The sequence below is a fragment of the Coleofasciculus sp. E1-EBD-02 genome, from assembly GCF_040218245.1.
In the GTDB taxonomy this organism is placed as follows: Bacteria; Cyanobacteriota; Cyanobacteriia; order Cyanobacteriales; family Coleofasciculaceae; genus Coleofasciculus.
On the sequence record NZ_JAVJQN010000036.1, the window covers coordinates 1 to 57671 of the forward strand.

At 45.5% G+C, this 57671-nt stretch carries 47 protein-coding genes (1 of these 47 running past the window's edge); 32 read left to right on the forward strand and 15 right to left on the reverse strand.

What is annotated here, in order from left to right:
• Positions 1–120, reverse strand: a 120-nt coding sequence (locus RIC07_RS06000) for an RRXRR domain-containing protein (protein WP_446393724.1), incomplete at its 3' end; no start/stop codon positions are given.
• A 531-nt stretch (positions 121–651) separates the two neighbouring features.
• On the opposite strand from RIC07_RS06000, the gene RIC07_RS06005 reads away from it, so the two are divergent.
• Entirely contained in the window at positions 652–1035 is a 384-nt protein-coding gene (locus RIC07_RS06005; RefSeq protein ID WP_446375186.1) for a hypothetical protein, read from the forward strand.
• Positions 1036–1194: 159 nt separating this feature from the next.
• On the opposite strand, the gene RIC07_RS06010 is transcribed toward RIC07_RS06005, so the two are convergent.
• From RIC07_RS06010 to RIC07_RS06025, 4 genes are all read right to left on the reverse strand, one after another.
• Positions 1195–2172, reverse strand: a complete 978-nt coding sequence (locus tag RIC07_RS06010) for a Gfo/Idh/MocA family protein (protein WP_446393726.1) — start codon at positions 2170–2172, stop codon at positions 1195–1197.
• A gap of 63 nt (positions 2173–2235) precedes the next feature.
• Complete coding sequence (locus RIC07_RS06015; protein WP_446393727.1) at positions 2236–2967, reverse strand: PEP-CTERM sorting domain-containing protein; 732 nt, start codon at positions 2965–2967, stop codon at positions 2236–2238.
• A gap of 438 nt (positions 2968–3405) precedes the next feature.
• Complete coding sequence (gene rppA / locus RIC07_RS06020) at positions 3406–4086, reverse strand: two-component system response regulator RppA (protein ID WP_446393728.1); 681 nt, start codon at positions 4084–4086, stop codon at positions 3406–3408.
• A 41-nt stretch (positions 4087–4127) separates the two neighbouring features.
• On the reverse strand, positions 4128–4274 hold the full coding sequence (locus RIC07_RS06025; RefSeq protein WP_446393729.1) for a hypothetical protein: 147 nt from the start codon (positions 4272–4274) through the stop codon (positions 4128–4130).
• Between the two features lie 41 nt (positions 4275–4315).
• Here RIC07_RS06025 and RIC07_RS06030 point away from each other — a divergent pair, with 41 nt between their 5' ends.
• The 7 genes from RIC07_RS06030 (at position 4316) to ggt (ending at position 14322) form a co-directional block, all read left to right on the forward strand.
• Positions 4316–6373 carry an ATP-binding protein gene (locus RIC07_RS06030; RefSeq protein WP_446393730.1) on the forward strand — a complete coding sequence of 686 codons (2058 nt, stop codon included), beginning with the start codon at positions 4316–4318 and terminating at the stop codon, positions 6371–6373.
• A gap of 120 nt (positions 6374–6493) precedes the next feature.
• Positions 6494–9433: an eCIS core domain-containing protein gene (locus tag RIC07_RS06035; protein ID WP_446393731.1), complete on the forward strand. Its 2940-nt coding sequence runs from the start codon at positions 6494–6496 to the stop codon at positions 9431–9433.
• A complete protein-coding gene (locus RIC07_RS06040) occupies positions 9408–9971 on the forward strand; it encodes a hypothetical protein (protein ID WP_446393732.1) in 564 nt (187 codons plus the stop codon). The genes RIC07_RS06035 and RIC07_RS06040 overlap by 26 nt, the downstream gene beginning before the upstream one ends.
• A gap of 2 nt (positions 9972–9973) precedes the next feature.
• Positions 9974–10852, forward strand: coding sequence for a hypothetical protein (locus RIC07_RS06045; RefSeq protein ID WP_446393733.1), 879 nt, complete (start codon positions 9974–9976; stop codon positions 10850–10852).
• Between the two features lie 11 nt (positions 10853–10863).
• A complete protein-coding gene (locus tag RIC07_RS06050; RefSeq protein ID WP_446393734.1) occupies positions 10864–11373 on the forward strand; it encodes a barstar family protein in 510 nt (169 codons plus the stop codon).
• A 114-nt stretch (positions 11374–11487) separates the two neighbouring features.
• Positions 11488–12318 carry a hypothetical protein gene (locus RIC07_RS06055; protein WP_446393735.1) on the forward strand — a complete coding sequence of 277 codons (831 nt, stop codon included), beginning with the start codon at positions 11488–11490 and terminating at the stop codon, positions 12316–12318.
• A 315-nt stretch (positions 12319–12633) separates the two neighbouring features.
• On the forward strand, positions 12634–14322 hold the full coding sequence (gene ggt, locus RIC07_RS06060; protein ID WP_446393789.1) for a gamma-glutamyltransferase: 1689 nt from the start codon (positions 12634–12636) through the stop codon (positions 14320–14322).
• Between the two features lie 185 nt (positions 14323–14507).
• Here the strand turns inward: ggt and RIC07_RS06065 are convergent, their stop codons facing one another.
• A complete protein-coding gene (locus tag RIC07_RS06065; RefSeq protein ID WP_446393736.1) occupies positions 14508–15854 on the reverse strand; it encodes a cytochrome P450 in 1347 nt (448 codons plus the stop codon).
• 651 nt (positions 15855–16505) lie between these two features.
• Here RIC07_RS06065 and RIC07_RS06070 point away from each other — a divergent pair.
• From RIC07_RS06070 to RIC07_RS06135, 14 genes are all read left to right on the forward strand, one after another.
• Positions 16506–18470, forward strand: coding sequence for a lipoxygenase family protein (locus RIC07_RS06070; RefSeq protein WP_446393737.1), 1965 nt, complete (start codon positions 16506–16508; stop codon positions 18468–18470).
• Between the two features lie 295 nt (positions 18471–18765).
• Positions 18766–19530 (forward strand): hypothetical protein, encoded by a 765-nt coding sequence (locus tag RIC07_RS06075; protein ID WP_446393738.1) that lies wholly within the window; start codon positions 18766–18768, stop codon positions 19528–19530.
• Positions 19520–20602, forward strand: a complete 1083-nt coding sequence (locus tag RIC07_RS06080; RefSeq protein ID WP_446393739.1) for a pentapeptide repeat-containing protein — start codon at positions 19520–19522, stop codon at positions 20600–20602. The genes RIC07_RS06075 and RIC07_RS06080 overlap by 11 nt, the downstream gene beginning before the upstream one ends.
• Positions 20603–21294: 692 nt before the next feature.
• The gene (locus RIC07_RS06085) at positions 21295–22656 is read left to right on the forward strand and encodes a lipopolysaccharide biosynthesis protein (protein WP_446393740.1); all 1362 of its coding nucleotides are present in this window, start codon (positions 21295–21297) and stop codon (positions 22654–22656) included.
• On the forward strand, positions 22653–23480 hold the full coding sequence (locus RIC07_RS06090; RefSeq protein WP_446393741.1) for a class I SAM-dependent methyltransferase: 828 nt from the start codon (positions 22653–22655) through the stop codon (positions 23478–23480). Before RIC07_RS06085 ends, RIC07_RS06090 begins: the two co-directional genes overlap by 4 nt.
• Positions 23481–23525: 45 nt before the next feature.
• Positions 23526–24662 carry a glycosyltransferase family 4 protein gene (locus tag RIC07_RS06095; RefSeq protein ID WP_446393742.1) on the forward strand — a complete coding sequence of 379 codons (1137 nt, stop codon included), beginning with the start codon at positions 23526–23528 and terminating at the stop codon, positions 24660–24662.
• A 138-nt stretch (positions 24663–24800) separates the two neighbouring features.
• The gene (locus RIC07_RS06100; RefSeq protein WP_446393743.1) at positions 24801–25175 is read left to right on the forward strand and encodes a hypothetical protein; all 375 of its coding nucleotides are present in this window, start codon (positions 24801–24803) and stop codon (positions 25173–25175) included.
• Between the two features lie 44 nt (positions 25176–25219).
• A complete protein-coding gene (locus RIC07_RS06105; protein WP_446393744.1) occupies positions 25220–26329 on the forward strand; it encodes a glycosyltransferase family 4 protein in 1110 nt (369 codons plus the stop codon).
• 204 nt (positions 26330–26533) lie between these two features.
• Complete coding sequence (locus tag RIC07_RS06110; protein ID WP_446393745.1) at positions 26534–28999, forward strand: transposase; 2466 nt, start codon at positions 26534–26536, stop codon at positions 28997–28999.
• A gap of 39 nt (positions 29000–29038) precedes the next feature.
• Positions 29039–29872, forward strand: a complete 834-nt coding sequence (locus tag RIC07_RS06115) for a glycosyltransferase family 2 protein (RefSeq protein WP_446393746.1) — start codon at positions 29039–29041, stop codon at positions 29870–29872.
• 15 nt (positions 29873–29887) lie between these two features.
• Positions 29888–30634: a methyltransferase domain-containing protein gene (locus tag RIC07_RS06120; RefSeq protein WP_446393747.1), complete on the forward strand. Its 747-nt coding sequence runs from the start codon at positions 29888–29890 to the stop codon at positions 30632–30634.
• On the forward strand, positions 30627–31772 hold the full coding sequence (locus RIC07_RS06125; RefSeq protein ID WP_446393748.1) for a glycosyltransferase: 1146 nt from the start codon (positions 30627–30629) through the stop codon (positions 31770–31772). The genes RIC07_RS06120 and RIC07_RS06125 overlap by 8 nt, the downstream gene beginning before the upstream one ends.
• A gap of 284 nt (positions 31773–32056) precedes the next feature.
• Positions 32057–32743 (forward strand): hypothetical protein, encoded by a 687-nt coding sequence (locus tag RIC07_RS06130; protein WP_446393749.1) that lies wholly within the window; start codon positions 32057–32059, stop codon positions 32741–32743.
• Between the two features lie 302 nt (positions 32744–33045).
• Entirely contained in the window at positions 33046–34224 is a 1179-nt protein-coding gene (locus tag RIC07_RS06135) for a glycosyltransferase family 4 protein (RefSeq protein ID WP_446393750.1), read from the forward strand.
• A gap of 23 nt (positions 34225–34247) precedes the next feature.
• On the opposite strand, the gene RIC07_RS06140 is transcribed toward RIC07_RS06135, so the two are convergent.
• From RIC07_RS06140 to glyA, 6 genes are all read right to left on the reverse strand, one after another.
• Positions 34248–36746 (reverse strand): HD family phosphohydrolase, encoded by a 2499-nt coding sequence (locus RIC07_RS06140; protein ID WP_446393751.1) that lies wholly within the window; start codon positions 36744–36746, stop codon positions 34248–34250.
• Between the two features lie 164 nt (positions 36747–36910).
• Positions 36911–37888, reverse strand: a complete 978-nt coding sequence (locus RIC07_RS06145) for an ADP-ribosylglycohydrolase family protein (protein ID WP_446393752.1) — start codon at positions 37886–37888, stop codon at positions 36911–36913.
• Complete coding sequence (gene aroQ, locus RIC07_RS06150) at positions 37888–38361, reverse strand: type II 3-dehydroquinate dehydratase (RefSeq protein ID WP_446388874.1); 474 nt, start codon at positions 38359–38361, stop codon at positions 37888–37890. The genes RIC07_RS06145 and aroQ overlap by 1 nt, the downstream gene beginning before the upstream one ends.
• 9 nt (positions 38362–38370) lie before the next feature.
• Complete coding sequence (locus RIC07_RS06155; RefSeq protein WP_446351229.1) at positions 38371–38511, reverse strand: hypothetical protein; 141 nt, start codon at positions 38509–38511, stop codon at positions 38371–38373.
• Between the two features lie 366 nt (positions 38512–38877).
• Positions 38878–40134 carry a competence/damage-inducible protein A gene (locus RIC07_RS06160; protein WP_446393753.1) on the reverse strand — a complete coding sequence of 419 codons (1257 nt, stop codon included), beginning with the start codon at positions 40132–40134 and terminating at the stop codon, positions 38878–38880.
• Positions 40135–40334: 200 nt separating this feature from the next.
• Positions 40335–41618, reverse strand: coding sequence for a serine hydroxymethyltransferase (glyA, locus tag RIC07_RS06165; RefSeq protein WP_446393754.1), 1284 nt, complete (start codon positions 41616–41618; stop codon positions 40335–40337).
• A gap of 476 nt (positions 41619–42094) precedes the next feature.
• Between glyA and RIC07_RS06170 the strand changes: the two genes are divergently transcribed.
• Complete coding sequence (locus RIC07_RS06170; RefSeq protein WP_006102198.1) at positions 42095–42292, forward strand: hypothetical protein; 198 nt, start codon at positions 42095–42097, stop codon at positions 42290–42292.
• 166 nt (positions 42293–42458) lie between these two features.
• Positions 42459–42935, forward strand: a complete 477-nt coding sequence (locus RIC07_RS06175; RefSeq protein WP_446374830.1) for a Tic20 family protein — start codon at positions 42459–42461, stop codon at positions 42933–42935.
• Between the two features lie 105 nt (positions 42936–43040).
• On the opposite strand, the gene RIC07_RS06180 is transcribed toward RIC07_RS06175, so the two are convergent.
• A complete protein-coding gene (locus RIC07_RS06180; protein ID WP_446393755.1) occupies positions 43041–43832 on the reverse strand; it encodes a fumarylacetoacetate hydrolase family protein in 792 nt (263 codons plus the stop codon).
• Between the two features lie 296 nt (positions 43833–44128).
• Here RIC07_RS06180 and rpsF point away from each other — a divergent pair, with 296 nt between their 5' ends.
• From rpsF to RIC07_RS06210, 6 genes are all read left to right on the forward strand, one after another.
• Positions 44129–44458 carry a 30S ribosomal protein S6 gene (gene rpsF, locus RIC07_RS06185; protein WP_446374826.1) on the forward strand — a complete coding sequence of 110 codons (330 nt, stop codon included), beginning with the start codon at positions 44129–44131 and terminating at the stop codon, positions 44456–44458.
• A gap of 324 nt (positions 44459–44782) precedes the next feature.
• Entirely contained in the window at positions 44783–45388 is a 606-nt protein-coding gene (locus tag RIC07_RS06190; RefSeq protein ID WP_446377868.1) for a hypothetical protein, read from the forward strand.
• Between the two features lie 420 nt (positions 45389–45808).
• Positions 45809–47902 carry a tetratricopeptide repeat protein gene (locus RIC07_RS06195; protein WP_446393756.1) on the forward strand — a complete coding sequence of 698 codons (2094 nt, stop codon included), beginning with the start codon at positions 45809–45811 and terminating at the stop codon, positions 47900–47902.
• Positions 47903–48147: 245 nt separating this feature from the next.
• The gene (locus tag RIC07_RS06200) at positions 48148–48522 is read left to right on the forward strand and encodes a TMEM165/GDT1 family protein (protein ID WP_044208195.1); all 375 of its coding nucleotides are present in this window, start codon (positions 48148–48150) and stop codon (positions 48520–48522) included.
• A 99-nt stretch (positions 48523–48621) separates the two neighbouring features.
• Positions 48622–48903, forward strand: a complete 282-nt coding sequence (locus RIC07_RS06205) for a TMEM165/GDT1 family protein (RefSeq protein ID WP_446393757.1) — start codon at positions 48622–48624, stop codon at positions 48901–48903.
• A 138-nt stretch (positions 48904–49041) separates the two neighbouring features.
• The gene (locus RIC07_RS06210) at positions 49042–50298 is read left to right on the forward strand and encodes an FtsX-like permease family protein (RefSeq protein ID WP_446393758.1); all 1257 of its coding nucleotides are present in this window, start codon (positions 49042–49044) and stop codon (positions 50296–50298) included.
• Positions 50299–50867: 569 nt separating this feature from the next.
• Here the strand turns inward: RIC07_RS06210 and treY are convergent.
• Positions 50868–53672 carry a malto-oligosyltrehalose synthase gene (gene treY, locus RIC07_RS06215; RefSeq protein WP_446393790.1) on the reverse strand — a complete coding sequence of 935 codons (2805 nt, stop codon included), beginning with the start codon at positions 53670–53672 and terminating at the stop codon, positions 50868–50870.
• A 407-nt stretch (positions 53673–54079) separates the two neighbouring features.
• Positions 54080–55891, reverse strand: coding sequence for a malto-oligosyltrehalose trehalohydrolase (treZ, locus tag RIC07_RS06220; protein ID WP_446393759.1), 1812 nt, complete (start codon positions 55889–55891; stop codon positions 54080–54082).
• A 629-nt stretch (positions 55892–56520) separates the two neighbouring features.
• Between treZ and psbQ the strand changes: the two genes are divergently transcribed.
• Together psbQ and RIC07_RS06230 are read left to right on the forward strand one after the other, a co-directional pair.
• Entirely contained in the window at positions 56521–56994 is a 474-nt protein-coding gene (gene psbQ, locus RIC07_RS06225; RefSeq protein WP_446393760.1) for a photosystem II protein PsbQ, read from the forward strand.
• On the forward strand, positions 56995–57671 hold the 5' portion of the coding sequence (locus RIC07_RS06230; RefSeq protein ID WP_446393761.1) for an NAD(P)/FAD-dependent oxidoreductase. Its footprint extends 442 nt past the window's final position; the window shows 677 of its 1119 coding nt (coding positions 1–677); it begins with the start codon at positions 56995–56997; its stop codon lies off the right edge, out of view.

Sequence of the window (57671 nt, forward strand, 5' to 3'; positions counted from 1 at the left end):
GACTTCTAGGTCTGACCATTTTCCCACTGCTCTACCAACATTCACCCACCGTCTAGCCCTGGATGGTTTGGTGGGCATTAAAGGTTTTCCTTCTTTACTGACTACTGGAACACGATTCATAGATATAATCCACTCGTGTAAATGTTTACGTCTCTTAAGGCATTGATAGGGGTGTGTCCTGGAAGTACCCAGTGCCTAGAGATTCCTAGACCTACATAGAGTCCGAACTAGAGAAACGTTCGGAAGTGATTATCCCCTACCAACTCATGCCCTATTCATGACTTCCTGGCAAGTTCCCTCTGCCAATCCCTAACCTCAACGAAGTAGGTTGGGGTTCATGAAGTTATACATCACCCTATTGTCAAAGTCCGGTTAGTGCGTCGGCAGATGTAACCCTAGTTAGCATTTCGTAATTTGTCTTATGTCTTATGTTTGTTTCCTCAGCTTCAGTAGACACCTATGGAACGTAACAGGCGGCGCGATCGCATTTAGCTTGAACATCTGGAAAGGTGATTGAATCACAGCTTCTGAAGAAAAATCTATCTTTTTGGAGATACCCCTTTGTCAATTATCGTTTCCTCTGATAGAGGTAAACCAGACTTCAATCAAAAATAATAAAAATGTAACAAACTCTCATGGGAGAGAACGCCAATGCGATATAAAAATCTTACAGCTATAGGAATCCTAGCCGCCATGTTCGGCTTAGCGAACCCTGTCTCGGCTCAATCACCAGTCACGACCAAAGCCGACGACGTTACTCTCTCTGGTGAATCCCTAATGGGCATTGAACAGAGAAATCTCGGCGATGATTTTGACCAGTTCTTTTTAGACGATCCAGCGCTGGCATGGAGAGGAACGGGTGGTAGCCAGATTAATTTTAACAACCAAGCTGGTGCTGACTTTCAGTTAATAGACGATGTGGAAATCTCAGTTAACGAACCCTTATCTCCACCGATCAGTCCAATCAATTTCCGCAGACACGAGAATTTAAGCAGCGGTCTTGATCGCGTGGAAGTACAAGTTGAACTTGATTAATGGTTATATGTTTGTCCGAAAGTAGGGGCGGGTTTAGGGCTTTCATTTTGCCATTGATGATCAAGTTTATTCAAAACCCGCCCTGACAGAGTGGCAGAGTTTGGGCTGAGACAGTGGAGAGTGATTATCTAGCGCTATTATCACTAACCCCATAAGCACCTATTTCAACACAATCATTTGATTTGTTTCCGCTGATTGGCAAACGGCGTCTCCAACCTGAAGCGCATATAAACTGGCTTCACTCGACACATACAGAGGCTTTCCATCCACGAGATGATCTAATACCATTTCTGTATCTTGAACAAATAAACCGCGACGCCCTGCTACAGTGATGGGATGTTCTTCCTCTCCCCGGATGAATTTACCTTGATCTCCCTCAAATACCAGTGTACCGCGATCGCCGTGGACTTCAAACGTCCGCAATCTCTGCCAAAATACTTCCCCCTTGCCATAGGTTACGTGGGCAATTAGTCCCTTGACAAACTGTAATTGAGCCGTACAGAGACAGGCACGATAATAGTCTGAATTTTGCCAAAACTGAGTATTACAGCTAACGGTTGCGACGTTACCAAATAAATTAGTAAATCGATGGATGTGGGGTAATGCGGCTTTAAAGGGAAAGCCAAATAAGTCCCGATGGTATGTCCAACGCTGCGGCGCTGGGTGCTTCGGCACAATTGTGACATATCGGGCATAAAAAGGAGTGCCAATCTCTGGTAATGATTGCTGTAAGGCTTGATGTAAGCCGCCTAATAGCTCAATATGTTCCACATGTAGGAGTTTGCCTTGAGCTTGGGCAAGGGCAATTAGGGATTCGGCTTCTGTCGGATCAAGGGAAATCGGATATTCGACAACAACATGCTTCCCTGCGGTTAAAGCCGCCTTAACAATCGCACCATGATCACGATTAATCGTACAAACAAAGACTAAATCCACATCCGGATGTGCCACCACCTGTTGCCAAGACTCGACGGCACTGGTTTGGTGGCGTTGTACAAAGTCTTGCACGGTTTCCGGGGTATGCCCACTGACAACCACTAGCTGCGATCGCGCATCCGCCTGTAAGGTTTGCGCCCGTTGATTAGCGGCATATCCAGTCCCGACGATACCAGCCCGAATGGGCATTTTATCAATCATTTGTGAATGAGTCCTCGCTTCAACATCCCCCTATTTAGCGATTATAAACCAATAGCTTTCTGGTTATTTTACCTTATTTTGCTTTCTCGAAGACTCTTTTTTTAACAAAGCACCAAATCCGAGAGCGACACCTGAACCGAGGATAGTCAAGGGTTCGGGAACCGGTTCGCTAGTGCCTACCTTGATTTGATACGCCAGGTTAGAGCGAGTCGGTTGATCTCCAGTCCAATCGAAGCTGACTGTACCCGTCAGCGTAAACGGTGCTGAGATATCTTCAACCAACACATAGTCTACATTGTCACTATCGCCATCACTTGGAGCAGAAAAGGTATTCAAACTATCAAGATTAAGCCGTACATTGCTGTTGGCTGTTTCTTTGGTACGAATATATATCGTATCAATTGGTTCGGTAAACGCTGTGCTACTTAGTAGTGTTCCACCAACGTTATAGTTGACTGTTGAGCCAGTATACTCCAGTGTGAAATCATAGACTGTACCATTCCCCCAGACAAACTGAGCGGATTGCATAGGAGTCCCAGCTTTATCATTAATCCCCAACTCACGTTCAGCCAGGTTCAAACTGTTATTACCAATTCGCCCCTCAGCTACGAATACTTCGGTAAATTCCCCACTATTGATTAACCCATCGAACTGGTCATCAGTAAAGTCAGGTAGACTCGTGACTGTAGCCGCACTGGCAACACCCGAAACGAGAGACAGACCCGCAGTGGCTAAACCAACACCTAAAGCAACTCCAGCTGCTCTGAACGAAAAGTTTGAGTAGATGCTATTCATAGTTACACCCCGTATATGTACTTACCTAACAGTATAATTCTCTCAAGAGAGAATTTCTGTGAAGTGTTGATGAAGTAAGATCCAAATCCTAGCGCAAAATCTATAGTTATGTTACGTCAACAAAAATTGTCAATATTTTTTAAGTAGGGCTGCATTTCCATACCAGCCAACGGGGAACAAATTGAGCATTGTCTATAGTTATTCTCAATTAGCTAGATGGATGCTAGCTGAATATCCCAGAATCAACCCAATAGGGGCTGTTGGGAAAAAAAAGCATTAGGAATTATGAGAGTTGATATCTAAGTAGTTTCTTGCGGTTGAACTTAACTCTAATGGCACTGAAAATTCGTATTTTTGGCTCGCCGAAACTCTTGATATAGCCTAGGGTGGGTTGAGCGAAGTCGAAACCCACCAGCCCAAATTTCAGTACCATTCAACTTAACTCCCTTCACCAAACCGATATCCCTTCCCGTATACCGTGTGAATCAAGGGGGCTTCACCAGGAGCCTCTATTTTGCGGCGTAACAAGCGCACTAAAGCCGCTAAGACATTACTACTAGGTTGTTCTTCATCCTGCCACAACTGCTGATAAATTTCCCCATGAGTCAACAGTTGACCCGAATGACGCATAAAATAGTCCAGAAGCTGGGTTTCTTTTTCCGAGAGTTCAATTAATCGTCCATTGCGGTAGGCAAGCTGATTGTCCACATCCAGTTCTAAAGAAGCAACGCGCAACCGAACAGGCGCATTGGTTTCCGTCGCCGAACGCCGCAGCAAGGCGCGAACCCTAGCCAGTAATTCTCGCAGTTCAAAGGGTTTGACAAGATAATCATCCGCCCCTGCATCCAATCCCATCACCCGATCATCCAGGGTATCTTTAGCGGTAAGGAAGAGAACAGGTGTCGTTTTCCCTTGCGATCGCAACTGTTGACAAAGCTCTAACCCCGACTGATGCGGTAACATCCAATCTAAAATAAGCAAATCATAGTCGCTTTGCATCGCTAACTGGCGTCCAGACTGTCCCTCATAAGCCACATCAACCTCGTATCCCTCCCGTTTGAGGACTCGGCTTAAAGGATCGGTGAGTTCAACTTCATCATCAACCAACAGAATACGCATTATTTGTCATTTGTCATTTGTCATTTGTCATTTGTCATTTGTCATTTGTCATTCGTTGATTGGGAAATCTCTCCCTCATCTTCCCCAGCTTCCCCCGCTTCCCCCGCTTCCCCAGCTTCCCCCGCTTCCCCCGCTTCCCCAGCTTCCCCTGCACCTCTGCTCCCCCAACCGAAAACTTTTGCCGCCACACGCTATATCATGGTGAATATTGCTGCGCTTAACGATGCCCATGTCTGTATCCCGGCTCAATGTAACCGAAGGCTGGCTAGAAGCCAATCAGCAGTATTTGATGGGAGAGATTGCGCGAGTGCGTCAAGCCTTGGAACGCAAGAGTGATCAAATCACTACAGGTATCTCTCTTACCTTAACCAATGGCTTCTATCCCAATGGAAATGGTTCCTACCATCAACCCGACACATCGCTTTCACCGCCTCCCTTGTTAGATCAGCTTTGCCAAATGTTTGGGTTATCCTCATTTGAGCGAGATTTGCTGCTGTTATGTGCGGGGATGGAATTTGACGCCTCTTGGGGGTTACTCTGTGGCATCGCTCAAAGTAATGAACAAATGAATTATCCCACATTTGCTCTAGCGTTGAATATATTACCCCATGGACATTGGGGGGCGCTGACGCCAGATGCACCGTTGCGCCACTGGCGGTTAATTGACGTGGGTGAAGGGTTTACGTTAACCAGTAGTTCGCTACGGATTGATGAGCGGATTTTGCATTACCTGCGCGGGGTTCAATATATTGATGAGCGTTTGGCGAGTATGGAGGAACCGATGCCCCTACCGGGTATTTTGGTATCCTCTCATCAGCAAAGTGTTCAACAAATTGCTACAACCTGGTTACAGGTGGGTGAGGGGACATTTCCGGTAGTGCAGCTGTGTGGAGAAGATGTCACCAGTAAACGTGCGATCGCACGAGCCGTATGCGATCATCTAGGGATTAATCTCCATGCCCTTTCTGCTGAATCTTTACCCACGAATACCAGTCAACTGAATATCGTTAAGATACTCTATGAACGGGAATGGGCATTAAGTAGCACCGTACTCTTACTCAACTGTGATCATCTCGAAACCAATGATCCAGCCAGAGAAAGTGCGATCGCCCGTTTCATCGAAAGCCTGAACACACCCCTGATTGTCACGAGTCGCGATCGACGCCGCCAACGCCAGCGTCCCATTATTACCATTGATGTCCATCATCCCACCAGTGATGAGCAGCGTTTAATTTGGCAAAACGCTTTAGCCGATAAAGCCGCCAAACTTGAGCCTGCAATTAACTTATTAGTCTCCACATTTAACCTTAGCGCCCCCAACATTCATACCGCTTGCTTAACCATCAAAGGAATGGACATTGAGACGCCAGAAGAAGATGAACAACCTATAGACGAAGAAAACTACAACCCATCTGCCCTGCCACCCATGACCACTAAATTGTGGGACGTCTGCTGTATTCAAGCCCGTCCCCGCATGGAAGAATTAGCCCAACGGATTGACACAGCCGCCACTTGGGACGATTTAATTTTGCCAGACAGAGAACGCACTGTCTTGTCAGAAATTGTCACCCATGTGCGTCACCGGATGAAGGTCTATGAAAGTTGGGGATTTGCCGGAAAAAGTCGCCGTGGTTTGGGAATTAGCGCCCTATTTGCTGGTGCCAGTGGAACCGGGAAAACTATGGCAGCCGAGGTGATCGGAAAAGAGTTACGATTAGATGTTTATCGGATCGACCTCAGTTCAGTTATTAGTAAATATATTGGTGAAACTGAGAAGAACTTACGCCGGGTTTTTGATGCCGCAGAAGGAGGAGGATCAATCCTGTTATTCGATGAAGCTGACGCCTTATTTGGTAAGCGTTCTGAAGTCAAAGACTCCCATGATCGCCATGCCAACATTGAGGTCAGTTATCTGTTGCAGCGCATGGAATCCTATCGAGGATTGGCAATTTTAACCAGCAATATTAAAAGTGCCTTAGACCAAGCCTTTCTGCGACGGATTCGCTTTATTGCTCAATTTCCTTTCCCCAACGCGGAGCAACGCCAAGAAATTTGGAAACGGATTTTTCCTAAACAGACACCAACAGAGAAGCTGGATTATCGGAAATTGGCAAAACTGAATGTAGCAGGGGGTAATATCCGTAGTATCGCCATGAATGCGGCATTTCTAGCGGCAGATGCTGGGGAACCCGTACAAATGAAACATATTTTGCAAGCCACTAAGAGCGAATATGTGAAACTAGAGCGACCATTAACCGATGTGGAAATCAGGGGATGGGTTAAGTAAGAGGTTTAGGGATTGTAAAAATTAGTGCCATGGCACGTCTGCCAATTGTCTGTAGGGGCGGGTTTAGCCATTTCAGTTTAGTATCTACCGATAACCTTTCAACAAAACCCGCCCTTCTTTGTGGCTGGTGTGATATTTTCCCGCAAATCTAGTAATCGATGTGATTACACCGACTGGATTTCTAGTCCCCTAGTCACCTCTTCACCCATCCCCAATCACTATTCCCTAAAGTTCCGTAACAATTTGAGCGATCGCGAATTGCATAAAGGACTTGTGCAGGATAATATTAAGTATTCACAAGTTGAGTTGGGAAGACTGGTCATGGGTAGCCGACGGCGTCTTAACAAAAAAACATCCTGGGAATCGACTTCTTTACCAGTACGGAATCCTTTACAACCGCGCCCATTCGGTAAAGGTATCCAGGCGAGACGAGCAGAGTTACCAACAACCAATGTGTTGCAAACTCGTCCCTTCGGTACTCCCAAGCAGGCATCTACGCCTAAACAAGAGATGCCAGATCTCCAAGCTCAACTCAAACAGGCAGAAAGCTTTGGCTATAATGCCGCTAATATTCCCACCGTACCTTCGAGTAACGCTACACCGATTCAGGCAAAGCTGACGATTGGAGAACCGAATGATAAGTATGAGCAGGAAGCGGATCAAGTAGCGTCTCAAGTCGTTAATCAGATTAATTCGCCTCAGAGTCAGCCGTCGGTTCAGGGTAAGACAGTACAACGGGAAGCTTTACCACCAGAAGAGGAGGAAGAAACTCCCGTTAACGCCAAACTCGAATCAGGGACACTACAACGAGAAGCCTTACCAGAAGAAGAGGAAGAGGAAACTCCCGTTAGTGCCAAACTCGAATCTGACACTATCCAGCGTCAAGGTATTCCTCCAGAAGAGGAAGAGAAAAAAAAAATTAGCCCAAAGTTAATGAGGAAATCCCAATCGGGAACAGGGAGTACAAATGCCTCCGTTAACTTAGAAGAATCCATTCAACAAAAGCGGGGTCAGGGACAATCCCTCTCAGAGGATATCCGCGAACCGATGGAGCAAGCATTTGGGGCTGATTTCAGCGGGGTAAAAGTACACACTGATAGCCAATCTGACCAGCTTAATCACTCAATTCAAGCGCGTGCTTTCACAACAGGACAAGATGTTTTCTTCAAACAGGGCGAATACAACCCTGGAAGTAAGGATGGACAGGAATTACTTGCCCATGAGTTAACTCATGTTGTTCAGCAGACAGGTACTGTTCAGCGCGATGATGATCCGGCAAAAAAAGACCAAAAAAAGTCTAAGAGTACCATTGAGGAACTCAGAGACGCATTGGGCGGTTGGGGTGCAGATTCAGCCCAGATTTTGCAGTTGCTAGGTAAAGCGTCTGCCTCTGAGAAGAAGCAGATATTAACTGACTCTAAACTGATGGGTCAACTCCAAAGTAAACTGAGTCGCCGTGAGATGATTCAAGCCCTCAATGCTCTGGAGGCTCCCCTTAAACAAAAGCTGAATGCAGCAATGAAGGGTTGGGGTTGTGATGCTCAGGTGATTAAGGATCTGACAGCCAGTGCCAAAGACACAGAGAAGAAAGCCGTTTTAGCTGACACAGCGCTGGTTGCTCGACTCTCAAGCGAGTTGAGTCGAGCCGATATGTTGACGGTTTTAGGCAACCTCAATGCGCCTGTGAAAGACAAACTAAATGCGGCGATGGATGGTTGGGGAGTCGATGCTGAGGCGATTAAGGCTCTGACCAAAGGGGCATCAGATGCAGAAAAGCAGGCAGTTTTGAATGACGCGGCACTGGGATCGAGGCTTTCGAGTGAGTTGAGTCGAGCCGATATGTTGACAGTTTTAGGCAACCTCAATGCGCCTGTGAAAGACAAACTAAATGCGGTGATGGATGGTTGGGGAGTCGATGCTGAGGCGATTAAGGCTCTGACCAAAGGGGCATCAGATGCACAAAAGCAGGCAGTTTTGAATGACGCGGCACTGGGATCGAGGCTTTCGAGTGAGTTGAGTCGAGCCGATATGTTGACAGTTTTAGGCAACCTCAATGCGCCTGTGAAAGACAAACTAAATGCGGCGATGGATGGTTGGGGGACAGATGAGCAGGCTATCCGTGAACTTATGGTGAACGCGACAGGGGCTGAGCGGAATAAAGCGTTAAGTGATACGGTGCTAGTGTCCAGACTTGCATCTGAACTTTCTCTGTCTGAGATGATGAGCATTCTTGCGGATGCAGGCGTTCCCTTTAAAACCCGATTTGAACTGGCGCTCAACCCTTGGTCAGCAGGACTTAGCCAACTTCAACCTCTGGTGGAAAATGCCACTGACGCTGAACGCCAAACCGTTTGGTCAGATGCTGCACTTATGAGCCAAGCTAATACAGCTCTGGGCGAACAAGATTACCTCACCTTAGTGACTACCTTGGGCATGTTCCAGCCGGGAACCACCGCAGAAGATGGGAAGAGTCATACCTCGGCGGGTGATGCAGATACTTATATCCAAACCCACATTGCCACTTATGTGGCTGAAGCGGTCAAGAATGGTCGGCAAATTGCTGGACTCGTAGCCGTAGTGGATAATGCCGATTGGGATCGAGCCGGGATTGCCCATTATGGAGCCTCAACTTGGAATGGAGGCAAGAAAACTCAAATTAATGGCTTTGTGGATAGTCAAGGTCGAGTCTGGATTCACAAGGATCGAGGAAATGCGGGTACGATGATTCACGAGGCAGTTCACAAATATTCTGATAATGGGTTAATTGGGATTAGTCAACCTCTGAATGAAGGGGTGACAGAATATTTCACCCGTAAAGTTTGTGCGGCGGTTACGCCTCCAATTACCGGACGTCTCAACTACCAAAATAACTACGACTGCGTAGTCGTCTTGGTGAGTCTGGTCACAGAATCTACCATAGCCAGTGCCTATTTTGACGGCAAGACAGATGAGTTAAAGAACGCTTTCATCAAAGCCAAGAGCGAAACAGACTGGGATGACTTCATTCATGAAACTAAGCAAAATCGGTGGGCAAATGCAACTAGATCATGTACCCCATAAACGCCTATTCGTTTCAGTTCTGGTAGGCATGGTCATCGTGAGTGTAGGTACAGCTTGCAATGAAACGGCAAGTAGTACTCCTAAAGCTGACTCGGAAATAGAAAATCAATCATTTGATTCTCCGAGAAAACAGTCTAATGCCCAATCCCAAGACATGAAAAGGAGAAATTCCATGACAACAGAAATGCTGGGGCAAGAACTGCAAAGAGCGCGTGTGCTGCTGAGTCAGGCAAATGAACCACTCCAGGAAGTAGACCCAGAACTCCCACCTGAAAATATCGGTGCTTTGGGCGGTATTGGTTTCGAGGTGAAAAACCCTGATGTTAAACTGAGTATCTATGTCTTCGAGTATCAAAACCAGCACGCTGATGCTGTAGAAAAACTGATGGCTCAAGTTCCTCAGGAGGGAACCCGAATTCTTCACGGTTCAAATGGTTCTCTACTGTTTTTTGGGCATACACGAACTGATGGTCCAGATGGTATAGACGCAAAGTTTCGCTTGGGTGGTCTAGCTTCCGCTTTTGCTGGTCAGGAATAGTAATGGATATTGAACGGCTAAGACAACTCTGTTCACTTCAGAGTCTTGAGGTTACCCAAGATATCGACGAAGTGTTACACAGACTCAGGAATCCTCTAGCTGAATATGCAGAGTTGGAGTTGCGGTCTGATCAGAAGCACGTTGATCTGATCACCTTAAGCGAAGACCCCAACGCGGTGGATGAGTTTTTGGCAATATTAAAAGACCGAGGAACCCCTGAGCCAGATTGTGCCACAATGATTGCCCTGGCTAATTTTGGAGCGGGTTATGTTGTGGGAATGAAGCTGCCAATCGCTGGGTCAGTTTCCGGAGGAGAGATGTACATTCGGGGCGCAATTCCGCTGTCGGAAGTTGAGTACTTTTTGGCACAACGGGGTGTGGGTAAAGAAGCGATCGCGCAGATTTCAGGATTAGCTCAAATCTTTGAAAAGGATTACACTCATATTCTGGCAGCCGATGCCACTTCTCCTCCCAGTTTTAGCGTATTTTTCACCACCTATCTCGTTCCTGGTGAAGAAGAACGTGACCGCGATCGCTTGCAGCAGGCGCTTGCGAAAACGGGTGTCACGGAAGATGGTATTGAAAAGTTTCTGCCTTTACATCGTTTGCTGGGTGCCTCACGACCCGAAACTCTCTACTTTTCTTGGAGGATCAAGGATGGCAAGCCGACAATTGGAGCTAAAATTGACTACGCGGGTGTTCGACTTGGGCTTGTTTCAGAGATGCTCACCAGGATCGGTGTAGCTAATCAAGCTAGACTCCCGATCAAATGGGGTACACAGCTTAATGTACGACAAGCTAATTATGCGGGTCTTGTCATTGGCTCTCACCAACTATCAGGTGTTCGTGCCTACTTTACCATTCCTAGTACAACACACTGAGGTAATGCTCAGTGGATTATGAACCGCTTTTCAAACCGAAGCCACCAATATTCTATGTTCAAGTGGCAAATGAATCGGCTTTTGCTGACTTGTATCTTCAGTTAACATCAGACTATTCACAGGCGGCGATTCGGATGGTTAGGGGCAAGAAAAGTAAAACGATGCCTGACTTTTTCAAAGAGATAGGTGTAGCCCTTCAGTTTCCCTACTACTTTGGTGAAAACTGGGATGCTCTTGACGAATGCATTACGGATCTCAGTTGGCTCGATGGGGAAGCTTATCTGTTGATGGTAAATCAGGCTAATTTGCTTTTACAAGACGCAACTCCAAAGGAGTTCCAGATCTTGATGGAAGTGTTATCGGATGCTCATCAGACATGGCTGACGCAACCTCAAATCGTCAACGAAAACGAACACCTAACGGCGTTTAATATTTTGTTGGGTTGTACGGATGAGCATCGTTCTGCCTTGACACAACGATTGACTGATTCTAGGGTAGAGTTTCAGGTGTTTCATAAGTAGGTGAACACAATAAAAGTCTGAGAAGAAGTAACTTTAGCTTGGCGATAAAACTTGACATAAACACAAAATAATGATAGATATCAATTATATCTCCAGTTAAATTTGGAGGGGGTTATGGGTATCCGACGACGAATTCGCAAAAAAAGGTCTGGGGAAGATGAGTTTATCCCAGCACCGAACTCGTTACAGACGCGCTCCTTCGGGAAGGGTATCCAAGCCAGACAAGCTAAGTTACCTGCAACGAATCTCTTGGAAACACGCCCCTTTGGTTCTCCCAAAAAGGCATCCGCTTCATCCAAGGAAACCGCAGATATCCAGACGCAACTGAAACAGGCGGAACGTTTTGGGTATAACGCAGCAAATATTCCTGTGTTTCCACCCAAGAAATCGAAAAAGAAACCGAAAAAATCAAAAGGGAAAGCGTCTCATCCGGCTCAAATTGTCATCCATAACCATCCCGGTGGAACGCCTCTGAATCAAGGAGACATCCTATCCGCGATCGCAAAAGACACCAAAGAGGTACAAGCCGTGGGTCATTATGGTAAATTTAGCCTACGGCGTCAGAAAGATACCTGGCACATTACTCAAGAGCAAGTGGCGAGGGCTTATGCTCAAGGGGTTGAGCAGTGGTTGCGAGAATGTCCCAAGGAATTAACCGAACATTATCCGGCGAAAAAGGATATCCCCCAAGCGGGAGCAACGTTTAAACAAGATCAGTTTATGGCAAACTATTTTGCCTGTAAAATTTTGGCAGAGCAAAGTCGAGGTGCGGTGGTTTACGAACACCCTGATGAAAAGGAACTGATCCAAAAACGGGCAAATCTATACCGCGAGAGAATTGTTGTTCCACTTAAGCGAACTTCCCCGATCAACCCTAATTCGGTGGGTACGAGTCAGGGGAAAAAGCTGCAAGTCCCGAAACTGATGAGCGATCGCCTAGAATAGTCATTTGGTTGCGATCGCGCTTTCCTTGTGTTATATATCTTTATGCTCAATGGCGGGTTGGGTTGAATCGTTATCGGTGAGCAAGGGCGAGTTTTATTGTTCATTTATCGGTAGGGAGGGCGGGTTTTGTTGTTTATTTATCGGTGAATATTTGAATTGAATGGCTAAACCCGCCCCTACAATTTGCAATTCCTGTCTAAATCACTCTATTCTCTTCCAATTGTGAAACGTTTTCAGCAAAGCATAAAAATACTCACTATCCGAGGTTATCGCTTTTCTCGCTATCCGAAACAAATCCTGATTCTCCTGGCTACAGTGAGTCTGATTTGTACCCAAGTTGTCGCTCAAGATGTCCCCATTTATAGCCCCAGGGATATCTTTCATCCGGTTATCGCGGAAAATGGTATGGTTTCCTCTCAAGAAAGCTATGCCACAGAAGCAGGGTTGGCTGTGTTAAAAGAGGGGGGAAATGCCATTGATGCTGCCGTAACCATGGGATTTACCATGGCGGTTACTTTACCCAGTGCGGGAAATATTGGTGGCGGTGGATTTATGCTCGTCCATTTAGCCGATGAAAATAAAACCATTGCCATTGATTATCGGGAAAAAGCTCCAAAATCCGCCACTCGTACTATGTTTCTGGATGAAACAGGTGATGTTGATCCCGAAAAATCTCGCCATAGTTATTTAGCTGTTGGTGTTCCCGGAACCGTTGCTGGGTTAACTATGGCATTGGAAAAATACGGAACAATTTCTTTAGCACGGGCGTTACAACCTGGGATTGAATTAGCCGAAAATGGGTTCCCTGTTTCCGAATATGTGCATCGTTCCTTAGTTGCTGTGAAAGAACGAATGCAAGCCTATCCTGCTAGTATGGCAATCTTTTATAAACCAGGGGGAGAACCTTATCAGATTGGTGAAACTCTGGTGCAAAGAGATTTAGCGCAGAGTTTGAGATTGATTGCTAGGGAAGGATCAAAGGCATTTTACCAGGGCGCGATCGCAGAGGCGATTGTGGCAGAGATGGAAGCCAATGATGGCTTGATTTCTAAGGCGGATTTAGCCGAGTATCAACCCGTGATCCGAGAACCAATTCGCGGTACTTATCGCGGCTATGAAATTTATTCCATGCCACCGCCGAGTTCGGGGGGAATTCATCTGGTACAATTGCTGAATATTTTGGAAGCATTTCCTCTGGGAGAATTGGGACAAAATACCGCCCAAACGATTCATTTACTCACCGAAAGCATGAAACTAGCGTATGCGGATCGGTCTAAATATTTAGGGGATACTGATTTTGTGTCTGTCCCGATTTCTGGGTTAATCTCTAAATCCTATGCCGAACAGCTACGCCGCAAAATAAATTTAGATCAAGCAACGCCAAGTCAAGAAATTGCTCCGGGTAATCCCAATCCGTTTATTGAAAGTAACAATACCACTCATTATTCAGTTATGGATAATCAGGGTAATGCTGTGGCGAATACGTATACCCTAAACTTTAGTTATGGCAGTAAAATAACGGTTCCGGGGACAGGGATTCTGCTCAACAATGAAATGGATGATTTTTCCGCCAAGCCAGGAGTTCCCAATGCGTTTGGTTTAATTGGTGGAGAATTTAACGCCATTGAACCGGAAAAACGAATGCTCAGTTCCATGACACCAACGATTGTCTTAAAAGATGGGAAGCCGTTTCTGGTGACGGGAAGTCCGGGGGGAAGTCGGATTATTACGACGGTGTTACAGGTTATTTTAAATGTAATTGATCATGACATGAATATTGCTGAAGCAACGAATGCCGTTCGGGTACATCATCAATGGCTTCCGGATCAGTTGATGATTGAACCCGGATTAAATGGAGATACGATGCGTCTGTTAGAGGACAAAGGACATCAGATTACCGTCACCAATACGATGGGAAGTACCCAAAGTATTATGTTAGTTAATCAAACCTTAAACGGTGCATCTGACCCCCGACGTCCTGGTGCTTTAACCTTGGGCTATTAATAGCTAAGGATTCCCATCCATAAAAAATACCCCTTTCAGAATGTCAGGGAAATCAGTTTCCCTGTCTTGTTTCATCCAAGTGCCAATATCGTTAAGTTATCGAGTTTCAATGGTTAGCATGATTTGTTTTTATCTTGTCGTGTTGATCGAGGTAAAATGGTATTCGCCAAGGCAATACCTACCAATTAGTTGGCTCGTCGTGCAAAGCCATTCAATACTAGATTGGGCTTAAAGGGAGCAAACTTTTTCATATCCCATTCTACACCAGAAACAGAATGCCATTGATAGTGCTTAAACGCATACAAACAGAACAGTTTTATAATAGCAATCGATAAGGATCTGCCCGGACAGTTGCGTTCCTGATTCGAGCCATTCCAGGATAAAAGATCGCTATAATCTCGTGTAGTTTTAAATGTATCTGGCTCTTCATATTTATCAGGATCGCGATTCGCCGTAAATAGGGAAGCGACGAGACGAGTTCCCTTTTGGAATGGACATCGCTGACCGCCAATTTCTACTTCCATCGGTTCGGTAGACATTTGATTGAGAAAGCGAACGGGTGGATAAAGACGTGCTGTTTCAAAAATTACCTTTTCAGTTAATTCGAGTTGGGCTAAGGTTTGGGCATTTGGGGGAGTTTGACCATCCCAAACAGTATCGATTTCAGCACCAACATTGGCTCTCAAGGCTTCATCTTGACATAAAACACCGAACACAGAGGCAAGGAGATCACTGGTTCCAGCAGTTCCGGCAACGTGGATCATATCAAACAGATTGTTGGCAACCTGTTGTTCATTTAACTGATGCGTTGCCCCGAACCTTAGATAATCTTGATACTGGGGAGATTTTTTGTAAGTGTCTACTAATCGTTGGCGATGCTGAATGTGCGATCGCGTCTTATTTCTCAACAGTGTGTTATGAATAAGATTGGGAACAGTCGCTAATCCCAACCCGCCAATATAGCCAGCTGAACCAGCAATTTCTTCCTCAGATAATTTGAGGTTAAGAATCAGTTCGTGTAATAGAGCAACAATCATTTTGGGCAGGTCAGTTTTAACATCGATTTTTCCCTGCTTTGTCGCCGTTGCTAGTCCTGTATCGACTAGCTGTGCCAGTGTCTCTGTCGTTTCTTCGGCTTCTGGTAAAGCGTGAAAAAATAACGCTCGAATTCCGGCATGTTCATCACCATTGGTTCCTAAACATAAGGGATGACCGAGAAAATAACTGCGAGCATTGATTTTTAAGGGTCCCAAATAATTATCCCGTTGCTGAGGTGTGGTTTCAACCAGTCTTTTGGCGTCAGCGTAGGAGGTATGGATGATTCCCTGATCCAAACCCAGAAATTTATCGGAGATCCGTTCCTTCCGCACATACAAATAATCTCGCCATTGCTTAGTCAGTACCGGAAGGTCTAAAAAATAAGCCCTTAAACGAATGACTTTGCTAATGGGATTGTTCTGACCAATTTTTGCCAAGAGGCGCGAGAACTTGAGTTGACGCTCATGGACTTCGAGTATTTTTTGGTGTTCCATCCTAATTCTTCGGGGTTTTGCTTGCTGGAAAGGGTTAATTTATAACTTTATCATCATACGTATTGAACTTTATGGCATTCAGCTCAACTTTGGCAAAAACGCTCAACATTTCTTAATCAAATGACATCGATACTAACCAACTTGAATGATGAATAAAAATAGTATACAGTATAAATCTGTCCCCAAATGGAGCCATTTGAGCCTGTTTAAATGAGTCGTGAACACAAATAGGGCTGAAAGTATTGCCCAGTAAGGATCGCTATTTCACAACTGATTTAGACTCATGATTCTTGAATTTTTTCTGGTTCCCGCCTTGACAAACCTATTGCCATTTGCTACTAAAGCCGACTGTTGGTTATAGCACTACGCACTAAGGTTAGGACAGAAAAGAAAAATTCAAATCGCTCAATCCCTTGTAAGGCAAGCTTTTGTCTTCACTATTGCCTATTGCCTATTGCCTATTGCCTATTGCCTATTCCCTGTTCCCTGGCGCGTAGCGCTATATTTGCCAATTGCTGATGGGTCAAGGAATCGTTGCCCTGATTCGGCTTCAGCCTTTAGGCTATCTCATGAATGATTAGGGATTCCGGCATCATCCTGGACAAGACACCAATAAACCCGTAACCTTTCTTTTGACAAAAGGATATCCACATGACCAAGACGCAAACGATTGTTCAAGAACTATTACAAGTTTTAAAACTCAGGCTAATTAACAAGTCTAGCGTTCAGCAAAAACTCAAGAAAAAAGCGGCAAAACAACGATCGCAGTTAAGCAAAGTTGTCGGTCAGCTCGTCTTCAGTGACACCCAAAACCCCTTACATAATATAGAAGTGGAGTTGTGGGATCGAGACATTGGTACACCGGAAGAGTATCTAGGTAAAAGTGTCACGGATCGCAATGGGTATTTTGAGATTTACTATGATCCAGACCAAGCGGGGTTTAAGGACAAGCCTGATTTAGAATTGAGAGTCATTGAAATTCGCAGCAGCTTCGATACCAACAATGAATTGGTGCTTGCCAAACGTCTCGCCTACACGATTAAAGGACCCGATAATGTCACGCAAAAAGAGTATGACTTTGGCACTTGCACCGTTCCCTACTGGCTTTACAACCCCACCAATTCCTTCCCCCGCATTCTGTTTACCGAGTTAGAGGGAACACCGGACGAAGATGCGATTGGTCGCAAACTACAAGGTTATGAAGCCGCGAATCGTTTAACCCCGATTAAAGCCAAGCATGTTATCGAAAATACGCTCAATCCGAATCAACTCTCTCTCCAGGAAATTCAAGGAGATTATCCGCCCAATTCCACGATTGAGCTAGAGCGAAAAAATCCGGGATATACCCGAAGTGATGAATTTTTTGGGCTACGGGTTCTCAATGGGATGAATCCCTGCTTACCGAAAAAAAATAAGCACAAGCCGAATGAGTACAAGGTTACGTTTAACTGGGATGCTTACGAAAAAGATCAGATTCATGACCTGCACAACGTTGATGCCACGTTTGAGGTAAAAGATGGCAAATTCTTACCCACATCGATTACCATTCAAAGCCGATATCCTGATTCCTACGCTCCTTTTTCTCCCCTGAAAGAACCGATCACCTATACGCCCAATGACGGCGACAAATGGTTGCAGGCAAAGCGAATTTTCCGCACCAACACGTTCTTCGCGGCTGAACTGATTGAACATTATATTAAAGCTCATTTACAGATGGAGCAATATACAGTTGCAGCGTTCCGGAACTTGAGAAAAAATCCCCTCCGTCTGATGTTAATTCCTCACCTCAAGAGCTTGATTAATATTAATCGGCGGGCGGATACGGTATTAGTAGATCCAAATGAGGGCTATGTTGTCACGGCTGGTCCCTTGACGCCAGAGAGTGTGGTGCAGATTTGTCATGAGAGCATGTCGCAGTTGGATTGGAAAGGGTGGCAACCGCGTCAGCCTTTATGTGAAACTCATACCTATGCCAAGATAGCCAATCTCTATTGGCAGCTTTTGACGGAATATATTGAGGTCTTTTTCCAGAATTATCAGGATGAGATTGAACGCGAATGGATTGAAATTCATCGGTTATCGGATGACTTGGTTAACCATAGTGTGGCGTATGAACCCGGAAAAGACGGTGGTGGCGATGATGGGTATGAATGGTATGATACGAATGAACTGACTCAACCGAATAATTCCCGCCGCACCATCAATGGCAGTCTGAAAGTGGTAAGTCCGATTACGCTATCGGATAAACCCGATGCCAATGATATGGAATACTTAAAACAGTTCTGTCGGTTTGCGATTTTCCACGTAACCTTGTGGCATTCCTGGGTGAATGATTCCCAAACAGATGCTGGAGGGGAAGTTTTGTATAGTTCTCTCGGACTGCGGAATGGTAGTTTTGGGAATGAGGATGATCCGACAATTGCTCCAGATTCAGGAGAAGCAACGCAACTTCTCTATTTGGTGAATGTGTTAACGGCGATTAAGTATGGATATATCATCAAGAATGAAGATGGAGATATTCCCGCCGAATTTCGCACAATTCTGTCAAATCACAAGCAAGATTTTGCCCAACTGGATTTTGATGTGAATAACATTAGAGCGCTGATCAATATTTGATTTGATGGATAGTGTATCCCATCCGTAGGGGCGCAAGGCATTGCGCCCTTTATTTAATGGCATCCTTGACCCCAGCCAATTTCAAAATTATGCCCAGCATTAATATCGGTGGGTTACGGTGGATAGTTCATTGAATGGTTGTCGCCTCAATTCAAGTCCCACCTAACCCACCCTACTCTTTGAGGTATGGCGTATTTTCAGCCAGGATTTAGTTACCTAATGTTACGCAGGCAAACAACTGAGTCCCAGGTCATGTACGGTTATAGATGAACCCCTACTCAGTTGGTGTTCGGCAATGCCTTCCCCAATTTCTCCTCTATCCCAGCCCGAACCGGAAAACAACTGTGCTGATTGTCTGTACATGACATTGGCAGGGATTCCGGTGCAACCCGTGGAACATCCTGACTATCTGGAATTTCTGCAACCGTTTCCAACGCCACAAATTGACCTGTACTTAACCCTTAAGTTTAGCCAGCAGTGGGAGTCTTTACCTCAAGGACGAATTCAGTTTGGACTCAAAGGGGGAGCATTGCGGCTGAGGGTAGAGGGGGGTGAGATTCCTTATGAGTCCCGGATTATGGGTTCTATGGAATTGGGTGTACCAACGGTGGAGACGGATTCTCCAGCCAATCGTCCTATCCGCGATCGCACCTCACCCGAATTCGATCTGCCCACCCTTGATCTACAGGGAAATGGAGCAACCGGACAACCGTCACTAAACGGGGAACCTAACCATTATTCCATTTGTCACATTACTACAAAAGTAACCGAAGAAAACCCCGCCTGGATTTTTGAAGAAGAACGGGGACAGCCTGTCTTAAATGGCTGGCTCAATCAGGTCAAACTCGGCACATTGAGTGTCTCTGCCCTTCCTTGTCGCGTGGACGCCACATTTGAAGTATCGCGGCGAGATATTTGTTTGACCCATGTTGACCGATTGTGGAGTCCGGATATTAGTCGCAATAAACGGGCGGTGCTGGACAGGCTGATTATTCAGCAGTTGCTGGAACGTAAGTTTAAGCCCTATCTCAGTCGAGTTGAGTTGCACTATGATGGATGAACGTTTTTTTACCCAACTCCAAGTCCTAATTCAGAAGGTTGTCGCGGCAGAAACGGACAATTTAGCTCAACTGGCGGCAATGGTGGGTCTGAATTTGGCACGAGATTTCGCCGAGTCTAATCTCAGAGATACTAATCTCAAAGGTGCTAACTTGGTGAAAGCCAATCTTAGAGGTGCTGATTTGCATGGCGCTAACCTGATGAAGGCAAGGCTGTGCGGGGCTGATTTGCGCGGGGCTGATTTGATTCAGGCTAATCTGTGTGGGGCGGATTTGAGACAGGCGAATCTGCGCGGTGCGGTGCTGTGGAATGCGGATCTGACTCAGGCAAACTTAGAGGGGGCGAACCTCACCGATGCCAATTTAGAGGGGACAACCTTAAACTACGCCAATCTGAAAATGGTTGATTTGAGAGGCGCTCATCTCTACCAGGCTTATCTCTATGCCGCTAACGTGAGTGAAGCGAAACTTAGAGGGGCAAATCTGGGAAAAACTGACCTGAGAGAGGCAAACCTGAAGCAGGCTTCAATTATTCGTGCCTATTTGGGACAGGCTAATCTGCAAGGTGCGGATCTCGACGGCGCGAATCTGAGTGAATCGGATATGAGTCAAGCGAAACTAAACCGTGCCAAATTGCGGAATACTCAGCTACGGAATGCTGATTTCAGCCTTAGCGATTTGAGTCAGGCGACGCTGATTCGTGCCAATGCGAGCCATGCTCACCTGATTCGCGCCAACCTGCGAGGGGCTGATTTGATTCGCACGAACCTGACAGGTGCTGATTTACAGGGAGCGGATTTGAGTTTGGCGGATTTGAGTCTGGCTAACCTGTATTTAGCCAACTTAGGCAATACTAACTTAATTCGCGCTAATCTCAGCATTGCTGAACTCGGCGGCGCGAATCTGAGTCGAGCCAATTTGAATCAGGCGGATTTGAGAGGGGCAAATGTGGAAAATGCTGAGTTTGCTAGCAATCCGGGATTGTCTGAGGAGATGAAGCGGGTGTTGAAACGGCGCGGTGCTATCTTGGCAGAGGTGAAGCGCGATCGCGTGGGAGTGTTGGCGTCTCGGTAATTGGATGCGATCGCTCTTTTTCCCAGGTTGTGCGATCGCGAAATTACTGGGAAGTCTCCATTGTCCCTACTGTTCTAGAGGGTCTATAGGAGCGCACATTTTCCCATGGTAAAAAAGTACCTCAAACAACAAAAAAAGTCAATGACTACGGGATTTAAATTATCGAGGCAATACAGTCCGGATATAATCCTATCCGGTTGAACCTTCATCGGTGGATCTGTTGTCACATAACTAAACCTTTTCGATTTATCCGTTGAGTTTTAAATTTATCAAGATAATCGGATTTAGGGCTGAAGCTGGACGGTTTTGGAAAAGCTTGACTTTACGTTGGTTTTGGTTGTAGTATAAAAAAAATGAATCCTGTATTGTGTTGTTATTATAGGCGTTTTAAGGATAAAACGCCTCAACGCCTTAAGATTACGTCTATTTTTCTAGCTAAAGTCGAAAATCATTAAATACTACAAACGTACTTAATGACCCAATTTACTGAACTCGCTCTGGGGCTAATTTGACAAAAAAACGGCTTCATGCATATAAGATTCCTGGATGGGTGTTCTAGGGATATGAAACGGGTGTGGAAACGTTGAGGAGCAATCTTGGCACAGGTGATTGGCGATCGCGTGGCGGTGTTGGCTAAGATAATCTCTTTCATTCTTACCCTTTTCTCCGGTCATCTTTTATAATTCTGGGGAATGAGTAAACAAGGATTATGGACGCTAGGTAAAACCTTATGGGCGAAAGTCATAGGGCAAAAATTTGTTCGTGATGTTGGCGTACTGACGATTGCCAACTTATTAGGAGCGCCTCTAAGTTTTCTTCAGGGTATCTTAGTCGCGCGTTGGCTCGGACCAGAACTCTACGGCATTGCTGCATTGGTAATGAGCTATCCCGCTTTGGTCTACACGTTTTTTGATGCCCGTTCGGCTGAGGCATCAGTTAAATACCTTAGTGAGTTTCATGCCGCAGGTGATCGCGAATCGGCACTGGCAATGTGCCAACTGGGATATATCATCGATTTAGCGATCGCGACGTTAGCGTTTTTGCTGGTGTTAGTTACGGCGAGTTGGGCAGCACAAGCGGTGGCTCATCAACCTGAATCAGCAGGACTGATTGTCGTTTATGCTGCTGCCTTTATCCCCCAAGCCTTAGTGGGAACATCCCAAGCCGTGATCACGACGCTGGGAAAATTTCCTTTGCGGGCAGGAATTGACAGTCTGATCAAAATTCTACGAGTCCTATTGGTGTTAGGTCTGGTTTTGGCAAATTGGCAGGTAGCCGGGGTTATTTGGGGGAGTGCGATCGCCACAGGAGTAACCGGACTGTTGTACGGGATCATGGGCTGGCGGCTAATCTACCACCATTGGGGGGCGTTCCCACTGCAAGGAAAATGGCAAAACCTCAAAGGCAGGCGTCGAGAAATTTTTCACTTTCTCTTCTACAATGAACTGAATGCCTTATTAGGCATGATTCCCAAACAACTCGATGTATTACTTTTGGGGTATTTTCGCAATCCCACAGAAGTTGGATACTACAAATTAGCCAAGAGTCTATCTAGCCTGGTGAACTATCTGGTAAAACCGTTGCAATCCGTAACCTATCCTGAATTAGCCAGACTTTGGAGTTTAGGGGACAGACAGGCTCTGATCCAAAGAGTCCAGCGTTTGGCTCTCCGAGTTGGCATCCCGCTAGCCGTTATTGTAATAGCTAGTACCTGCTTAATTCCATTGGTTTTACCATCCATACTAGGGGCGGCGTACTTACCAGCCGTTAGCGCCACCCAACTGTTCTTCATTGGCTCGGCGATATGGTTAGCATTTTTTTGGCTCAGACCCCTGTTTTTGGCGATGGGAAAAATGCGGTTTTGGGTGAGTAATTCAGCGGTGGTTGTAACGCTGACAGTATTGGGTTTTGCGGTAGCCATCCCCACCTGGGGATATATCGGCTTAGCATGGGTGTGGCTGATTGTCGGGGGTTTGGGCGGTCACCTGTTGGCAACTGCCTATTTCCTTCACACTTGGAAAATGACGAATAGATATTCTGAGGAACCCAAATGAGTACCCAAGTCAAGCAATTTTACGAAACGTATCATGATCAGATTACGGATAAGCGATTCAATTCTCCCTATTGGCTGCGTCGCTATGCTCACCGCCAGATCCACGCTCAGTTTTTACCCTATCTGCAAGCTGGACAACGAGTGCTAGACGCGGGATGTGGAGAAGGAGTGCTGAGTTGTCTAGCGGCGCAGCAGAATGTGGACGTTGTGGGAATTGATATCTCCCATCCGAATATTGAGGCGGCTTGTCGTCTGGCAAAAATGTGGAATGTGACTGTAGAATTTCTACAAGCTGACGCTGAGCATCTACCGTTTCCAGATAATAGCTTTGATGTGGTACTGAGTTCCCATGTACTGGAACATCTACCCAATTTGCATCAGGGATTGCGTGAGCTGTACCGTGTAACTCGAAATTTAGCATTAATTGCCATGCCAACGTGCTTTAATCCAGCCTGTTGGGTCTTACTGGGAGGTGATAATTATTGGAAACTAGGACGACGCACACCCCTTGCTTTACCTGTCGGTCTACTCAAAACTGTAGCTGCATGGATCAGTGGTCAAGAAGGTCCCAATCAAGGCTATGCTGGAAACAAGGAACTGCCACATATTTGGCGATTTCCCTGGGTAATGCGTCAACAGATTAAACGTGCAGGTTTCCAAATTGAAACCTTTGAAGCCGGACCTTTAATGGCTCCCTATTTAGCCCAGTATATCCCCCACCTACAAGGACTACAAGTGAGTCTGGATCGGTATCGCGATCGCCCCTTATTGTGTAACTTTGGTTATGGCAGTATGGCAGTATGCAGGAAGCCAGGAAGCCATTAGCACCATGATACTATTCTTTTACTCATCCAAGGCTGAAAAAGCGTAATGAAAGTGGCTTTTATCACGACTAATTTATCTCAGGATAACGGTTGGGGACGTTATTCCTATGAGATTATTAAGCGAATGCCTCAGCATGGAGTTGAGCCTGTCGTCTTAATTATGTCATCGGCTCATTGTCCGGATTTAGAAAAAATTCAAATTCATCCCTTTCTATTATCTTTTGCGGATGGGATTTTGAAACCAATAAATTTAGCTATAGACTTTTTTACAGCTAGAAAGCTAGTCAAAGACTGTTCTATTATTCATTGCCTAGCTGAACCTTTTATTCCGTTAGCTTATCTATTGGCTAAAAATGGAAAATCGTTAATTATCAATGCGGTGGGAACCTATTCAGTTGCTTTGCTGAAAAAGAGATGGGACAATTTTTATCAGCAGGCATATCTTTCGGCTACTTTTATTTTGGCTATTAGTCGATATACGGCGATGCGATTGACTAATACAGTACCGCAGATTGCAGACAAGATCAGGGTAATACCACTCGGCGTTAGCGTCAATAATCAAAATGATCAACCACCTTCTAGTCAATTTCGCGAAAATGCTTTTCTAATGGTTGGACATGTCAAACCGAGAAAAGGAACACTACAGGCTGTTAAAGCAATGGCAAAAGTTGTCCAGAAGTTTCCAGATGCAAAACTTTTTATTGTTGGTCCTATTTCAGATGCTCAATATGTTCAACAGGTAAAAGTGAATGTGTCGAAAAATAAACTTGAAGATAATATTATTTGGCTGGGAAAAATATCACAAAAAGAATTGAACTCCTATTACAATCGTGTACGGGGTTTAGTTATGCCATCTATAAATATAGGCGATAGTTTTGAAGGCTTTGGTCTCGTTCACTTAGAAGCGAATGCCTTTGGAGTTCCAGCTATCGGTTCATTAGATTGTGGGAATGAAGATGCTATTCGAGATGGTTACAGTGGCTTTTTAGTCGAACAAGAAAATATTCAGTCGTTGTATGAGGCAATGATTAAATTACTAAGTTCTGAATTTAATTGGGATTTTATGTCACAAAAGTCCCTGGATTTTGCTCGAAGTAAAACCTGGAAAAAAGTAATTAAATCATATAGTTTGACCTACAAATTAACTCAAACTATTATTAAGGATAGTAAAAAGTTTTGTTGATCGAGCATTCTATGTTGTTAATAACAATAAACTTTTGTTTTTGTTTGTCCACAGAATATCTTTATTAGTGCTTTAATTTATTGAACAGGATAAGATTTTTTCAATTAAATTAGATTAAAATATCAACAATTTTGCTTTATGAAAAACAATGTAGATGTATTTCTAAAAAAAGCTTCTAAGGTTTTTTCTCGTAAAGGCATTTATCCTTTTCTCAAACAAGAGTTTTCTGAAATTAAACCTGGTGCTAACGTCTTTCTTATTGGTGCAGGTGGCTCGATCAATGAGCTTTTACGCCAATATGCAAAGCAGGCAAATTTTAGAGTCACATCTTTTGATATAGATCAAACCAAATCACCGGATATTTTAGGAGATATATGTACTTATAAATTTAGTCAATATGAATTTTTTGATTATGTAGTAGTTAGTGAAGTACTTGAACATATCCATTCCCCTCATTTAGCAATCAGCCAAATCTATATGACAACAGGTTATCTAGTAACAGCAATGAAATAACTTAAATCACCGAAATGTTAAATTGAATTAATATTAACATAAATATGAAAATCATTTATATATCAAATTCAATAATACCTTCCCGCACTGCTAACAGTATTCAGGTAATGAAAATGTGTCAGGCTTTTGCAGACAACGGTAATGAAGTGTTACTGCTTTATCCAAGTCACATCATCAGCGAATCCGACATAACTAATATTTATAAATACTATGGTGTAAGGGAGTGTTTTCAGTCTCTAAAATTACCCTGTGTAAGAAGTAAATTTGGATTATATTTATATGAAATTTTAGCTGCCGTAAAAGCAAAAAAAATGCTACCTCAATTAGTTTATACTCGTTCATTACGTAGTTGTTTTTTTTGCGGTTTAATCGGCTTGAATTCTATTTATGAAGCGCATAAACTTATCTATAGAAAAATAAATTCATGTTTTTTGTTGAAAACAGTAAAATCAAAATACTTTAAAAATTTAATTGTAATTTCTGATGCCCTAAAACATGACTTTCAAGGTCAATACAATATACCAAATTACAAAATTACTACTGTTCATGATGCGGCTGATGAACCCCGACAATACGACAAGCTAAAACTTGATCAGCCGAATAGATTCAAGGTAGGGTATGTCGGTCACTTATATCCCGGTAAGGGAATGGAGTTAATTGCTGAACTATCAATAAGGTGTTCCTGGGCAGATTTTCATATTGTTGGTGGTACTAACTCTGACTTAGATTACTGGAGAGTTAAGTTAGACCATTTAAAGAATATATATTTTCATGGGTTTATTCCACCAGCAGAAACTGAAAAGTATCGTCAATCTTGTGATGTTTTGATTGCACCTTACCAGCGTCGTGTATCAGTGTTTGGAGGTGGCGGTGATGTGGCGCGATGGATGTCACCTCTGAAAATCTTTGAGTATATGGCTTCAGGTAAGGCAATCATCGCTTCAGATTTACCTGTTTTACGAGAAGTGTTAATCCATGAAGTAACAGCTATTTTGTATGAACCAGAAGATATCGAAGCTTGGGTAACTGGCTTGATAAATTTACGTGATAATGATAAAATGAGGAATTATCTCGGAAAACGAGCTAGGGAAGAATTTAAAAAAAAATATACATGGAAAGCTAGAGCAGAAAAAGTACTTCAAAGCCTAACTTGATTTACATTTATGATTAATGATTTTATATTTTTATTGTTTATTTTATTTTTAATTTCATCGGCATTATTTTTAAGATCAACAGTAGACTTTGTTGGGATTATCAGCTTGATTATTTTAGCAACGACTACTTTATTGATATCTTATAAATATCCAAAAATTAAAGTCCCGTTGCTCGTTGGATTTTTGACTCGTGGATCACTTGCATTGGCCATCGTATACTTATCGTTTCAGGGAAACAATTTTTTGGAAGACGATGGGTTTCAGCGGTTAGCGGAATTTTGGTCAAGTTCGGGTTTTCCAGGTGTTTTAGAGTATTTCCGAACCGGAGCATTTATGTATGCTTGGTTTATGGCTACTTTATATGCAATTACTGACAGCACCAGTTCTTTAATGATTCAGGCAATTAATGTATGGCTGGGAACTTTATTAATTCTTAATGTTTATCTGATTACTAAAATTGTTTGGAGTGAACGTCCTGCCATCTGGGCAGCATGGGTTTGTGCCTTATTTCCTACTTTATCACTTTATTCGGCATGGAGAGTTCGAGAAGCGCTTTTAACTTACTTATTTACACTAAGTATCTACCACTTTTTAGTCTGGCTGAAGCGGAGTAAGGCTCAATCATTTATTATCGGTTTCTCTGTCATGATTCTGGCTTCAGTGCTACATACAGCATTTTTTGCTGGAATCGTTCTTTATGCTGGCTTTCCCATCTTTTATTCTGCCAAAGCTTTTCTCAAAAAGAGGGGAGGTCGTCTTATTGGCAATACCCTGATTGCTTTAATTGCGATAGGAGGTCTGGGATTAGTGATATGGTCAGGAGTAGCATTTGGGAAAATACAGGATTTAATTCAGTCGGGGGATTTAGCTATAATAGCTCACAAACAAGAATCTAGAGCCTTAGCTGGTCGAACAGGTTATCTGCCCGATTTAGTTATTCGCTCACCCACAGATTTTTTCTGGCAAGTCCCCCTGCGACTCGTTTATTTAATTCTTACTCCTTTTCCCTGGATGGTGAGTAATACTAAAGATATTATTGGACTAATTGATGTTGGGATTTATGCAGGCTTCATTTTATTAATTATTAAAAATAGCAATCGATTAAAAGGAAGTAATGTTGCTTGGACTGTACTCATTTTCTGTTTAGGCATAGCTTGTATATTTGCTCTGGGAACGTCTAATTATGGGACAGCAATGCGTCATCGTTCTAAGGTGGCGCCTTTATTGATTGTATTAAGTGCTGGTTTTATCTCCCCAAAAGATGCAACTCAGCAGCCGTTTACCTACAATAATTTAAGTTCTTGGTCAATGACCCCAGGATTCTATGTTCAGGATCAACTCCCCTCTGTTTCTACGCCAGACAACTACAGTGGAGTTCAGGCTAATCGTCCTTCTCAACAGACAGCTTATCGGCTAGTTTTAACCCAGATTCATCAGTTGCTTACCCCTGCGGTATTTAACCAACACGCTTACTATTACTCACTAGGAGGAAAAGGACGAATTTTAACTCTGCCTCTGATGACGGCAGCCGGATTATTTTTATTATGGCGAAATGTTTATTCCGTACAGAAACTGGTTAAGTTTTTAGCCCAAAACGATTTACTCTGGTGTCGAGAATTTAGCCTATCTCAAAGAGAACGTATAAACCGAATTTTATTGATGCCTGCTGAACTATTGCAGCGTGTATTTAAAGATATATCGCCTCAGTTAATACAGCGATGCTATAAACGAAAAAAACGTCCTTTACCGCCGACAATTTCTCTGGGTCGTCAGCACTTTGAACAAATTTGGTCAGTAGATCGCTCTACCTTAGAATTATTGGGATCTAAACTCAATACTACTCAGCCTCCGTCTAATATGCAATTATCAAAAACTATCTGCACGGTGGTCGATCTGCCCACTCGAATACCCATTAAAGTATGGTTTTCTCCCACAATTAAAGTTGACGACGCCCATCTTACTCAGAAATTACTCAATCTAGTTCCAGCGAAAACCTTACTGATTCTTGATCGAGGTTTTAATCATGTCCAGGTTTTGAGTGATTTAATGGCGAAACAGATCAATTTTATTACTAGGCTTAGATCTCATAAATTATTTCAGATCGAACAAGTTTTGACTTCAACCTATCGCGTGAAAGATCAAATCATTTCTATTAAAAGTAGTCAAACGCTGACGTCTCACCTCAAACTGCGCCTAGTACAAATCCGCCATAACCAGCATTGGTATACTTTTCTCACGTCTGTATTAGACCCGACTATCTTACCCCCCTATGTTGTCGCTGATCTTCATCGACGAAGATGGCGACTGGAGAATGTGTTGCAAATCGTTCAACAGCTATTAGGATTGAATTACTTGTGGACAGGTACAATGAATGGGATACAAGTACAAATCTGGGCGAGTTGGTTGTTTTACTCAGTACTAGCGGACTTAGGAGATGCCATTGCTAATGAATTAGGGATTCCGTTTGAGCGTATTTCTCTGAAAAAAGTTTTTTGGGGGCTTAACCGCTTTAACCAAGCTTATGCCGAAGGTAAGACCATTAACCCCGTTGTGTATTTTGTGACTGATAACCATCAACATTTCAGTGTGGTTAAGCCGATGAGCCAGCCGACTCCCATTATGGATTTATCTCCTTACCCTACGAGTTTTACGAGACGACAATCTTCTTGAACGATCACATTTTTTTACCCTTTATCTTAAAATGCACCGATGAATTCATCAAACCTCAGTGTAGTCACAACCGTCTATAATGGTGAACTCTACTTCAATCGCGCTGTGCCTAGTATTTTACAGCAAACTTATACCAATTTTGAATTTATTATTGCCGATGATGGCTCAACTGACTGTACCGCCCAACAGCTTAGAGAACTCACTCAAAACGATCAACGTGTGCGTGTCCTGAGTCCTGGACGATTAGGACGCAGCCAAGCCCTTAACTATGCAATTGAACAGAGTCAAGCAGACTATATTGCTATTCAAGACTTTGATGATATCAGCTATCCTGAACGGTTACGTTTACAGGTCGAGTTTTTAGAGGCGCATCCTGATGTCGGGTTAGTCGCTTGTCACTACGTTTTAGTGGATGATAATCGCCAAGAACAGTATATCCGAATGCCCGCTACAGAACATCAGCAACTGGTTAGGACAATGGCTAAGTGTGTTCCCTTTGCTCATACCCTGGTTACCTATAGAAAAAAAGCCTGGATGCAAGCTGGAGGATATCCAGATGTAGATAGTATGGTTGATCTTCACTTATGGATTGCCTTTGTCCGTCTGGGTTGGCGACTCGCAACTATTCCTCAAGTCCTCGGTGAACATTGGGTACACCCAAACAGTTTTTGGCATCAACAGTTTAACTATATAAAACAGCAACAAAAATTAGCCCGAATCCAATGGCAGGCTATTCAAGACCTTAGTTTACCATTATGGATGGGAGTGTATCCTCTTGGTCGATACTTATATTCCTATATGCCCAAAACGCTCAAGCGATATGTTCGACGTACTTTGGCTCAATCTAAAGAAGAAGATATGGCAAAGCGATAGAGTGCTATTGACCCGATGAATCCACGAATTACTGCTGCAAAAATGCCAGAAATTATCCCTCATCTGAACTACGAACTCAAAACTTATCAGTCTCAGCGAATTCATCAGGCGATGCTTCAGGCAATATGTTCCTTAGTTCGTCTAGTTTTAGAACAAACAAATCAGCCGTCAATAAGTATCCTAGATGTAGGATGTGGACGGGGAGAACTGTTACAATATCTTGTTCAAATTCCCCAGGTTTCAGTGCAAGGGATTGATCTCGATCCTACCTGTGTTGAACTATCCCGTCAATTTGCATCTTGTCGTGTAGGTTCAGTTGAAGCATTAGATCAATATTACTCTCCGGACAGCTTCGATCTCGTCATTGCCTCTCATGTTCTAGAACACGTCCCAAACCCGACTCTCGCACTTTTACAGCTAGCTTCAGTGAGTCGAAATTGGGTATTGATTGCTCTTCCTAATCCTGTTAGACCCTCTAGACTGCTTCAATACTTAAAGGGTAAACTTCATGCCGATCATCCGACTCATTGTCAAGTTTGGGACCCTGGTCATCTTGCGAACTTTATTGAGACATTTGGTCATTTAAAAATTTATCAGTGGCAGCCCGATATTGTAACTGTCATTCCCGGACGATTATTGTCTGTGCCATTATTGCGTTTCATTCTAAAACCTTTAAGTCTGGCAGAGACGACACTGTTCACCGGGTTATTCCCTCTCTTTTCATCAAGTCTAATTGTGCTAGCAGCCAAACATCGTGATTAGGGTTAAACAACGAATTTTAATGTTGTCCACTTGTATGGGACTCGGTGGTGCAGATCAACAGATTTTGTACCTTGTTCGTACTTTACTCAAGCGGGGATACGCGATTCAGATTGTGTCGATGACACCGTTGGGTGCCATGGGCAAAGAAGCTCAATCAGAGGGTTTACCCATTCAAAGCCTTAATATGAAACGGGGTGTACCCGACCCCAAAGCAATCTTCAAACTTGCCAGAATACTGAATCAATGGCAGCCTGATATCCTCCACAGTCACATGGTACATGCTAATTTTCTGGCACGGGTGAGTCGATTGTTTTCTCATGTACCTGTGTTAGTTTGTACAACATCCAACATTAACGAGGGAGGTCGATGGCGAGAATGGGTCTATCAATTGACTGACTTTCTCTGCGACATCACCACTCAAAAAAGTCACGCTGGAGCTGAGCGATATGTGAGCATCAAAGCTGTACCAAGAACAAAACTTAGGGTGGTTCCCAACGGCATAGATATTCAAAAATTTAAACCCAATCGAGAAGCCAAGCAACGCCTACGACAGGAGTTAAGTTTAGAGGGGAAATTTATTGGCTTAGCCGTAGGGCGATTTCGTCCACCCAAGGATTATCCGAATTTACTCCAAGCCTTTAGCCGAATCAAAGCAACTTCTATCAATACAGTGTTAACTCTTGTTGGCGAGGGAAGTCTTAAGCCAGAGATGAAAGCCTTAGCTAAAACTCTTGGCATTCATGAGCAAGTCAAATTTTTGGAACCGAGACGAGATATTCCTGATTTAATGAATATTGCCGATTTCTATATCATGTCTTCGGCGTGGGAAGGAATGCCAATGGTACTTTTAGAAGCGGCATCGGTTGGACTACCAATTGTGGCGACTGATGTAGGTGGTAATCGGGAAATTGTATTGGATGGAAAAAATGGTTTCTTGGTTACCCCTCGCCATCCAGACGCTTTAGCGCAAGCGCTGGAACGGATGATGAATTTATCTCCACAAGAGCGTCAACAAATGGGGCAGTTTAGTCGAAAGCATGTAGAGCTTAATTACAGTATTGAGCGAGTTGTAGATAGGTGGGAAGCACTCTACCAGCAGTTGCTAGACAAAACTAGCTCACCGGATAAAGGCGTATAGCTGTCATTGGTGTCAACTTAAGCTCAAAAAGAAAGCAATATCTTGAGACAGACGTCTCCCTAACCCTCCCCTTACCAAGGGGAGGGAATTTGAATGGCTTTGATTTCCCCCCTGTCTCTTCATAAAACCTTTATAAAATCAGTAAATTCTTGGCACAAATGTTGAAGTTTTTTTGATAATTCCGAGTTTTTCCGGATTACGATTCTCCTGAAGGGAAGCTACGATGCGGATGATAGAGCAAGCTCTACCTAATTAGGATTGAACCCTGGAAAATAATACAAATTATGAAGTCGATTCGAGTGAATCAGTTGATTACACTTAATATTTATTTACTTAGTGTGTTGACGATTGTCTTGCCTCAGACTGCCTACGCAACTAATCTTGTGCTTAACAGTGACTTTAGTGCTGGCAACACCGGATTCTCTAGTGACTATACGTATAGTCCGCACAATCTGCATCCCCCTGCTGTTTATACCGTCGGCACCAATCCAAAGGCTGTACATAGCCGCTGGACATCCTTTGGGGATCATACGACAGGCAGCGGCAATATGATGATTATTAACGGCAGCACTACTGTTGGTAAAATAGTCTGGCAGCAAACTCTCCCGGTTACACGCAACACGCAATATAACTTGGCGACATGGATTACCTCCATGTTCCCTAACTCGTTTGCTCAGTTACAATTTGCCATCAACTCAACGACAATAGACTCCCTATTTACGCCATCTGACATTCCTGGAGTTTGGGAACCGTTCAGTACGACTTGGAACTCGGCATCCAACAGTTGTGTGACAGTATCAATTGTGAACCAGAATGCCACTTTTGATGGCAACGATTTCGCACTTGATGATATTTCATTTGAAGCGGTTTCGACAGCCACCCCCATACCTGAACCAGCGTCAGGGCTGAGTTTATTAGCATTTGGTAGTTTAGGCATTGGTTCTCGGCTTACTCGTAAAAAGAAGCGGTAAGCTCTTATCCAATGATTATTGGGGGTTCTATCACCTGCTCTCGAACACTCTATGAGTCAACTATCCTCCTTTAGATAGAGTTCTTTTTACAAACCCTTATGCCACATTTCGATCATTGAGTCGCAAGACTTGATTAGCCGTCACCCAATCCAAAATACTGCTGCCTGATAGAGGCAAGCGCTATATACATCACCCAGATAGTTGTATTTCTTCCAGACTCTTCACCAAACCCAGGTAAATGCTTATACTGGAAGATAACTTAGCGATGCCATTCACCTATCCATATTAGTAGGATATGTCGTGTGAAGTTCAAGCATCGCCCCAAAATTTTGCTGGTCGCTAACACGGGTTGGAATCTTTACAACTTCCGCTTACCCCTGGCTCGATTTCTCCGTCTACGAGGAATCGAGGTTGTTTTTGTTTCTCCCCCAGATACCTACGTACACCGACTGCAAGCCGAAGGATTTCGCTGGATTCCCTTGCGCCTCTGTCGGCGCAGTATCAATCCCCTGGTTGAACTCTTGACCATTGGTCATTTAACCCGGATTTACCGGCAAGAAAAGCCCTCTATTGTCCATCACTTTACGCTCAAATGTGTTCTTGTGGGAACGATCGCGGCTAAGCTGAGTGGTACAACTGGGGTGGTGAATGCGATTACGGGATTAGGCTACATTTTTAGTAGCAGTGAGTGGAAGGCTCGGATCTTGAAACTCATCTTCATTATCGTCGGTAGATGGGTATTGACGGCTCGCAGGGCAATGGTTGTGTTTCAGAATCAGGATGATCGGCAAGTTTTCACCACCCTGAAGCTGACTCATCCCTACCGAACCGTACTGATCAGAAGTTCGGGTATCGATTTACAGCGCTTTTCACCGCCGCTTCATCCGCCAGATGTTCCGCTGACGCCAGTCGTCCTGCTTGCTGCCCGCCTAATCACAGAGAAAGGTGTTATAGAATACGTAGAGGCTGCCCATATTCTCAAAGCTCGTGGCGTTCGGGCAACGTTTCAGATCGCGGGTGAGCCAGACTTGGGCAATCCTGCTTCAATTTCTCCAACCACTTTACAACACTGGCAACGGGAAGGAATCGTTGACTTGCTGGGTCATCTGGAGAACATTGAACAGTTCATTGCTCGTTCAACCCTTGTAGTGTTACCCTCCCATGGTGGGGAAGGTGTTCCTCGCATTTTACTAGAAGCGGCGGCGATGGAAAAACCCTTGGTTGCCACTGATGTCCCTGGCTGTCGAGAGGCAATTGACCCGGGTAAAAATGGCGTTTTGGTTCCGGTTAACGATGCGGTGCGGTTGGCGGATGCGATTGAGATCCTCTTAAACGACGCCAATTTGTGCCAAGCTATGGGAGTCGCTGGACGAGAAAAAGTCTTGCGAGAGTTTGACGATCGCAACGTGATTCAAAAAACAGCCAAGGTTTACCAAGCGATAGGTATACCCCTACTGCACGTTCAACAAACCTGTTGTTGAACAATTTTTCCAAGCTGTATCAATCAAACTGGAGAAGAGGGTTGACAACTCAGGGCAGCTTTTGGATAAGCAATCCGCTGGTGATTGCACTGTTGCCAAACTTTGACAAAGACTTCCGCCGTAATCAATAATTCTTCTTTGGTTAACCCCGAATCAACTAACTGGTTATCTTCCCATCGGGCTTTGAGGATTTTCTTAACCGTGATTAAAGCGGTGTCCGGGGTAACATCTTTAAGCGATCGCAGCGCCGCTTCACAGGCATCAGCTAACATGACAATTCCGGTTTCTCGCGACTGAGGAATTGGTCCATCATAGCGAAAGTCTGCTTCTTTCACCGAATCTTTCCCCTCTTCCTGAGCGCGTTGTTTGGCTTGAAAGTAAAAATAGGAAATCAGCAGTTTACCTTGGTGTTCAGGAATAAAATCCCGAATCGCTTTCGGTAACTGATGTTTGCGAGCCATGACCAACCCTTCAGAGACATGCTTTTTAATAATCTCGGCACTCTTACGGGGGTTGTTAATTTGATCATGTTTATTGGGACCGCCCATTTGATTTTCAATAAATCCCAACGGATCATGCATTTTACCAATATCGTGATACAAAGTACCTGCCCGAACCAGTTCCACATTACAGTGAAGTTCACGGGCGGCGGCTTCAGCTAAGGAGGCAACAAACAAAGTATGTTGGAATGTTCCTGGCGCTTCCGTGGCTAACCGTTTGAGCAATGAACGGTTCGGATTGGACAACTCCGCTAACCGAATTGGCGTCACCAAATCAAACAAGCGTTCTAGATAAGGAGAGAGTCCCAATGCCACAATACTCCAGGCTAACCCCGATAGCCCGTAGAGAGCCGCACCCGGTAGCACCGCGTACCAAATTGTGCCAGCACTGGCACTCATAATCAGATTCAGGACGAGATGAACGCTGCCCTGGGTCAATCCCACGATACCGCCTAACAACGCCAATTCCTCCCGCGATCGCATCCGTCCGGCAATCAACGCTCCCACTAAACCCCCGGTACCACCCGCGATTAAAAATTCCCAGCTCACCTCCATGCTAAATGTGACCAAGCCAGTCAACAGTGTCACCACAGTCGCACCCAAGCTTGACCCATAGAAACTCCCCACTAACAACCCAATCGCGGGCAGACTATTATATTGCCCCCCCAATAATGCCAAGACGGGTGTACTTACACTCAACAGCAGCACCAAAATATGGTCACGTCGCCGCAGGGGGGGATGGACTCGACGTTCGACTAACCAAAAAATACCAACTCCCCCGGTAACCAAACCGCCAAATCCAATCAGCCCGATCCAGTTAATTTCGCGACGACTCAAGCCGTAGTAATCCAGCAGGACAAAATCCGCCTGGGTAATTTCCTCGCCCGCTTCGACAATGACTTCTCCTTCTTGAGCCGTCACCATCACAGGATCTACCGATCGAGCAGCTTGTTCTGCCCGACGCTTGGTTTGTTCTGTATCTTCAATGAGATTGGGCTTTAAGTTAGAGGTCAGGAGTTCCACAGCTAAGGGTTGTGCCTCAGCCGGAATCAGCGTACTCACCTGCACCGCTACCGCATTGTCTAATAACTCCGAGGGCAATCCCGGCGGAATTCCTTGGGTCAGAATGTGGCGAGTGGCATCCTGAATTCCCTGTCGAGTTTTCTGCCAAGCGGAATCAGACAGATCGAGTACGGATGCATCGTAGGCAGGAGTTGATTCCGGAGTTACAGTTGATGACAGTTGAGCCACTGCCTTTTGGTAACCCTGACGAGCTTTACTGGCTGTCTGCATCAACTCAGAGAAGGCTGGAGTAGACGCTACTTGACGGTAACTTTGCAATTCGCTTACTGCTTGGATGAACTCCCGAGTCAACGGTTTTTTCTCTCGGTTTGGGATAACCACTCCAGGCTCAAAGGGGTTGACCGGAGCATTATCTTCGACGAAAGCAACAATAGCTTGCCATTCCCAGGCTTCACTCTGGCGCAGATACTGCTGGGTGGCGGCGGACAGCACCGAGGTTGGCACAAACGGAAACGAACCACTAATTTCTCGCCATTGGTCTATTTTGTCCAATGATTGTTGTAGGTTTTGATCAATCTCTTGGGTCAGAGATTTGTCAATCATTAAAACGGGGAACGAACCCGTCCGAGCCTCTTTGCGTTTTTCTTCTGTGGTTTTAGTATCCTCAACACTAGCATCAAAGCGAGCGCGGATGGTATAGGGAGCGTCCCTACCCACATCGAGGGTTGGTTGATTGTAAAAACGGTTTCCCATCACGCTGGTGAGAGAAACGACGGCTAAGATAAACATGACGGGTGAACGTCCTTGCCGCTTTGCTGATGGTGGTGGATTGCCTTTTGTCCCCAGGAAGGGAAGGATTTGTTTTAACGGATGACCTGACTTTTTTTGCTCAGGGGAAAGATGACCATCAGATCCAACGAATGGAAGGATGGTACGAAATTGCTCAGATTTTTGCCGCAGGTGGTTTAGCTGTTGCGTCAACGAGTGGAGCCTTTTCATAGCAGAAGAGTTGCCTTTTTAGGTGAGCGGTAGCGGTGAAACCGCGAGGCAGACAGGTGGGGATTTGCGGTCAGTTCATCGAAAATGTTTCAGTTAGTCGGCTGTAATGTTTGAGTTTAGCTCTTTTTAGCTGACAAAACATGGCTTATCCACCTATCTATAACTTATAAACGACGTTGAATGATATTTGGTGCAGCAACGGCTGCTTGTTTGTACCGACCATTGATTTGCTTTTGATCGTAAACCCCTAGCCAAACCGCTAGTAATTGGTCTGTTAATTGTCGCCTCTTTTTGAAGACCGGAATTTTTAGGGCAGCAACTCGCCAGCTTACTGGAATACCGTTGATACCGTTATAAACACCCGCTAATGCCCCTGTCAAAGCCGCCGTAATTTGGTTTTGGTAACCGCTACGAACGGCACGGATGACACAGAGACGAAAATCTTCGGGTGTATAGAGGAAACAATAAAAGGCTAAAGCGATCGCCATATCTGAGGCATCCCCCCTATTACCTAAATTTGCGGGTAGACGGCGCACCTTCCTCCTGGTGGTTTCTAAATCTGCACCTGCTTCTATCAAGGTTTGAACCTGTTGTAATCGGTAGGCTAGGATGCTTTGTTCTGTCCCCAAGCCTCTAAGGATGTGGGGAATCAGGGTTGTTCGGTTAAGGGTTTCGGTGAGAGTCAGAGCCATGGCGGTAGCGATTGCCAACATCCCAGCCGAGGCGTCAGTTTCGAGTTGCCAAATTGCTGCCGCCTGAACCAGGTGTTGCCGTAACAACTCTTGATTTTCGTGAAAAAAAAGCGCCATTGGCAGAGTTGCCACCGCTGCTTCGCTGCTTTGTGCTTTCCCTTTCAATTCTAGGAGTGAGGGTTGGGTTTGGCTACAGCGAATGATCCAATCGTCATTCAGCCTGCCTGTGTCAATTAAACTCTTGATTCCACAAGTAGCGATTTGACTCCAAGGGGAGAGTTTGGGCATACAGAGGTGGGACTGACTCGGTTGGGGTTGGCGTTTGGTGAACTGAAGCGATTTTCTGCCAACTGGATCACCGAGTCCTTGATCAAGGTGATGGCTGACCAGCTCACCGATCAAGCTACCCAGTAATGCTCCTTGAAATCGGCATAGAAGGGAATGCTGCATTAATTTGCTCTTGCCCCTGTTTTCAGGGTATGGACGAGAGCTAAGAGTCCCAAGCGATAACTTTCGGCACCAAAGCCGCTGATCTGACCGACAGCTACGGGGGCGATGAAGGAGTGATGTCGAAATGGTTCGCGCTGATAGATATTACTCAGATGTACTTCCACTACAGGCAGGGCTACGGCGGCTAAGGCATCGCGTAGGGCTACACTTGTATGGGTATAAGCACCAGCATTGATTAATATCCCATGATGCTGCGTTCTCGCTGCTTGTATGGCATCAACTAAAACACCTTCATGGTTGGACTGTAACGTCACAACTTGGCAGGATAATGAACTCGCCTCCTGTTGCAGGAGTTGGTCAATTTCTGCCAAGGTTACCGATCCATAAATACCAGGCTCTCGGAGTCCTAGAAGATTCAAGTTTGGACCATGCAGGACGAGAATACTCAAAGAACTCCGAGCTTCATTCGGCACGTTAACTAATTATCGGGAACGACGGCGTGGATTATTAACCGGAATGGGGATGAGTTCGGGTTCCGGCTGAGGTTCAGGACCCAAGAGGGTTCCAACCAGCTTGCGTGCCCATTCTTTCAGTTTTTCCAACACCTTTTCTATATAATCCATTAAACTGAATGCTCCTGTGAGACAACTTAATAGGTTTTTGACCGTCTTAACAACAGGACGGGTGCTAGAAGCCTTTCTCAGCACGACTTTGGGAACTCTTGGGTGTTTTACGCTTGGGCGCTTTGTGGGCGCTTTAGTGGAAACCCTGCCCAAGTTAAGACTATGACGCTGATATTAAACTGAGCGGTTTTCCTATTGCTATACACCGTCTGGATCGTTTTAACCCATCTGTTGCATTTCTTAACGTTCAGCATAACACAGAACCCCAAAGCCTAGCTATCCCCTAAATGGAATATGGAGTCGATCCTGCGATCGCAACGGTTTTGGCTTCTCTACCTTTAGTTATAACTCAAGTTAGATGTGAGCCTAATGGTATTGCTCCAATAATCGGCGTCGCAGTTGGTCGAGGGCATAACAGGCACTCCAATGACGAATCGAAGCCCGATCGCGATCGCGACCAAAGTTATATTTAAAACACTCAACTCGATCATCTGGCGTCGCCAAACCGATATACACCAACCCCACTGGCTTAGATTCATTCCCACCGCCGGGTCCAGCAATACCCGTAATACTCACACCCCAATCCGTCGCCAGCCGCGATCGCACACCCAATGCCATTTGCTGGGCAACCTGTTTACTCACCGCCCCCCATTTATCCAGATCTGATGACTTAACCCCCAGTAAGGATACTTTTACGTCATTGCTATAAGAAATTATCCCACCCTTAAAATAGTCAGAACTTCCCGCAACGGCTGTCAACATGCTGCCTACACCGCCTCCCGTACAGGATTCGGCTACACTCACCGTTTGATTGGCATCGATTAAAAGCTGACCCACAACCGAGGCGAGGGTATCTGTATCCACACCAAAATAGTCAGCCCCAGCAATTTGCCGCAGTTGCTTGACAACAGGTTCAATTACCTGTACAGCTTCCCCTTGAGACGGCGCACGGGCGCTAACCCGTAACCGGACTTCTCCCTGAGAGGCATAGGGGGCGACGGTGGGGTTGGTTAAGTCAAAAAACGACGCCACTTTTTCGGCTAACGCGGATTCCCCAATCCCCCAGAATCGTAAGGTTTGACTATGGATAATTTGTTGTCCCCAACCTTGACCTTTGAGATAGGGAACCGCCGTTTCTCGCCACATCCGCTGCATTTCACTGGGAACACCGGGAAAGGTAAGAATAGTTAAACCGGGGCGCGGTTGCCAGATTATACCCGGTGCGGTTCCCTTGGGGTTCGGTAAAACCTTAGCACCTTCGGGAATCAGGGCTTGCTTATGATTATTGGCAGTCATTTGGCGTCCCCGTTGAGCAAATTTGCGAGCAATATCCTCAATGATGTCAACTTGCTCAATCAGGGGAACACCAAAAAAATCCGCTAAGGTTTCCGTGGTTAAGTCATCTGGCGTCGGTCCAAGTCCACCCGTAAAAATCAGAATCGCCGAGCGATCGCAAGCCATTGCCAAGACTTGCTTTAACCGCGAGGGATTATCTCCCACAACCGTTTGATAGTAGTGGGGAATACCCAGATCTGCCAGTTCGAGGGCTAAAAACTGGGCATTCGTATTCAGAATATCCCCTAGCAGTAACTCAGTGCCAACACAAATGATTTCTGCGCTCATTGGTTTGTCCTTTGTCCTTGGTCCTTTGTCCTTTGTCCTTGGTTAACACAGGGGACAGGGAATAGAGAATAGGGAATAGGGAATAGGGAATGACGAATGACGTAGCTTGCTTCTCAAGGGTAGCGAGTATGACAAATGACGAATGACGAATGACGAATGACAAATGACGAATGACGAATGACAAATGACGAATGACCAATTTACACCAATGTAGGTACAGGAATATTGAGATGGGGATATAAGGGGAAGCGATCGCACAATTGAGCCACACGACGCCGACAATCGGCGGCGATGGTTTCATCCTCTGGATTGAGTAAGCGATCGGCAATAATATCACCAATCTCGATAAATTCAGCCACGCCCATTCCGCGTGTTGTCATCGCCGGGGAACCGAGACGTAAGCCACTGGTGACAAAGGGAGACTCTGGATCAAAGGGAACCGTATTTTTATTCGCGGTAATATTCACACCACTCACCAGTTGATCTGCTCGTTTCCCAGTCATGGAAATACAGCGTAAATCCACCAGCATTAAATGATTATCCGTCCCGCCAGAGACAATTTTCAAACCCCGTTTTTGCAGTTGACTGGCGAGGGCTTGGGCATTTTCAATCACATTCGCCGAATAGTCTTTGAAAGCGGGTTGTAAAGCTTCACCAAACGCCACAGCTTTCGCCGCGATCGCATGTTCTAATGGACCGCCCTGACTTCCTGGGAACACCGCTTTATCCAGCTTTTTGCCGATGTCAGGATCACGGGTAAGAATTAAGCCGCCTCGGGTTCCCCGCAGGGTTTTGTGCGTGGTGGTGGTGACTACATCACAATGAGGAATTGGGTTCGGATGATGACCTGTCGCCACTAACCCTGCGATGTGAGCAATATCCGCCATCAGGTAAGCGCCCACTTCATCCGCAATGCTGCGGAATTTTTCAAAGTCAATAATACGCGGATAAGCCGAATAGCCACAAATCAGCATCTGGGGGCGTTCTTTGAGGGCAAGTTCGCGCACCTGATCATAATCCAGTTGCTCGGTTTCCGGATTAACGCCGTAGTGACAAACCTTAAACCACTTCCCCGACACATTCACAGGCGAACCGTGGGTGAGGTGTCCCCCATGGGATAAATCCATCCCCATAATCGTGTCTCCCGGCTTGAGCAGCGCCAGGAATACGGCAAAATTGGCTTGAGCGCCTGAATGGGGTTGGACATTCGCATGAGCTGCACCAAAGAGCCGTTTAGCCCGGTCAATGGCAAGCTGTTCGACCTTATCGATGAATTCACAACCGCCATAGTAGCGCTTTCCGGGTAAGCCTTCAGCGTACTTATTGGTTAAGACTGATCCTTGAGCCGCCAGTACCGCCGGGGAGGTAAAGTTTTCACTAGCAATCAGTTCCAGATGGTCACGCTGGCGTTGGAGTTCTTGGCTAATTCCCTCAGCGACTTCTGGGTCAGTTTGGGCGAGAAAATCTAAGTTTGTTTGAGTCACGTCCGTCAATCCCTTACGATGCTTTGCCGTCCAGTTGGGTTCATAAACGTTTTACCACATTGCCCGTTGCCGTTGCTTTGCTCAAACTCTCACCCCTCTCCCCTGCGTTTCTCAGAGGTAAGTATCCAATGGATGAAAGTTAAGCTCTGTGTTGATAGAGAGCCTCTAGCTAAAGACATAAATTATGATGGGATCAGCGCCTGAGGGGGTGACAAGGGACTTGAGGGTACTACTGGGGGTAGGGTGTAGGGTGTAGGGAAAAATTGAACTTTACTCAGGAAGTCACCAAAATTATTTATTCGTTGGCTCGCCTGGAGAGCGCTCGCTCCTTACCCTATCTCATCTTATGGGTTTTTGTGTTTCTTCCCGATTTTCCCCACACCCCACACCCCATACCCCACACCCTGCCTACCTTTGACGCGAGCTTGTCACCCATTCAGGATCAGCACTCTAGTGGAATTGACCGGAGGCGTTCTATGTTAGTTATCCTTACCGAAGAGCAAATTCTCTCCCCGACTCAAGTTTGTCAAAGCTGTTTGCTGGCTGACAGCAAGGGTCAACCCCGTTGGCGTCGGGGTAAGCTCGGATGTGGTCATGCCATTCGTAAACTCACACCCCATCAACCGGAGCAATATGAGTGCGAAATGGGTTTCCGCATCGCTAACCTAGAATAGTTTATCATCTGGGACAATAAACTGAACTACTGTCCGAGTCGGAAATAATCCATAAATCCTGACATAAAACCCATAACAGATGACAGCGTTCATCGAAATGGGTCACCTACGTTATCCTGAAAATAGTGAGATAGCGATTTGAACCACCCGAAAAGGAGAAGCAACAATGACTTGGCGCGGCTCAACAACAGTTAAAGATCGAATTTTTGCAGCGCTGCCCTATCTGCTGCCTTTATTGTACGCACTGCCGTTTGGTGTTTTTCTACTCAGACAGTTTCCTGTCCTAAATATTATTCTTGTACCGCTCTCTCCTTTAATTTTCATTAAAAGCACAATTCCCTTTGCGGGACTGATTCTTTTCTTTGTCTTATTTTTAGCCGTTGTCAGGAATGAAAGGATTGCCCACTTTATTCGTTTTAATACGATGCAGGCAATTCTTTTAGATATTCTACTGGTTCTATGTAGTTTTGCCATGAGCATTCTCGGACGAGGATTGGGAGCGAACTTTTTTATAGAAACCCTATCCAACGTGATCTTTTTAGGTACGCTTGTGGCTTGCGGCTATGGGATAGTTCAGTCATTGCTAGGGCGCTACGCCGAAATTCCCACACTTTCGGAAGCGGTTTACGCCCAAGTTCGATGATTGGTCACTCGTCATTGGTCATTCGTCATTGGTCATTCGTCATTGGTCATTTGTCATTCGTTTATGTAAGGGTTTGAGGATTCTTGAAAAACCGTTTAACCCAGGTTAAAGAATGACGGGTGCAGAACGGGGGACAACCGTATTTTCTAAATGACCAATTCCCTCAATTTCCACACGGACGCGATCGCCGATTTGCATTGGACCAATCCCTCGTGGCGTACCGGTAAGGATTACGTCTCCCGGAAGCAGGGTCATAATCTGAGAAATATAGGAGACTAAGAAGTCCGGGGCAAATACCATTTGATCAATGGATGCCGATTGTACAGGTTCCGGCGCATCGTTTAAAAACGTCTGCAACTTCGCCCCAGCACTCACCTCCCGCACAATCCAAGGACCTAGGGGACAAAAGGTATTAAAACCCTTTGCCCTCGTCCATTGACCATCTTGTTTTTGTAAGTCGCGAGCGGTGACATCGTTGGCGATGGTGTACCCCCAAATTTTTCCTTGGGCTTGTTCGGGCGTACAGTCTACACAGAGTTCACCAATAACCAGCGCCAACTCTCCCTCATAGTCCACCCGTTTTGACTGAGGCGGAAACTGGATGTCTCGATTCGCCGCCGTTATGGTTGTCGGTGGTTTGAGAAACAACAAGGGTTCCTGGGGAACAGGTGTTCCCATTTCAACGGCGTGATCCATATAGTTTTTTCCAACGGCGACAATCTTGGATGGCGCACAGGGAGCCAACAATGTATAACTATCCGGTGCTAACTCCAGATCAGTCGGTTGACCCTGTAGCCACGGCGGTGCATCTAAAACTTGGATACTGCGGTTGAGTTGCAGCAAGCCATAGTAGGTTTGCCCTTGAGCCGTTTTAATGCGGACGTAGCGCTGCGCCATGATATTAGAGATTCCTTGGTAATTGAATGAGAGCATTCTACTGATATGGGATTTTGATTGACCCTGGCAGCTAGCTAGAATTAATACCAAAAAATAGTAAAATTGCAAGAGTGTCATCTGGGCGGATTGTCTGCCTCAAGCCTAGAAGTAGGAAAAAACCCAGATCAGGCATAGAATAGAGCAGTTAAGTCAGCTCGAATCCTTGCTTCTGTGACTGGGGTAGCCTCCCGATTAAAAGCCATGGCTATCTCGAATCAGCAAAAGAAGCCCAATTGTCCATAAGGAGAAGACCATTTGTGAGCGATAGTTACGAAATGATGTACATCCTGCGTCCCGATATGTCAGAGGAGCAGGTTAACCAAGCGGTGACCAAGTATAAAGATCTCCTGCAAGAGCAAGGCGGTGAGGAGATTGACATCCAACATCGCGGTAAGCGTCGTTTGGCTTATCCCATCGACAGACACCGTGAAGGCGTCTACATTCAAATGAACTATAAAGCGCCCCCGACTCATGTGGCTCAGATTCAGCGAGCGATGCGCTATGGAGATGAGGTGATTCGTTATCTGACCCTGAAACAGGAACTTCCCCCCGAACCCCAACCCGAACCGGTTGAGGTAGAAGCTTAGAGATCTGCGTAAAAATAAAGTACCAGTGAGGCAAGCTGAATTCATCAACTCAACCAAGCTTCCTTGGTACATTATTAAGTCGAATAGCACTCAAATAAGCATTTTGGGAACACCAAAACCCTTGAGCTATCGTAGGGTGGGCATTGCCCACCAGCCTTAAGTCTAAGATAGCGACCCAAGTACCCCCTCCAGAGGTATCCTGTGGAGGGGTTCTGAACGTATAGCAGTACCAAGGCAAATTCTACCTTAGACTGCAACTTGATATTAGTTGTTGTTTTACCCATCTGATTAGAATTGGGATGACATCAAAAGGACAAGCCGCCCATGCCAAAGACCAAAATTCTCCAAGAAGGACAATCCTATACCTTCCGATCTTATTTCCAGATGCCCTACGAGGCAGAGGATATTCTTGCCGAGTTTGATTACACCCTTCACAAGTCACGTCTATCTTTACCCCTGTCTCAAAAGCAACTTGACCAACTCCCAGCATTGCAGCAGCGGCTAGAGGACACTCTCCTATTAACCAGCTTGAGTAACGAAGCGGCGCGGCGGGAAGCTTTGGTCTTTCCTGTACTGCTGGAAGTTGCTCGGTTATGCCAGTGCCAAATTCGTATTGAATACCCTCTCACTGTGAATCATTGGCTCAAAGGTAACCTGGACTACCTTGTGCGGGGGAAGACAGGTCTGATTGTGGTTGAGGCGAAACATGATGACTTGACTAGAGGTTTTACACAGTTAGCCGTGGAACTGATAGCATTAACCCAAGTTGAAGAACAAAACATTCTCTACGGTGCTGTCACGATGGGAGATGCTTGGCGATTTGGCAAAATAGAGAGAACCGAACATCGCATCACCCAAGACATTACGTTATATCGGGTGCCCGACGACCTAGAACAACTCACCCAAATTCTCATCGGACTTTTTGATTAAATCTCTTGGTTAGAAACGGCTCGATTAGAATCTGCTGTCAATAATCAGACAACCCTTCACTAAACGGATAAGTAGGGAACCCAGTATGACGTAAAGTTTTTGATGACGACAGCTATGGGAAGCTCTTTGGTACTTGAAGGTATACCGCTCTCCCTGATGCCTTGAGTATTACCCAATAAGTCCTGAATTAGGCAACAATAGTAGGAAGAGTCATAGTAAGATTACTCTCAACTACTGATTATGCAACGAGTAGGTAGATAGAACTAAACATCTTCTAAAATTGCGATTTTCTTATTGTTCATCATTCAGATTTTATCGCGATTCTGCCCAATTCGCGATCGCTCGGTACTCGTTGTTACGATCAAGTCTTTCCCTTAAATCTCATCCTCTTGTTGCCTGACACTCCTGGACTCTCTCAGCATGACTGTAACGGATACTGTTGCCCATAAAATTTCGAGCTGGAATCGGCAAATCTATAAACGCTTGAAACTTGCTCTGAGTCTCGGACTACGGCGTCAAATTTTCGTGGCGATTTGTGATGATCTGAGTCTGCGGAATCGTCTGGCGGGTAAACTTCATGGGGAGTTGGGGACAACCTCTGCGATCGCGCCACCCAAGGGTTCAGGCTCTACTAATTTAGTCAGCCTGAACATTAATGTCAATGATCCCCATCCCTTTGCCCAAATAGCTGCCTGGTTAGCTCAAAATCGCCATTCTCCCATCGCCACATCCCCTCCCTGTTTCCAACTCCTGGGTGTTGAACGCTTAACCCGTCAATCCCCAACGGTACAGCAACTGTTTCTCCGGCGTTTACAGTCCATTGAGCGCTATTTGCCGCAGTTAGACGCCAATGTGTTACTCTGGCTACCCCGCCCTTGGTTCCATTCCATTGTCCAGTCTGTACCGGAATTTTGGCGGTGGCGTACTGGGGTATTCGAGTTTGAAGGAGAACCCACACCACTTCCCCCGGTGGGCGCGACTCAACCGGAAGCCTCTCCCACGGCGGTGATGACTCAGGAAACAGAGGAGACAGAGGAGACAGAGGCTTCGTTCCAAGAAACCTTGCAGACGGTGCTAACTCAGGAAGTGGACGAAACTCTGGATTTGCAGTTGTTCCAGAATAGTGTGGGCAACAATGGACATTTTAGCGAGGAGGTTGAACCCCTGATTGTCCCGACTAACGGGAAGTCTAATGCTAATCCGAATGGCAAAGGGAAGCTGGGGGCTGTGGACTTTGAGATGGAGGAAACACCATTACCGCCACAAAATCCGCCGACATCCCAACATCCTGCTGATACATCAACGGAAGCCCCAGATCTCCCCCAAACCGCGTCGCCTGCTGAGGCGTATTTACAACTGGGGAATCATTACCGTCATGCGATTGAACAAGGAGACACCTCAGAAGAAAATTTAGCGATCGCGATTCAGGCGTATGAGCAGGCGTTGCAATGGTTAGATGATACATCGCCCTACGTCGCGGATGTTCTTAATGATTTGGGGAATCTTTATTGGATGCTTTCCCGATGTCCCCAGGATACAGGGATGCGTCTATCTTATCTAGAACAGGGGATTCAAGCTTATCAATTGGCATTAACGAAATTAACGGCTCAAGACGCGCCCCACACCTATGCCATGATCCAAAATAATTTAGGGGCAGCTTATGGGGATTTGGCTCGCTATCAAGATGTCGCGGATAACTTAGAACTCTCGATTCGAGCCTACGAAGAAGCATTACACTATCGTAATCCAGAAAATGACCCGCTTAAATATGCCTCTACCCAAAATAACTTAGGCACGGCGTATTGGCATTTAGCACAACATCACTCTCCTGTCAATAACTTACAGGCAGCAATTGGGGCGTATGCGGAAGCCCTATGTTATTACAACAGTCGCTCGAATGCGACAAATTGGGCGATGATTCAAAATAATTTAGGCACAGCGTACTGGAATCTGGCACAGTATGAACAACCGGAAACCTGGCTGGAGTTAGCGGTGATAGCCTATAAAGATGCGTTAACCTATCGTACCCCAGAGGTGTCTCCGGCTGCCTGTGCCGCGACTCAGAATAATTTGGGTACGGCGTATTGGCATCTGGCGGATCGCTGTGTGGAAGACTCTCAGAGACGGGCAGACTATTTACGCCATTGTATCGCCGCTTATGAGGTTGCGATCGCGTTAGCCGAGGAATTGGCGCAGAATCATCCGCCGACATCGGTTAATTTTGATGTTATCGCCACTCGGAATAATTTGGGACTTGCCCATTATCAGTTTGCCACTGAACCGTCTTTGGGTGCGGGAAAAGAGGATCAATCCCACCATCTACAAACCGCCCTCCATCAGCATGTTCAAGCTTGTACGGGAGTAGCGGCGCGATCGGATGTTTACCAAACCTCTTTGGACTATATCATTAAAACGATTCGCACGTTCTACCAGGAACAAGGAATTAGTGGGCAAAATCTGGCACTTTCTAAGGTACCGGGTCAGCTTTTACCGGAAATTTTACCACGGCTGTAGAGGGGGGTGTAGGGTGCCTCACCAGGGTAGGTTTTTTAAGATTGGGGTTCAGGTGAGACAAGGAATGAAAGTAGACCAGTAGACACCGACTCTCATACTGACTTTAGCCCGGATCATAGTCAAATTTGTAAAGTTCTGCAAAGATGAATAGAATATGAAAAAAGATCGACGTAAACTGGGAACTCCCTGTGAAACTATCTTCCTTGCCCATCGTTGGTTTTGTTCTGACAGCACCCTTTTCATTGATGAATCCAGCTCCCAAAGATGTCTCTGATCCGTCTGAGTTACCAATTTCCCCCACTCCGAACAGTTTGCGTCCCATCGTCAAGCGCCAACGGGGGATATGGGGTATCTTTAGTTCCACCTTCCTAACCATTTTTCTAGCTGAGATTGGCGATAAAACCCAACTGGCAACCCTGCTGATCAGTGCAGAATCTCAATCCCCGTGGATAGTCTTTACAGGTGCCGCGATCGCACTAATTACCACCAGTTTAATCGGTGTCTTACTGGGAACCTGGTTAGCCAAGCGTTTACCGCCCAAAACCCTGGAAACCGCCGCCGGGACATTATTACTCTTCATTTCCGTTATGCTGCTGTGGGATGTGGTGCAACTCGGATGAAACAATTTGGAGTGTGTAGGGGCGGGTTTTGCCACTATCGTTTTTCTCACCCAGATGTAACTAAACCCGCCCTGACTAAATCAGAGAATTTTAAATACTATGGATTGGCAATTACTAGGATTAAGTTTCATCACCGTATTTTTAGCCGAAATTGGTGACAAAAGCCAACTGGCGGCGATCGCGCTTGGGGGTAGCCTCAAATCGCCTCGTGCGGTATTCTTGGGGGCTGTAGCCGCATTGCTATTAGCCACGTTGATTGGCGTATTAGCAGGGGGAGGCGTCGCGCAACTGTTCCCGGTGCGAATTCTCAAAGCGATCGCGGCAGTGGGTTTCGCATTAATGGCAGTTCGCTTGCTGTGGCCCGATGAGAACGACGAATGACAAAATGACAAATAAGTAGGTCGGTGTCAATAAACCCACCTATATTAAGTTCTGTCAATAATCCTCAAATCCTTACAAATGACCAATGACCAATGACAATCCCCACCGTTAACTTGAATTGTCCCCACCTACTTACCAATGGTTTCTCTTGCCCGAAAAAACTTACTTGAAGACATTCCCCGCTTTTTAGTCGCCCAAGCCGGGATTATGTTTGCGGTGAGTTTAGTTACCTTACAAACGGGTATTTTTAATGGATTTACCCAATCCACGGCTCAGTTAATTTATAATTCTAACGCAGATATTTGGGTAGCATCGGATAAATTGGTGCAAGTTGAATTAACACTACCCATTCCCTTATCCCATGTTATCTCCGCCCGTCAAGTGGAAGGCGTTGCCAAAGCCGAAGCCCTGATTTTTAGTGGCGCGTTGTGGAATCCACCGCAAGGAGAAATTACCCGCGTCAGAGTCGTAGGATTTGACCCCAATGGGCAACTATTTCAACCCATCAATCTAGTGCAAGGTGAGGTTAGTAACTTATCTGAATCCTATAAAATTATCGTGGATGCAACCAACCAAGATTCCCTGAATGTACAACAGATTGGGGATATTGCCCGCGTCAATTCCTTGCCCGCCCAAGTGGTAGGTTTCACCCAAGGGAATGCATCGATTGTGTCCAATTCCTTCATGTTTACCTCCCTAACCAGTGCGAATGCGTTCTTAACATCGGGTCAAAAGTCGGAACTATCCTGTAAATTGCCGTCAGGTGCTGAGGATTTAATTTGTACCAATACCTATTCGAGAGTATCGGAAGCCGAACTGCGGAATCAACCGCCACCGCCACCGAATCCATTAGTCGCGTCTGATTTGATTCAATATGTTTTAATTGCGGCACAACCGGATCAGGATTTGTCACAATTAAAAGAACGATTGGAAAAAGCGTTACCCAATGTCAGTACCTATACTCGCGAGGAATTTATTAAAAGGAATCAAAACTTTTGGCAACAGCGAACCGGAATTGGCTTTATCCTCGGATTGGGGGCGGTGGTTGGTGTGGTGGTTGGTGTGATTATTGTCGGTCAAATTCTTTATTCCTCTGTAGCTGACCATATTACTGAGTTTGGTACGCTTAAAGCCATTGGCGCGTCAGATTGGCGCATTTACGGCGTAATTATTGAACAGGCGATGTGGATGTCGGTTCTGGGTTATCTCCCCGCCATGATTCTCTGTTACGGCGTAGCCCTGTGGACATCCGCGACTCAGGGAATTGTGATTCTGATCACCCCCGTCTCCGCGATCGCAGTTTTGGCGATAACGGTGGGAATGTGTGTCGGTTCGGCGATTTTCGCGATTCAGAAAGTGACGCGCCTTGATCCAGCGATGGTGTTTAATCAGTAAATCATTTGTGGATTGTGGATTGTTGATTGGTAATTGGTTTTGTAGGGGCAAGTCGCTGCACATTGGTGTCAACTTAAGGTGCAAACTAATACTGACAAAGTTTTAAGCTGTGTCTGTCTACTCCTCGACATTTCCCCCTCATCCCCTAACCCCTTCTCCCACCGTGGGGAGAAGGGGGATCGGATTCTCTTGCTCCCCTCTCCCCGGCGTGGGAGAGGGGCTGGGGGAGAGGGGTTGAGCTTAAGTTGACACAGATGGTCGCTGCATCAATATGACGGTGTGAGAATTAACCTGTCTCGACTCGCCCTTTTCTCGTCGGTACGCGGGTTAGATAATTGCCGATACTCTGGGGAGGGCGACCCGAACAAATTAAGGGTTAGGTGGTATGAATTATAGGCGGCGGGTCGCCCCTACAGTGTTGATCCTGAGGGGGTGACAAGGGACTTGAGGGTACTACTGACTGGGTGTAGGGTGTTTCTCTAAGATTTTCCCCATACCCCACACCCCATACCCCACACCCTGCCTACCTTTGACGCGAGCTTGTCGCCCCTACAGTGTTTATCTATTAATCATTCCTGCTGATTTTGATTCACCAATAACGCCACCGGAAAATCACTGAGAACATCTCGAATCCACAGGGTATCGTCCCCCTTAATTTCCCGTCCCGTCATCACATCCCGCCACATAGAGGACGAACTAGAGGGTAAAGAAATCCGGGTTTCTTGCCAAACTTGTTCACCCATGGGATATTCGTCTGGCTTAACCAAACCTGTTAACAGCCGAGGGACAATGACAATCACGGTTGTATGATCCCAGGTTCGGGCAAACGTGACTACATGATCCTTCAAACTACCAATAACAGTCAGTTTCTGGTAATCACCCCGTTGGAATAACTCTAAATACTCGCGCCGAGTTTTTAGGGCTTGATAGATGACGAATAACTTAATTCGACCGTCTTCTGGACTCTGACAAAGTTCCTGAACTAAACCCAACTTATCCGTTTCGTAGCGCTGCTTCAAGTCTTGAACTAACGCCAGCCGCTGTTCAAAATCTACCGGACGACGATTATCGGGATCAACTAAACTTAAATCCCACAGTTCCGTTCCTTGGTAAAAATCAGGAACCCCCGGAGATGTCAGTTTCAACAAGGCTTGGGAGAGACTATTAAAAATGCCGTAATGTTGGATTTTACGTTGAAAGGGTAGAAACGCTTCTAAAAAGGGATTGTCATTGGGATCTTTGAGTAAGCGTTCAGCAAACCGAATAAACCCTTCTTCATAGTGGGTATCCGGTCTCAACCAAGCGGTATGAACTTTGGCTTCTCGGATTGCCTTGATAATATAGTCTTTGATCCGCTGCACATAAGTAGGGAACTCCGTTTCATCAAAGGGAAAGGTTCCCAGCAAGGTTTGGTAAAGAAAATATTCGTCGTTGGGATCAGGAATATCTAACCCATCAATACAATCCTTGTGAACCGCATTTATTTCCTGCCATTTTCTCAACATACTATCCCACTCGCCGGGGATTTCGGAAATGACATTAATTCTGGCTCTTACATCTTCACCCCGTTTTGTATCATGGGTTGCTGTTGTATTGATTGTATGGGGCCAATAAGCGATGCGGTGTTGGTTAAAGTCATGAAAGTTGTCTAAGGAAACGCCAAACTCACCCGGATTACCACCCACTTCATTAAGAGAGATGAGACGGTTGTAAATATAGAACGTCGTATCTTCTACTCCCTTAGCTGTCAGCGGTCCGGTAAACTGCTGTAGCCGCATGACAAAATAACGCCATTGTTCGGCTTCTTCGGGATTGAGTGACTCATCAACCTCTAGTAATAAAAACTTCTCAATAAACGTCAGTTCGTTAAAGAAAATCGGCGTATTTTCTTTGGCTTTGCTAATGACAGACTCAATACAATCTCGATCCGCTTTGCTCAAGCCTTCTGGACTTACATACGTTCGGTATACAGGAAACAGCGCCATAATTTCGACTAAAGCGGCTTTCAGTGCATAAATCGTAAAGTCACTGGCGTATCTGTATCGACCAGAAATTCGCTTGAGTAAATTGGCTAAATTATCGATATCGCCGGTCAAATGCTTGGCGATAATCAATCGCTTTTTGTCTTCCATTATGGCTTTATAGGATATGGAATTTCCGATAAAGCGATAGTAAACGCTGTCAAACTTAGGCTGAGTCTGCTGATGACAGAAAATACCATTAAGTTTGTTTAAGAAATCATACCCACTCGTCCCTTGTACGGGCCACGTTAGCGGCAAATCTTCATGCTCTTCCAAGATTTTCTCAACCACGATATACGCATCAGAGGCATGATCTCGCAAGCGATTCAAATATTGAGCCGGATCGTACAGTCCATCGATATGATCGATTCTCACGCCGCTAAATTTCTGTTCTTCAAGCAGCTTGAAGATCAAAGCATGATTGTGATTAAACACCTGCTCCTCTTCGATGCGAACGGAAATCAGGTCATTAACCGTAAAAAATCGCCGATAATTCAGTTCTTCATTCCCCACCTTCCAGTAAGCGAGGCGAAAAAACTGTTCAGCTAATAATTGCTCTAACAAGTCAAAGCTTTCGGGTTTTCCGGGTTCTCCATTAAAGAGTTGAATGTTTTCGTCAATGAACTCCCTGATCTCTACACTATCATTCCAGAGTTCCCACAACATTCTCTTAATGAAGCCAATCTGATCATAGCGTTCCGTTCCTTCTTCGCCAGAGGGAATATATTTTAACGCATAGAGAGCGCCCAGGAACTTGACAAAATCAGGATGATTCCTGCCTAATTTCCGGCGGATACGTGCCAAATCGTAGGTTAAGACATTGGAGTAGGATTCGATGCGAATGGGAAACTGTAGGTCATAGTAATTAATCGTAAAACCTTCTTGGTTATACTGGAGTTTGAGTTCACCACTTTCTAAGCAATCTCCACAGAATTTTCCTAAAAATGGCGCTAAGACTCGCTCCCGAATGCCCTCATAATGATGTTCCCAATTAATATCAAAGTAGTCTTTATATTGAGAATTAGGACCATTCTCTAAAACTTCGACCAGCATGGGGTTTTGACGATCAAAAGCCATGTGGTTCGGCACAATATCCTGAAGCCATCCTAACCCGTGCTTTTGCACCTCCTCAATTAGAGACTCAAACTTCTCCAATCCGCCGAGTTCTGGGTTTATTTGATTGGGATCAACCACATCGTAGCCATGAGTGCTACCGGCTCTGGCTTTAAAAATGGGGGATGCATAAAAGTCAGAAATTCCTAATTCTGCTAAGTAGGAAATAATGGCTTTTGCTGACTCAAAGGTAAACTCAGGATTAAATTGAATTCTATAGGTAGCGACTGGAATCCGCATCATAAGCTTTTAGAGGGGGTTAAAGAACTGACAGAGCGTTGGCTCTAAGAATCGATCTAAAAATGGCTTGTTAACAGTGGCGTTAAACCGTAGGATAGTTGCGTTGAACGTAATGCTTAAATCATAGCTTAACATTAGTTCATTATACAGGGATTGGCTCTGAGCAACACCAAGAGTACCGGACAGGAAGGCTCCAAGGCAGATGGTTTCCAGGAAAACGTACCTCAAGGGATAAAGGGGGTGACAAAAGCGAATTTGATATCAGCCACCAAGATTGACAAATCAAGCAATACATGCATTATCTCTAGGGAACACCTTATTTGTTGATAATGGTATGATTTCGACTGGGCTTACATCCCCTTTTGGGCGGATTACGCCTCTTTCTGACGACTGAACCGAGGCTAGTGTCACTGACAATATAAGGCAAAACTCAGAGGAGCAAGGGTTAAGGATTGTCCAGCTTGTAGCTGTTGGGAGAGTTGAGATCCCTCACCCATCCATTCTTTATCCGCCGAGTCAATCACTTTTGAGAAGTTCCCTGGGGGAATCTGAGGCGAAACCGTTGCTGCATCCTTAGCAAAGTTGATCAAGCCGAGGACTTGGCTATCTCCAGCCGTGCGATGAATAACGATAACCTTTTCGGGGGACAAGCTGGATACATTAAGATTCTGCCTGTCTAGTGTAGCTAAAGCTGGGGTTTCTTTGCGTAGCTGAATTAACCGTTTGTACCAGCGTCGCAATACGGCATATTTGTCTTGGTCAATCTTATCCCACTGCAATTTTGACTGCTCAAAGACTTTTGTCCCTTGGGGATCAGGTGCATTGTCCCAACCAAATGCCTTAAACTCTTCCGCCCTCCCGGTACGCACACCTTCAATTAAATCGGGATCACTGTGACTGACAAAATACTGAAACGGTGCATCTTCTCCATATTCTTCGCCCATAAATAGCATCGGGACATAAGGAGAAAGCAATACCGTCGCCGCCGCTACCTTCAACCCCTGAAAATCTACCAACGTGGATAAGCGATCGCCAATTAGTCGATTGCCAATTTGATCGTGGTTCTGGATACAAACAACAAACTGTTCCGCCGGGCGATCGGCGGCTGAATTGCCATGGTTGCGTTTGCGGAAGCTGGAATATTGTCCACTATAGATATAGCCTTCGCGCAGAGCAACTGCCAACTGCTCAATTTTGCCAAAATCTTCGTAATATCCCGATAGTTCGCCCGTTAACAGAGTGTGCAAGATGTGATGAAAGTCATCGCACCATTGAGCATCATGACCAAATCCCCCTTGTTCCCTGGGTTTAATCACGCGCACGTCATTGAGATCACTTTCGGCGATGACGTATCGTTGCACTGGCGTGGTGCGATTGAAATTAGCGACAGCATCCCCTAATTCTTGTAAAAAGGGTTGAGCGCTCATATCATAAATCGCGTGAACTGCATCAACGCGCAGGGCGTCAATGTGGTACTTATCTAGCCAGTACAGAGCATTCTGGATAAAGAAATTCCGAACCTGATTACTATAAGCACCATCAAAGTTAACCGCATTGCCCCAAGGGGTACGGTATTGATCCGTAAAGTAGGGACCATACGCCCACAAATAGTTGCCTTCGGGTCCTAAATGGTTATACACCACATCTAAAATGACTGCGATCCCCGCCTGGTGACAAGCATCCACGAGTTTTTTCAACCCCGCAGGTCCCCCATAGGAATCTTGCACACCATAGACATAAACCCCATCGTATCCCCAGTTGCGACTTCCGGGAAACTGCGCCACGGGCATAATTTCAATCGCGGTTATGCCTAAATCCTGGAGGTAACTCAAGCGAGGAATAATCGATTCAAAGGTTCCCTCTGGGGTAAATGTACCGACGTGGAGTTCGTAAATAATTAGGTCTTTGAGGGGAATTCCTTGCCAGGAATCATCCGTCCAGTCAAAGTGATGATCCACGACTTGAGAGGAACCATGGACTCCCTCAGGTTGGTAATGGGAGGCGGGATCAGGTCGTTCCAGTGATCCATCAAGTTGGTAAACGTAGAGGGTTCCTGGGTCAGCTTTTACCGTTTCCTGCCAATATCCCCATTCATCCTTTTGTAGGGGAATCACTTGATCGTGGGGAGAGACGATGTGAACCGCGACGCTGTCCCGAAACGGTGCCCAAACTCGGAATTCACATTGACCGTTACCCAGGTAGTTGCTGCCAATTTTCATATCACCCCTCTGTAAATGCATAGTCTGAGAAACTTGTCAAGGTTTTATCCGTGCGATCGCCCGACTTCGGAATCAGCCAACGGGCAACCCATCCGTACCTGATCAGATTACCCCACACGTTATGACTTTTAAATCTAACATCTGGCGTAATTTTACAGGGGTTTTGCCTTTTATTCCTTCTGGGAGCTTGACACTCCCTTAGCCGATGCAGATTAAAGAAGACAAGCCGGATGGACAATGCCAACCGTTTTCATTTGACCAGATGTATCGAAACGGTAAATCTTATGTAACGGTGAATTAGATTAGATTCCCGACGGCTTCAAAAACGCGGGGATCGGGTAGACGAAGACTGATATGGGAAAGGCGCCTGGGAGTCTTGCCGTGTTTCGACCCCAAGCGCCTTTTCCTTTTCCTCACACACACAACCTAAGTATACTCAATTTTTGGGAATTGTCCAGTCCCAAATCGGGGAGATGTTATTGGTGCCTTTAACTTAGCTTGTCACCCCTTCAGATTGGCAACACCCCCTATAATACGTCTAGTTAGGCTGAATTAGCGTTTGGGTTGAGCTATAACCCAATGTATTTGTTTGTCTATATCAAGATCAAGGATTGTATACGAGGAAACTCATGCTGATGAGAAGTTATCGCTCCATTCTGGCGTTGATACTGGCGCTGGTGACCACCTGTTTAGTAAGCTGCGGGAGTCCTGCGGCAACTGCACCGCCCCCAGCTTACACATCTCAGCAGGTTGAGCAGATTCAGCGCACGGTGTCTAACCTTTCGGAACTGCGCGAAAAAATGCCAGTTCTGAAAACGAAAATTGATAACCGTGATTGGGTCGATGTCAGCACTTATATTCATGGTCCATTGGGCAGCTTGCGGCGAACCATGAGTTATCTGACACGCCAATTGGTGCCCCAAGACCAAAAGGTAGCCAGTAAAGCGGCAGACGACTTGTTTGAACATTTGCAGCAAATCAACACTGCTGCTGAAAACCGCAACTATCAACTTGCTGCCAACAATTATCAAGAGGCGTTAATCGACTTTGATCGGTTCTTAAAGCTGATTCCGGATGCCAGTAATGTAGCTGGAGTTGCCTGAATGACTCATGTTGCCATCATTGGGTGTGGAATTGTTGGTGCCGCGATCGCCTACCAACTGAGTGGCGTTTCGGGGTTACAGGTGACTGTGCTGGATCGCCAACCCCCCGCCCAAGGGTCAACGGGGGCAGCATTGGGTGTCTTGATGGGTGTAATTAGTCAAAAGGTTAAGGGGAGAACATGGCAGTTGCGTCAAGCGAGTATGCAACGCTATGAAACCCTGATTCCGGAATTGGAAACGTTGACTGGGCATCACATTCCCTTTAACCGTCAAGGCATTCTAATGCTGGCGTTTGAAAACGACGATTTAGCCCGTTGGCAGAATTTAGTCAAAATTCGCCAATCCCAAGGATGGCAACTAGAAATTTGGAATACTGATCAGGTTCAATCCCACTGTCCTCAGCTTAATCTGGAGAATAGTATCGGTGCGATTTATTCTCCCAATGACCGACAAGTTGAACCCACCGCCCTTACTCACGCCCTAGTCGCTGCTGCCGAAAAGAGGGGCGTAACGTTTAAGTTTGGCGTTGGTGTGGAAGGAATAGAATCCATGCCTGTTAATGGTTCCAATCAGCGAATTTGTCAGCAAATTTACACCCAGACAGAAACCTTGGCAGTGGATTGGCTGGTAATTGCGGCGGGATTAGGTTCGGCACAATTGGTTCATTTTCTACTACC

Bases quoted from the DNA above. Each gene is read 5' to 3' on its own strand.
- RIC07_RS06175 (WP_446374830.1), top strand. From the start codon at position 42,459: ATGACTTGGCGCGGCTCAACAACAGTTAAAGATCGAATTTTTGCAGCG.
- RIC07_RS06055 (WP_446393735.1), top strand. From the start codon at position 11,488: ATGGGTATCCGACGACGAATTCGCAAAAAAAGGTCTGGGGAAGATGAG.
- RIC07_RS06080 (WP_446393739.1), top strand. From the start codon at position 19,520: ATGATGGATGAACGTTTTTTTACCCAACTCCAAGTCCTAATTCAGAAG.
- RIC07_RS06130 (WP_446393749.1), top strand. From the start codon at position 32,057: ATGAAGTCGATTCGAGTGAATCAGTTGATTACACTTAATATTTATTTA.
- RIC07_RS06100 (WP_446393743.1), top strand. From the start codon at position 24,801: ATGAAAAACAATGTAGATGTATTTCTAAAAAAAGCTTCTAAGGTTTTT.
- RIC07_RS06205 (WP_446393757.1), top strand. From the start codon at position 48,622: ATGGATTGGCAATTACTAGGATTAAGTTTCATCACCGTATTTTTAGCC.
- RIC07_RS06180 (WP_446393755.1), bottom strand. From the start codon at position 43,832: ATGGCGCAGCGCTACGTCCGCATTAAAACGGCTCAAGGGCAAACCTAC.
- RIC07_RS06010 (WP_446393726.1), bottom strand. From the start codon at position 2,172: ATGATTGATAAAATGCCCATTCGGGCTGGTATCGTCGGGACTGGATAT.
- RIC07_RS06045 (WP_446393733.1), top strand. From the start codon at position 9,974: ATGGATATTGAACGGCTAAGACAACTCTGTTCACTTCAGAGTCTTGAG.
- RIC07_RS06015 (WP_446393727.1), bottom strand. From the start codon at position 2,967: ATGAATAGCATCTACTCAAACTTTTCGTTCAGAGCAGCTGGAGTTGCT.
- RIC07_RS06140 (WP_446393751.1), bottom strand. From the start codon at position 36,746: ATGAAAAGGCTCCACTCGTTGACGCAACAGCTAAACCACCTGCGGCAA.
- RIC07_RS06200 (WP_044208195.1), top strand. From the start codon at position 48,148: ATGAATCCAGCTCCCAAAGATGTCTCTGATCCGTCTGAGTTACCAATT.
- RIC07_RS06120 (WP_446393747.1), top strand. From the start codon at position 29,888: ATGAATCCACGAATTACTGCTGCAAAAATGCCAGAAATTATCCCTCAT.
- treZ (WP_446393759.1), bottom strand. From the start codon at position 55,891: ATGAAAATTGGCAGCAACTACCTGGGTAACGGTCAATGTGAATTCCGA.
- psbQ (WP_446393760.1), top strand. From the start codon at position 56,521: ATGCTGATGAGAAGTTATCGCTCCATTCTGGCGTTGATACTGGCGCTG.
- RIC07_RS06195 (WP_446393756.1), top strand. From the start codon at position 45,809: ATGACTGTAACGGATACTGTTGCCCATAAAATTTCGAGCTGGAATCGG.
- RIC07_RS06115 (WP_446393746.1), top strand. From the start codon at position 29,039: ATGAATTCATCAAACCTCAGTGTAGTCACAACCGTCTATAATGGTGAA.
- RIC07_RS06075 (WP_446393738.1), top strand. From the start codon at position 18,766: ATGCCTTCCCCAATTTCTCCTCTATCCCAGCCCGAACCGGAAAACAAC.
- rppA (WP_446393728.1), bottom strand. From the start codon at position 4,086: ATGCGTATTCTGTTGGTTGATGATGAAGTTGAACTCACCGATCCTTTA.
- RIC07_RS06160 (WP_446393753.1), bottom strand. From the start codon at position 40,134: ATGAGCGCAGAAATCATTTGTGTTGGCACTGAGTTACTGCTAGGGGAT.
- RIC07_RS06070 (WP_446393737.1), top strand. From the start codon at position 16,506: ATGACCAAGACGCAAACGATTGTTCAAGAACTATTACAAGTTTTAAAA.
- RIC07_RS06095 (WP_446393742.1), top strand. From the start codon at position 23,526: ATGAAAGTGGCTTTTATCACGACTAATTTATCTCAGGATAACGGTTGG.
- RIC07_RS06030 (WP_446393730.1), top strand. From the start codon at position 4,316: ATGTCTGTATCCCGGCTCAATGTAACCGAAGGCTGGCTAGAAGCCAAT.
- RIC07_RS06170 (WP_006102198.1), top strand. From the start codon at position 42,095: ATGTTAGTTATCCTTACCGAAGAGCAAATTCTCTCCCCGACTCAAGTT.
- RIC07_RS06005 (WP_446375186.1), top strand. From the start codon at position 652: ATGCGATATAAAAATCTTACAGCTATAGGAATCCTAGCCGCCATGTTC.
- RIC07_RS06040 (WP_446393732.1), top strand. From the start codon at position 9,408: ATGCAACTAGATCATGTACCCCATAAACGCCTATTCGTTTCAGTTCTG.
- RIC07_RS06145 (WP_446393752.1), bottom strand. From the start codon at position 37,888: ATGCAGCATTCCCTTCTATGCCGATTTCAAGGAGCATTACTGGGTAGC.
- RIC07_RS06210 (WP_446393758.1), top strand. From the start codon at position 49,042: ATGGTTTCTCTTGCCCGAAAAAACTTACTTGAAGACATTCCCCGCTTT.
- RIC07_RS06085 (WP_446393740.1), top strand. From the start codon at position 21,295: ATGAGTAAACAAGGATTATGGACGCTAGGTAAAACCTTATGGGCGAAA.
- RIC07_RS06065 (WP_446393736.1), bottom strand. From the start codon at position 15,854: ATGGAACACCAAAAAATACTCGAAGTCCATGAGCGTCAACTCAAGTTC.
- RIC07_RS06190 (WP_446377868.1), top strand. From the start codon at position 44,783: ATGCCAAAGACCAAAATTCTCCAAGAAGGACAATCCTATACCTTCCGA.
- treY (WP_446393790.1), bottom strand. From the start codon at position 53,672: ATGCGGATTCCAGTCGCTACCTATAGAATTCAATTTAATCCTGAGTTT.
- RIC07_RS06155 (WP_446351229.1), bottom strand. From the start codon at position 38,511: ATGGATTATATAGAAAAGGTGTTGGAAAAACTGAAAGAATGGGCACGC.
- RIC07_RS06090 (WP_446393741.1), top strand. From the start codon at position 22,653: ATGAGTACCCAAGTCAAGCAATTTTACGAAACGTATCATGATCAGATT.
- RIC07_RS06105 (WP_446393744.1), top strand. From the start codon at position 25,220: ATGAAAATCATTTATATATCAAATTCAATAATACCTTCCCGCACTGCT.